Source organism: Streptomyces sp. NPDC055815 (assembly GCF_053616475.1).
Genome location: NZ_JBSHDU010000052.1, coordinates 1 through 53,218, shown reverse-complemented (window position 1 = coordinate 53,218; position 53,218 = coordinate 1). Strand labels below are relative to the sequence as shown.

At 70.4% G+C, this 53,218-nt stretch carries 69 protein-coding genes (1 of these 69 cut by a window edge); 11 read left to right on the top strand and 58 right to left on the bottom strand.

What is annotated here, in order from left to right; translation table 11 throughout:
• Positions 1–738 carry the 3' portion of a hypothetical protein gene (locus tag ACWGN5_RS28470; protein WP_453520268.1) on the top strand. The gene continues 717 nt to the left of window position 1, outside the view, so only the last 738 of its 1,455 coding nucleotides appear in the window; its start codon lies beyond the left edge, outside the window; it ends in the stop codon at positions 736–738.
• Here ACWGN5_RS28470 and ACWGN5_RS28465 read toward each other — a convergent pair.
• The 7 genes from ACWGN5_RS28465 to tsaB form a co-directional block, all read right to left on the bottom strand.
• On the bottom strand, positions 732–1,931 hold the full coding sequence (locus ACWGN5_RS28465) for an RNA polymerase sigma factor (protein ID WP_453520293.1): 1,200 nt from the start codon (positions 1,929–1,931) through the stop codon (positions 732–734). The two genes, ACWGN5_RS28470 and ACWGN5_RS28465, sit on opposite strands and share 7 nt — an antisense overlap.
• 61 nt (positions 1,932–1,992) lie before the next feature.
• Positions 1,993–2,358 (bottom strand): YciI family protein, encoded by a 366-nt coding sequence (locus ACWGN5_RS28460; RefSeq protein ID WP_369145988.1) that lies wholly within the window; start codon positions 2,356–2,358, stop codon positions 1,993–1,995.
• 120 nt (positions 2,359–2,478) lie between these two features.
• Positions 2,479–3,327 (bottom strand): polysaccharide deacetylase family protein, encoded by an 849-nt coding sequence (locus ACWGN5_RS28455; RefSeq protein WP_453520264.1) that lies wholly within the window; start codon positions 3,325–3,327, stop codon positions 2,479–2,481.
• A 57-nt stretch (positions 3,328–3,384) separates the two neighbouring features.
• Positions 3,385–3,624 carry a hypothetical protein gene (locus tag ACWGN5_RS28450; protein ID WP_453520290.1) on the bottom strand — a complete coding sequence of 80 codons (240 nt, stop codon included), beginning with the start codon at positions 3,622–3,624 and terminating at the stop codon, positions 3,385–3,387.
• Between the two features lie 11 nt (positions 3,625–3,635).
• The gene (gene tsaD / locus ACWGN5_RS28445; protein ID WP_453520261.1) at positions 3,636–4,742 is read right to left on the bottom strand and encodes a tRNA (adenosine(37)-N6)-threonylcarbamoyltransferase complex transferase subunit TsaD; all 1,107 of its coding nucleotides are present in this window, start codon (positions 4,740–4,742) and stop codon (positions 3,636–3,638) included.
• Entirely contained in the window at positions 4,742–5,206 is a 465-nt protein-coding gene (gene rimI, locus ACWGN5_RS28440; protein ID WP_351192155.1) for a ribosomal protein S18-alanine N-acetyltransferase, read from the bottom strand. Before rimI ends, tsaD begins: the two co-directional genes overlap by 1 nt.
• A gap of 32 nt (positions 5,207–5,238) precedes the next feature.
• Positions 5,239–5,895: a tRNA (adenosine(37)-N6)-threonylcarbamoyltransferase complex dimerization subunit type 1 TsaB gene (tsaB, locus tag ACWGN5_RS28435; protein WP_453520258.1), complete on the bottom strand. Its 657-nt coding sequence runs from the start codon at positions 5,893–5,895 to the stop codon at positions 5,239–5,241.
• Positions 5,896–6,015: 120 nt separating this feature from the next.
• Here tsaB and ACWGN5_RS28430 point away from each other — a divergent pair, with 120 nt between their 5' ends.
• Positions 6,016–6,558 (top strand): hypothetical protein, encoded by a 543-nt coding sequence (locus ACWGN5_RS28430; RefSeq protein WP_453520286.1) that lies wholly within the window; start codon positions 6,016–6,018, stop codon positions 6,556–6,558.
• Here ACWGN5_RS28430 and ACWGN5_RS28425 read toward each other — a convergent pair.
• The 8 genes from ACWGN5_RS28425 to glmS form a co-directional block, all read right to left on the bottom strand.
• A complete protein-coding gene (locus ACWGN5_RS28425) occupies positions 6,555–6,707 on the bottom strand; it encodes a hypothetical protein (RefSeq protein ID WP_453520255.1) in 153 nt (50 codons plus the stop codon). The genes ACWGN5_RS28430 and ACWGN5_RS28425 overlap by 4 nt on opposite strands.
• Positions 6,708–6,822: 115 nt before the next feature.
• Positions 6,823–7,323, bottom strand: coding sequence for a tRNA (adenosine(37)-N6)-threonylcarbamoyltransferase complex ATPase subunit type 1 TsaE (gene tsaE, locus ACWGN5_RS28420; RefSeq protein WP_453520252.1), 501 nt, complete (start codon positions 7,321–7,323; stop codon positions 6,823–6,825).
• A 9-nt stretch (positions 7,324–7,332) separates the two neighbouring features.
• Entirely contained in the window at positions 7,333–8,496 is a 1,164-nt protein-coding gene (locus ACWGN5_RS28415) for an alpha/beta fold hydrolase (RefSeq protein ID WP_453520249.1), read from the bottom strand.
• Between the two features lie 6 nt (positions 8,497–8,502).
• Complete coding sequence (gene alr, locus ACWGN5_RS28410) at positions 8,503–9,651, bottom strand: alanine racemase (protein WP_453520246.1); 1,149 nt, start codon at positions 9,649–9,651, stop codon at positions 8,503–8,505.
• Between the two features lie 20 nt (positions 9,652–9,671).
• A complete protein-coding gene (locus ACWGN5_RS28405; protein ID WP_453520243.1) occupies positions 9,672–10,532 on the bottom strand; it encodes a L,D-transpeptidase in 861 nt (286 codons plus the stop codon).
• Between the two features lie 176 nt (positions 10,533–10,708).
• Positions 10,709–12,160, bottom strand: coding sequence for an NAD(P)H-hydrate dehydratase (locus tag ACWGN5_RS28400; RefSeq protein WP_453520240.1), 1,452 nt, complete (start codon positions 12,158–12,160; stop codon positions 10,709–10,711).
• Between the two features lie 671 nt (positions 12,161–12,831).
• On the bottom strand, positions 12,832–13,200 hold the full coding sequence (locus ACWGN5_RS28395; protein WP_453520237.1) for a holo-ACP synthase: 369 nt from the start codon (positions 13,198–13,200) through the stop codon (positions 12,832–12,834).
• A gap of 7 nt (positions 13,201–13,207) precedes the next feature.
• Positions 13,208–15,055: a glutamine--fructose-6-phosphate transaminase (isomerizing) gene (gene glmS / locus ACWGN5_RS28390; RefSeq protein WP_453520233.1), complete on the bottom strand. Its 1,848-nt coding sequence runs from the start codon at positions 15,053–15,055 to the stop codon at positions 13,208–13,210.
• A gap of 131 nt (positions 15,056–15,186) precedes the next feature.
• Here glmS and coaA point away from each other — a divergent pair, with 131 nt between their 5' ends.
• Together coaA and ACWGN5_RS28380 are read left to right on the top strand one after the other, a co-directional pair.
• Positions 15,187–16,239, top strand: coding sequence for a type I pantothenate kinase (gene coaA, locus ACWGN5_RS28385; protein WP_453520232.1), 1,053 nt, complete (start codon positions 15,187–15,189; stop codon positions 16,237–16,239).
• Between the two features lie 19 nt (positions 16,240–16,258).
• Positions 16,259–17,209: a DUF389 domain-containing protein gene (locus ACWGN5_RS28380; protein ID WP_453520230.1), complete on the top strand. Its 951-nt coding sequence runs from the start codon at positions 16,259–16,261 to the stop codon at positions 17,207–17,209.
• An 85-nt stretch (positions 17,210–17,294) separates the two neighbouring features.
• Here the strand turns inward: ACWGN5_RS28380 and glmM are convergent, their stop codons facing one another.
• From glmM to ACWGN5_RS28360, 4 genes are all read right to left on the bottom strand, one after another.
• Complete coding sequence (glmM, locus tag ACWGN5_RS28375) at positions 17,295–18,653, bottom strand: phosphoglucosamine mutase (RefSeq protein WP_453520227.1); 1,359 nt, start codon at positions 18,651–18,653, stop codon at positions 17,295–17,297.
• A 116-nt stretch (positions 18,654–18,769) separates the two neighbouring features.
• Positions 18,770–19,282, bottom strand: coding sequence for a 30S ribosomal protein S9 (rpsI, locus tag ACWGN5_RS28370; protein ID WP_015035601.1), 513 nt, complete (start codon positions 19,280–19,282; stop codon positions 18,770–18,772).
• A gap of 44 nt (positions 19,283–19,326) precedes the next feature.
• Positions 19,327–19,770 (bottom strand): 50S ribosomal protein L13, encoded by a 444-nt coding sequence (rplM, locus tag ACWGN5_RS28365; protein WP_041130788.1) that lies wholly within the window; start codon positions 19,768–19,770, stop codon positions 19,327–19,329.
• Positions 19,771–20,111: 341 nt separating this feature from the next.
• Entirely contained in the window at positions 20,112–21,734 is a 1,623-nt protein-coding gene (locus ACWGN5_RS28360) for an ABC-F family ATP-binding cassette domain-containing protein (protein WP_453520225.1), read from the bottom strand.
• Positions 21,735–21,790: 56 nt separating this feature from the next.
• On the opposite strand from ACWGN5_RS28360, the gene ACWGN5_RS28355 reads away from it, so the two are divergent.
• Positions 21,791–22,768, top strand: a complete 978-nt coding sequence (locus ACWGN5_RS28355; RefSeq protein WP_453520224.1) for a hypothetical protein — start codon at positions 21,791–21,793, stop codon at positions 22,766–22,768.
• Here ACWGN5_RS28355 and truA read toward each other — a convergent pair.
• The 33 genes from truA to ACWGN5_RS28190 all read right to left on the bottom strand — a co-directional run bounded on the left by truA (position 22,739) and on the right by ACWGN5_RS28190 (position 41,903).
• Complete coding sequence (gene truA, locus ACWGN5_RS28350) at positions 22,739–23,596, bottom strand: tRNA pseudouridine(38-40) synthase TruA (protein ID WP_453520221.1); 858 nt, start codon at positions 23,594–23,596, stop codon at positions 22,739–22,741. The two genes, ACWGN5_RS28355 and truA, sit on opposite strands and share 30 nt — an antisense overlap.
• Before the next feature lie 82 nt (positions 23,597–23,678).
• The gene (rplQ, locus tag ACWGN5_RS28345; RefSeq protein ID WP_189847048.1) at positions 23,679–24,149 is read right to left on the bottom strand and encodes a 50S ribosomal protein L17; all 471 of its coding nucleotides are present in this window, start codon (positions 24,147–24,149) and stop codon (positions 23,679–23,681) included.
• Between the two features lie 145 nt (positions 24,150–24,294).
• Positions 24,295–25,317, bottom strand: coding sequence for a DNA-directed RNA polymerase subunit alpha (locus ACWGN5_RS28340; protein WP_003966937.1), 1,023 nt, complete (start codon positions 25,315–25,317; stop codon positions 24,295–24,297).
• A 133-nt stretch (positions 25,318–25,450) separates the two neighbouring features.
• On the bottom strand, positions 25,451–25,855 hold the full coding sequence (gene rpsK, locus ACWGN5_RS28335; RefSeq protein WP_003956432.1) for a 30S ribosomal protein S11: 405 nt from the start codon (positions 25,853–25,855) through the stop codon (positions 25,451–25,453).
• A 66-nt stretch (positions 25,856–25,921) separates the two neighbouring features.
• A complete protein-coding gene (gene rpsM, locus ACWGN5_RS28330; RefSeq protein WP_015035595.1) occupies positions 25,922–26,302 on the bottom strand; it encodes a 30S ribosomal protein S13 in 381 nt (126 codons plus the stop codon).
• A 189-nt stretch (positions 26,303–26,491) separates the two neighbouring features.
• Positions 26,492–26,605 carry a 50S ribosomal protein L36 gene (rpmJ, locus tag ACWGN5_RS28325; protein WP_003956441.1) on the bottom strand — a complete coding sequence of 38 codons (114 nt, stop codon included), beginning with the start codon at positions 26,603–26,605 and terminating at the stop codon, positions 26,492–26,494.
• A 61-nt stretch (positions 26,606–26,666) separates the two neighbouring features.
• Positions 26,667–26,888, bottom strand: coding sequence for a translation initiation factor IF-1 (gene infA, locus ACWGN5_RS28320; protein WP_003956442.1), 222 nt, complete (start codon positions 26,886–26,888; stop codon positions 26,667–26,669).
• Between the two features lie 161 nt (positions 26,889–27,049).
• Positions 27,050–27,901, bottom strand: a complete 852-nt coding sequence (gene map / locus ACWGN5_RS28315) for a type I methionyl aminopeptidase (protein ID WP_453520217.1) — start codon at positions 27,899–27,901, stop codon at positions 27,050–27,052.
• 96 nt (positions 27,902–27,997) lie between these two features.
• Complete coding sequence (locus ACWGN5_RS28310) at positions 27,998–28,645, bottom strand: adenylate kinase (protein WP_453520214.1); 648 nt, start codon at positions 28,643–28,645, stop codon at positions 27,998–28,000.
• Positions 28,645–29,964 (bottom strand): preprotein translocase subunit SecY, encoded by a 1,320-nt coding sequence (gene secY, locus ACWGN5_RS28305; RefSeq protein WP_369145968.1) that lies wholly within the window; start codon positions 29,962–29,964, stop codon positions 28,645–28,647. Before secY ends, ACWGN5_RS28310 begins: the two co-directional genes overlap by 1 nt.
• A gap of 213 nt (positions 29,965–30,177) precedes the next feature.
• The gene (gene rplO, locus ACWGN5_RS28300) at positions 30,178–30,633 is read right to left on the bottom strand and encodes a 50S ribosomal protein L15 (RefSeq protein WP_384880946.1); all 456 of its coding nucleotides are present in this window, start codon (positions 30,631–30,633) and stop codon (positions 30,178–30,180) included.
• Position 30,634: 1 nt separating this feature from the next.
• Positions 30,635–30,817, bottom strand: coding sequence for a 50S ribosomal protein L30 (rpmD, locus tag ACWGN5_RS28295; RefSeq protein ID WP_041130781.1), 183 nt, complete (start codon positions 30,815–30,817; stop codon positions 30,635–30,637).
• Positions 30,817–31,419, bottom strand: a complete 603-nt coding sequence (rpsE, locus tag ACWGN5_RS28290; RefSeq protein ID WP_015035588.1) for a 30S ribosomal protein S5 — start codon at positions 31,417–31,419, stop codon at positions 30,817–30,819. The genes rpmD and rpsE overlap by 1 nt, the downstream gene beginning before the upstream one ends.
• Before the next feature lie 45 nt (positions 31,420–31,464).
• Positions 31,465–31,848 carry a 50S ribosomal protein L18 gene (gene rplR / locus ACWGN5_RS28285; protein ID WP_056651228.1) on the bottom strand — a complete coding sequence of 128 codons (384 nt, stop codon included), beginning with the start codon at positions 31,846–31,848 and terminating at the stop codon, positions 31,465–31,467.
• 3 nt (positions 31,849–31,851) lie between these two features.
• Positions 31,852–32,391, bottom strand: coding sequence for a 50S ribosomal protein L6 (rplF, locus tag ACWGN5_RS28280; RefSeq protein ID WP_116159342.1), 540 nt, complete (start codon positions 32,389–32,391; stop codon positions 31,852–31,854).
• 21 nt (positions 32,392–32,412) lie between these two features.
• Entirely contained in the window at positions 32,413–32,811 is a 399-nt protein-coding gene (gene rpsH, locus ACWGN5_RS28275) for a 30S ribosomal protein S8 (protein WP_015035585.1), read from the bottom strand.
• Positions 32,812–33,033: 222 nt separating this feature from the next.
• The gene (locus ACWGN5_RS28270) at positions 33,034–33,219 is read right to left on the bottom strand and encodes a type Z 30S ribosomal protein S14 (protein WP_003948630.1); all 186 of its coding nucleotides are present in this window, start codon (positions 33,217–33,219) and stop codon (positions 33,034–33,036) included.
• 5 nt (positions 33,220–33,224) lie between these two features.
• Positions 33,225–33,782: a 50S ribosomal protein L5 gene (rplE, locus tag ACWGN5_RS28265; protein WP_351657769.1), complete on the bottom strand. Its 558-nt coding sequence runs from the start codon at positions 33,780–33,782 to the stop codon at positions 33,225–33,227.
• Positions 33,779–34,090: a 50S ribosomal protein L24 gene (gene rplX, locus ACWGN5_RS28260; protein WP_015035583.1), complete on the bottom strand. Its 312-nt coding sequence runs from the start codon at positions 34,088–34,090 to the stop codon at positions 33,779–33,781. The genes rplE and rplX overlap by 4 nt, the downstream gene beginning before the upstream one ends.
• A gap of 2 nt (positions 34,091–34,092) precedes the next feature.
• Positions 34,093–34,461 carry a 50S ribosomal protein L14 gene (rplN, locus tag ACWGN5_RS28255; protein ID WP_003956455.1) on the bottom strand — a complete coding sequence of 123 codons (369 nt, stop codon included), beginning with the start codon at positions 34,459–34,461 and terminating at the stop codon, positions 34,093–34,095.
• 106 nt (positions 34,462–34,567) lie between these two features.
• Positions 34,568–34,849, bottom strand: a complete 282-nt coding sequence (gene rpsQ, locus ACWGN5_RS28250) for a 30S ribosomal protein S17 (RefSeq protein WP_030208995.1) — start codon at positions 34,847–34,849, stop codon at positions 34,568–34,570.
• A complete protein-coding gene (gene rpmC / locus ACWGN5_RS28245) occupies positions 34,849–35,073 on the bottom strand; it encodes a 50S ribosomal protein L29 (RefSeq protein ID WP_017239580.1) in 225 nt (74 codons plus the stop codon). Before rpmC ends, rpsQ begins: the two co-directional genes overlap by 1 nt.
• Entirely contained in the window at positions 35,073–35,492 is a 420-nt protein-coding gene (gene rplP, locus ACWGN5_RS28240) for a 50S ribosomal protein L16 (RefSeq protein WP_017239579.1), read from the bottom strand. The genes rpmC and rplP overlap by 1 nt, the downstream gene beginning before the upstream one ends.
• A gap of 5 nt (positions 35,493–35,497) precedes the next feature.
• Positions 35,498–36,337, bottom strand: a complete 840-nt coding sequence (gene rpsC, locus ACWGN5_RS28235) for a 30S ribosomal protein S3 (protein ID WP_015035579.1) — start codon at positions 36,335–36,337, stop codon at positions 35,498–35,500.
• Positions 36,337–36,684, bottom strand: a complete 348-nt coding sequence (rplV, locus tag ACWGN5_RS28230) for a 50S ribosomal protein L22 (protein ID WP_030359020.1) — start codon at positions 36,682–36,684, stop codon at positions 36,337–36,339. The genes rpsC and rplV overlap by 1 nt, the downstream gene beginning before the upstream one ends.
• Before the next feature lie 42 nt (positions 36,685–36,726).
• Positions 36,727–37,008 (bottom strand): 30S ribosomal protein S19, encoded by a 282-nt coding sequence (gene rpsS / locus ACWGN5_RS28225; protein ID WP_015035577.1) that lies wholly within the window; start codon positions 37,006–37,008, stop codon positions 36,727–36,729.
• A 12-nt stretch (positions 37,009–37,020) separates the two neighbouring features.
• Complete coding sequence (rplB, locus tag ACWGN5_RS28220) at positions 37,021–37,857, bottom strand: 50S ribosomal protein L2 (protein ID WP_030208986.1); 837 nt, start codon at positions 37,855–37,857, stop codon at positions 37,021–37,023.
• A 40-nt stretch (positions 37,858–37,897) separates the two neighbouring features.
• Positions 37,898–38,221: a 50S ribosomal protein L23 gene (gene rplW / locus ACWGN5_RS28215; protein ID WP_041130775.1), complete on the bottom strand. Its 324-nt coding sequence runs from the start codon at positions 38,219–38,221 to the stop codon at positions 37,898–37,900.
• Positions 38,221–38,871, bottom strand: a complete 651-nt coding sequence (rplD, locus tag ACWGN5_RS28210; RefSeq protein WP_041130774.1) for a 50S ribosomal protein L4 — start codon at positions 38,869–38,871, stop codon at positions 38,221–38,223. The genes rplW and rplD overlap by 1 nt, the downstream gene beginning before the upstream one ends.
• Before the next feature lie 7 nt (positions 38,872–38,878).
• Positions 38,879–39,523 (bottom strand): 50S ribosomal protein L3, encoded by a 645-nt coding sequence (gene rplC, locus ACWGN5_RS28205; protein WP_030687820.1) that lies wholly within the window; start codon positions 39,521–39,523, stop codon positions 38,879–38,881.
• A 13-nt stretch (positions 39,524–39,536) separates the two neighbouring features.
• Positions 39,537–39,845 carry a 30S ribosomal protein S10 gene (gene rpsJ, locus ACWGN5_RS28200; protein WP_003948644.1) on the bottom strand — a complete coding sequence of 103 codons (309 nt, stop codon included), beginning with the start codon at positions 39,843–39,845 and terminating at the stop codon, positions 39,537–39,539.
• A gap of 457 nt (positions 39,846–40,302) precedes the next feature.
• Positions 40,303–41,544 carry an RNA polymerase sigma factor gene (locus ACWGN5_RS28195; protein WP_453520204.1) on the bottom strand — a complete coding sequence of 414 codons (1,242 nt, stop codon included), beginning with the start codon at positions 41,542–41,544 and terminating at the stop codon, positions 40,303–40,305.
• Entirely contained in the window at positions 41,541–41,903 is a 363-nt protein-coding gene (locus ACWGN5_RS28190; protein ID WP_453520202.1) for a YciI family protein, read from the bottom strand. Before ACWGN5_RS28190 ends, ACWGN5_RS28195 begins: the two co-directional genes overlap by 4 nt.
• 199 nt (positions 41,904–42,102) lie before the next feature.
• Here ACWGN5_RS28190 and ACWGN5_RS28185 point away from each other — a divergent pair, with 199 nt between their 5' ends.
• Positions 42,103–44,073, top strand: a complete 1,971-nt coding sequence (locus ACWGN5_RS28185; protein ID WP_453520200.1) for a PIG-L family deacetylase — start codon at positions 42,103–42,105, stop codon at positions 44,071–44,073.
• 93 nt (positions 44,074–44,166) lie between these two features.
• Here ACWGN5_RS28185 and tuf read toward each other — a convergent pair whose 3' ends face one another.
• The 5 genes from tuf to ACWGN5_RS28160 form a co-directional block, all read right to left on the bottom strand.
• Entirely contained in the window at positions 44,167–45,360 is a 1,194-nt protein-coding gene (gene tuf, locus ACWGN5_RS28180; RefSeq protein ID WP_116159348.1) for an elongation factor Tu, read from the bottom strand.
• 152 nt (positions 45,361–45,512) lie between these two features.
• Positions 45,513–47,639, bottom strand: a complete 2,127-nt coding sequence (gene fusA, locus ACWGN5_RS28175) for an elongation factor G (protein ID WP_453520197.1) — start codon at positions 47,637–47,639, stop codon at positions 45,513–45,515.
• Between the two features lie 39 nt (positions 47,640–47,678).
• Positions 47,679–48,149, bottom strand: coding sequence for a 30S ribosomal protein S7 (gene rpsG / locus ACWGN5_RS28170; RefSeq protein WP_015035567.1), 471 nt, complete (start codon positions 48,147–48,149; stop codon positions 47,679–47,681).
• Positions 48,150–48,151: 2 nt separating this feature from the next.
• Positions 48,152–48,523, bottom strand: coding sequence for a 30S ribosomal protein S12 (gene rpsL, locus ACWGN5_RS28165; RefSeq protein WP_003948652.1), 372 nt, complete (start codon positions 48,521–48,523; stop codon positions 48,152–48,154).
• Positions 48,524–48,806: 283 nt separating this feature from the next.
• Positions 48,807–49,259: a helix-turn-helix domain-containing protein gene (locus tag ACWGN5_RS28160; RefSeq protein WP_453520195.1), complete on the bottom strand. Its 453-nt coding sequence runs from the start codon at positions 49,257–49,259 to the stop codon at positions 48,807–48,809.
• A gap of 251 nt (positions 49,260–49,510) precedes the next feature.
• Here ACWGN5_RS28160 and ACWGN5_RS28155 point away from each other — a divergent pair, with 251 nt between their 5' ends.
• The 3 genes from ACWGN5_RS28155 to ACWGN5_RS28145 are packed head-to-tail and all read left to right on the top strand — an operon-like array spanning position 49,511 to position 50,749.
• The gene (locus ACWGN5_RS28155; protein WP_453520193.1) at positions 49,511–49,786 is read left to right on the top strand and encodes a WhiB family transcriptional regulator; all 276 of its coding nucleotides are present in this window, start codon (positions 49,511–49,513) and stop codon (positions 49,784–49,786) included.
• The gene (locus ACWGN5_RS28150) at positions 49,779–50,552 is read left to right on the top strand and encodes a hypothetical protein (protein ID WP_453520191.1); all 774 of its coding nucleotides are present in this window, start codon (positions 49,779–49,781) and stop codon (positions 50,550–50,552) included. The genes ACWGN5_RS28155 and ACWGN5_RS28150 overlap by 8 nt, the downstream gene beginning before the upstream one ends.
• Positions 50,546–50,749 (top strand): MerR family transcriptional regulator, encoded by a 204-nt coding sequence (locus tag ACWGN5_RS28145; protein ID WP_030687838.1) that lies wholly within the window; start codon positions 50,546–50,548, stop codon positions 50,747–50,749. Before ACWGN5_RS28150 ends, ACWGN5_RS28145 begins: the two co-directional genes overlap by 7 nt.
• 53 nt (positions 50,750–50,802) lie before the next feature.
• On the opposite strand, the gene ACWGN5_RS28140 is transcribed toward ACWGN5_RS28145, so the two are convergent.
• On the bottom strand, positions 50,803–51,627 hold the full coding sequence (locus ACWGN5_RS28140) for a hypothetical protein (RefSeq protein WP_453520189.1): 825 nt from the start codon (positions 51,625–51,627) through the stop codon (positions 50,803–50,805).
• 264 nt (positions 51,628–51,891) lie between these two features.
• Here ACWGN5_RS28140 and ACWGN5_RS28135 point away from each other — a divergent pair, with 264 nt between their 5' ends.
• Positions 51,892–52,299, top strand: coding sequence for a hypothetical protein (locus ACWGN5_RS28135; RefSeq protein ID WP_369145957.1), 408 nt, complete (start codon positions 51,892–51,894; stop codon positions 52,297–52,299).
• 124 nt (positions 52,300–52,423) lie between these two features.
• On the top strand, positions 52,424–53,035 hold the full coding sequence (locus tag ACWGN5_RS28130; RefSeq protein ID WP_453520186.1) for a phage tail tube protein: 612 nt from the start codon (positions 52,424–52,426) through the stop codon (positions 53,033–53,035).
• Positions 53,036–53,218 lie beyond the last annotated feature (183 nt).

Below are 53,218 nucleotides of genomic sequence, written 5' to 3'. Positions count from 1 at the left end.
GTGGGCGGTACGCGGATCGTGGTCGCCGCCGACGAGCGGACGGCACGGGTCGCCGTCCCCGGCCCCGACAGCCGTACCCGGACCGACTTCCCCCTCGTCGACACCTCCGACGGCACGGTCCTCGACGGCCCCTCCGTGCCCTTCTCGGCCGCCCTGACGGCCCGTACGGACGGGGCCTGGGCGATCAGGGACACGTACGACCGCAGCTACGGCCGGGAGGACCCCTCCCCCAACACCCGGTTCTTCGCCGCCGACGGCACCCCGCTGGGCACGGCCCACGAGCCGGACCCGTACGAGCTCGACCCGGTGGACGTCCACGGCTGCCCCGAGCTGCTGTTCACCCGAGGGCGGCGCCACGACGTGATCGCGGTCGACCCCCGCACCGCCGCCGAGACCCCGCTCTTCACCACCGACGCGCCGCTGGGCCGGGCGGTGTACGTCTCCGACGCCATCGGTCCCGCCCTCGTGCACGGAGGGAGCGAGCTGATCCGCAGGACCTTCCCCGCCGGAGACGTGGGCTGGCGGCGTCCCCTGGACGCGGTGGTCACCGCCCTCGACGCGCACGACGGCGTCCTGCACGCCCTGTGCGCGGACGACACCCTCGTCTCCGTGGACTCCGCCGACGGCACGGTCCTCGACCGGCGCACCCTGCCCTCGTACGGACTGCTCTCCCTGCGGGTCGCCCCCGACGGCACGGTCCTCGTCGGCACCTGCGCGGGCCGGATCCTCCGCTACTGAACCCCCCGCGCCCGTTCCCGCAGCAGCGCCCGCTCGCTCTCGTTGCGGGTGAGGTCCGCCGCCCGTTCGAACTCCGCGCGGGCCTCCGCCGTGCGGCCGAGACGGGTGAGGAGGTCGCCGCGGACGCTGGGCAGCAAGTGGTAGCGGGCCAGGGAGGGTTCGCCGGCCAGGGCGTCGACGAGGGCGAGGGCCGCGGCCGGGCCCTCCGTCATCGACACCGCGACCGCGCGGTTCAGTTCGACCACCGGGGACGGCGTCAGGGTGCCGAGCCGGGCGTACAGCGCGGCGATCGTCGGCCAGTCCGTGGCCTCGTACGAGGCGGCCCGCGCGTGGCAGGCGGCGATCGCGGCCTGGAGGGCGTACGGCCCGTAGGAGCGCCCGTCCCCGGCGCGCGCCAGGGCGGCGTACCCGCGGCGCACGAGGAGACGGTTCCAGCGGCTGCGGTTCTGGTCCGCCAGGAGCACCGGCCGCCCGTCGGGGCCGGTCCTGGCGGCCGTCCGGGAGGCCTGGAGTTCGAGCAGGGCGGCGAGTCCGTGGACCTCGCTCTCCCCCGGCATCAGGGCGGCCAGGCACCGGGCGAGCCGCAGCGCGTCCTCGCACAGGCCGGGCCGGAGCAGGTCGTCGCCGGCGGTGGCCGCGTACCCCTCGTTGAAGATCAGGTAGACGACCTCCAGGACGGAGCCGAGCCGTGCCGCCCGGTCCTCCCCGTACGGCACCTCGAACTCCACGCCCGCCTTCGCGAGCGTCCGCTTGGCGCGGGTGATCCGCGCCGCGACCGTCGCCTCCGGCACGAGGAAGGCGCGGGCGATCTCGTCCGTCCGCAGCCCGCCGACGAGCCGCAGCGTGAGGGCCGCCCGCGCGTCGGCGGAGAGCACCGGGTGGCAGGTGGTGAAGACGAGCCGGAGCACGTCGTCGTCGATGTCGCCCGGGCCGGAAGGCTCGGGGTCGTACGACTCCTCGGAGAGCGTCCTGCCGACCTCGGCGAGCTTCCGGGCGTACGTCTCGCGCCGCCGTACGAGGTCGACGGCGCGGTGCTTGGCCGTGGCCGTCAGCCAGGCTCCCGGGCTGTCCGGGACTCCTGACCGCGGCCACTGCTCCAGGGCGGAGACGAGCGCGTCCTGGGCGATCTCCTCTGCGATGCCGACGTCCCTGACGATCCGCGCCACCGTGGCGATGATCCGCGCCGACTCCATCCGGAAGACCGTCTCAAGCGTGCTCTCCACCGTCACGGTTCACATGACAGCACAGCGCCGGTCAGCCTTCCGGCATCTCCTCGACCTCGCGGACCTCCAGGCCGACCTTCCAGTGCGTCGGGTGCACGGCCAGGAACCGCTTGCCCCACTCGACGGCCTCGGCCATGTCCTTGCACTGGAGCATCGCGTAGCCGCCGACGACCTCCTTGGTCTCGGTGAACGGGCCGTCGGTGAACGACAGCTTCCCGTCCGACCAGGTGATCCGGGTGGCCTCGGCGGTCGGCTTGAGCCCGGCCGTGTCGACCATGGCGCCGGCCTTGGTGATCTCCTCGAAGAGCGCGCCCATGCGCTCCTCGAAGCCGGGGTCGGCGCTCTCCATGTCGATGGTGTTCTCCTCGATGCGGACGAGGGACAGGAAGCGGGGCATGACGACTCCTCGGTGGTGCGGTGGGCGGGGCCGTTCCCCGCCGTCCACACATACGTCGAACGGGATCCGTCCGCATCGACACCGCGCCCGGAGAATTTCCCGGACCGCCCGGAGAATTTCTCAGACGTAGTCCTCCAGGCGCGCGACCGTGAAGCCCTGCTCCTGGATCTTCCGCAGCATCGTCGCCGTCATCTCGGTCATCGTCCGGCCCTTGAGCTCGGACGGGCCCCGGAAGTGGGCCAGGACGATGTCGCCGGGGTGCAGCTTCCGGTCGCCGCGCTGGTACTGCATGTTCTTGATCTGCATGGACTCGCGCCACAGCACGATCGCGTCGACCCCGCACTCCCCGGCCGCCGCGCGCGTGGCCTCGTTCCAGTTGCCGTACGGCGGGCGGAAGAGCCGCGGGGTGGTGCCGTACCGCTCCTTCAGCTTCGTCTGCTGGCCGCAGATCTCCCGGCGCTGCCCCTCCTGGGAGAGGGTGCGCAGGTTGGGGTGGGTGAGGGTGTGGTTGGCGAGGCCGTTGCCCTGGGCGATGAGCGGCGCGAAGTAGCCGTAGTCGGCGCGTATGGCCGAGTCCGTGAGGAACATCGTGAAGGGGACCTTGAGGTCCTTCGTCATCCGGACGAACTCGGGGTCCTTCTCGGCCCCGTCGTCGATAGTGATGAAGACGATCTTCTCGTGGGTGGGTATCTCGCTGATGACGGGCACCGGCCCGCCGGCCGGGCGGACGACGGGCTTGACCGCGGGCGGGGCGGGCGGGGCGGCGAAGGGCTTCAGGCCCCATTTCCGGTACGCGGCGGCCGCGGCGGTCTCGGGGGCCCCGGGCGCCTCGTGCCCGGCCGCGGGGGCGGTCGTCCTCGCCGGAGCGGAGGGCCGGGCGGCGGGCTCCTCGGCCGCCGAGGCGGTGCAGCCGGTCACCAGGAGGGCGACGGTGGTCAGGGCCGCCCACAGCGCGATCGTCTTCTTCACGCGCTGTGGGATGCCCGAAACCCTCGAAAGGTTGCTCTATTTCCGGTCGGGAATCGCCTACTCGACCGATTCGAAGCGCCAGCGGTGGACCGGACGGGTGATCAGCTCCGCGTCCGGCTCCGGCAGCTCGGGCAGTTCGGCGTCGAAGCTGTCCGCCTCCCACCAGGTGAGGACGAGGACCCGGTCCTGCGGGGCCCGGAACATCTCGCGGCGGACCGGCTCCCGGGCGAGGACCCGGGCCCGTGCCCACTCCAGGAGCTCGGCGCCGCGGCCCTGGGCGGCCCTGGCCTCCCACATGAGCGTGAGCCTCACGAGTACAGGTTCTCCTTGCTGACCTCGTGCACGTGATCGTGGTCGTGGCCGTGCGAAGCGCCCGGCACGTGCGGGTCCGTCACCGGCAGCGAGGAGTCCGCGGACAGCTCCAGGTCCGAGGCCGGCCGGTTGCGGGCGACCATCTCGGAGCCCAGGGCCGCGACCATCGCGCCGTTGTCCGTGCACAGGCCCGGCCGCGGCACCCGCAGCCGGATCCCGGCGCGCTCGCAGCGCTCCTGGGCGAGGGCCCGCAGCCGCGAGTTCGCGGCGACGCCGCCGCCGATCATCAGGTGGTCGACGCCCTCGTCCTTGCAGGCCCGGACGGCCTTTCGGGTGAGCACGTCGACGACCGCCTCCTGGAAGGACGCGGCCACGTCCCGTACGGGCACGTCCTCGCCGGCCGCCCGCTTGGCCTCGATCCAGCGGGCCACCGCGGTCTTGAGGCCGGAGAAGGAGAAGTCGTACGCGGGGTCGCGGGAACCGCTGAGGCCGCGCGGGAAGGCGATCGCCGCCGGGTCGCCCTCCCTGGCGAGCCGGTCGATGACCGGTCCGCCGGGGAAGCCGAGGTCGAGGACGCGGGCGATCTTGTCGAAGGCCTCGCCGGCCGCGTCGTCGATGGTGGCGCCCATCGGCCGCACGTCGGAGGTGATGTCGCTGGAGAGCAGCAGCGAGGAGTGCCCGCCGGAGACCAGCAGGGCCATCGTCGGCTCGGGCAGCTTGCCGTGCTCCAGCTGGTCGACGCAGATGTGCGAGGCGAGGTGGTTGACGCCGTAGAGCGGCTTGCCGAGGGCGTAGGCGTACGCCTTGGCGGCGGAGACGCCGACGAGCAGGGCGCCCGCGAGGCCGGGTCCCGCGGTGACGGCGATGCCGTCGAGGTCCTTCGCGGAGATCCCCGCCGTCTTCAGGGCGCGCTCGATCGTCGGGACCATGGCCTCCAGGTGGGCGCGGGAGGCGATCTCGGGGACGACGCCGCCGAAGCGGGCGTGGGTGTCGACGCTGGAGGCGACGGCGTCGGCGAGGAGGGTGGTCCCGTGGACGATGCCGACGCCGGTCTCGTCGCAGGAGGTCTCGATGCCGAGTACCAGCGGTTCGTCAGCAGCCATCAGATCTCAGTCCCAGTTCCTTGAACGATCAGTCGCATCACGAGCGCGTCGACATTGCCCGGCTGGTAGTAGCCGCGCCGGAACCCGATGGGCTCGAAGCCGAAGCGCTCGTAGAGCTTCTGGGCCCGGGTGTTGTCCACGCGCACTTCGAGGAGGACCTCCTCGCACTCGAAGGCGGTGGCTTCCTTCAGCAGGTCGGTGAGGAGCCGGGCGCCGAGGCCGGTGCCCCACTGGTCGCGGGAGACGGCGATCGTCTGCACGTCGCCGAGTCCGCCGGCGGCGGCGAGCCCGGCGTACCCGACGAGCCGGCCGTCGGCCGGGTCCTCCGCGACGACGTAGTGGCGGGTGGCCCGCGGGCCCCTGGCGTGCGCGAGCTCCGACCAGAACATCCCCTCCGACCAGGCGTCCTCGGGGAACAGCTCGGCTTCGAGCGCGAGCACCGGCTCGATGTCCCACCAGCGCATCTCGCGCAGCACGGCGGTCTGCGTCGCGGCGCTCACTTGGGGGTGACCACCTTGTAGTTCTTCGGCACCTGCGCGTCGGGGCGGCGCAGGTACATCGGCAGCGGGTCGAGGAAGCCCTCCCCGCCGGCCTTGAGCTTCTCCGCGGCCAGGGCGGCGAGCGCGGCGGCCGACTGGTGCTCGGGCTCGCGGGCGTCCGGGAAGGCCTCGGGGTAGAGGAGGGCGCCGGCGCCGACGACGGGGAGTCCGGCGAGGGAGGCGGCGATGTCGGCGGGCCGGTCGACGGCCGCGTCGGTCACGCGGGTGCGGGAGTTCTCGTACCGCGCCCAGTAGACCTCCTTGCGCCGGGCGTCCGTCGCGACGGCGAAGGGCTCGTCGATCCCGGAGGCGTACGCGAGGCCGTCGAGGGTGCACAGGCCGTGCACCGGCACGCCGAGCGCGGACGAGAAGGCCGCGGCCGTGACGAGGCCGACGCGGAGCCCGGTGTACGGGCCGGGGCCGACGCCGACGACGATCCCGGTGACCGCGTCGAGCTTGAGACCGGCCTCGGCGAGGACCCGGTCGACGGCGGGCAGCAGCAGCTCCCCGTGGCGGCGGGCGTCGACCTGGCTCGACGCGGCGACGACGGTCTCGCCGTCGTGGAGGGCGACGGTGACGGCGGGGGTGGCGGTATCCATGGCGAGCAACAGCACGCGAACAGCCTACGGCTCCCGGGCACGCTGCCCCGAACCTCGGGCGGGCGACTGCTACCGTCACCCTTCGATACGTACGTACGAGAGGTGGGCACGGTGGCACGGAGCAGCTCGGGATTCGTGGCCGGGCTCACGGCGGCGGCCATTGTCGCGGTCGGCGTCCTCGCCTACCAGGCCTCGGCGAACGCGCCCGCCGATCTGTCGGTGAAGCCGCGGACGCCGGGCACGGCCGCCCCCTCCGTCTCGCCGAGCGGCGGCCCGAAGCAGCCGGCCAAGGACCCCCTCACCGTCCCCGCGAACTCGGGCAGCGGCGAGCGGGTCGTGTACTCGCTCACCGACCGCCGGGTGTGGCTCGTGGACGGCAAGGGCAAGGCCACCCGGACGTTCGCGGTGTGGCCGAGCACGGTCGACCCGGTGCCGGGGGCGTACAAGGTGACCTCGCGCTCGGGTTCGGTGCGCGGTTCGGACGGGGTGCAGATCGAGCACGTGGTGCGGTTCGCGACGGCCCAGGACGTGGCGATCGGCTTCAGCGCGGCGGTCGACGGCTCGACGCCGTCCCCGGACCCGGCGCGGAAGACCGGCGGCATCCGGATGAAGCGGGCCGACGGGGACGCGATGTGGACGTTCGCGGTGATCGGCGCGAAGGTCGTCGTCGTCGGCTAGGCCGCCTCGTCCCGTACGGGTACGGGCTCCTCTTCCTCGGTCTCCGTCGGTGGCGGGGTCGACAGGGCGCGCGCGGCCGCGCAGGACGCGAGCAGCTCGCTCATCGAGACGTGGTCCCGGCCGGGTTCCGCGCGTTCGGGCGTCGCCATGCATGCCTCCCGTAGGTTAGGTACACCTAACCAGCTCGTGCCTCCATGTCACCACGGCTCGTGCGACCCACGCAACACCTTCCCGACACGTTGTCGGAACCTACGTACGGACGGCTCAGAACAGATCCAGGTCCTCGTCGGCCCAGCGCGCGCCGATCCCGCGCAGCACGACCGTGCGCCGGTCGTCGTCGGTGTCGCCGGTCACCCGGTGGATGAGCAGGTGCAGCCGGTCGTCGGTCAGCTCCTCGACCTTGCCGTCGCCCCACTCGACGACGATCACGGACTCGGGCAGCGACACGTCCAGGTCGAGGTCCTCCATCTCGTCGAGACCGCCGCCGAGCCGGTACGCGTCGACGTGGACCAGGGCCGGACCGCCGACGAGGGACGGGTGGACGCGGGCGATGACGAAGGTCGGGGAGGTGACGGCCCCGCGCACGCCGAGGCCCTCGCCGAGGCCGCGGGTCAGGGTGGTCTTCCCGGCGCCGAGCTCACCGGTGAGCATGACGAGGTCACCGGGCCGGAGGATCTTCGCGAGCCGGCGACCGAGCTCCTGCATCCGCTGCGGGGAGTCGACGGAGAGGGTGGCGCCGGAGACGGGCGGATGTGCTGCTTCCATACGGCAAACCTAGCGCGTGCGGAAGCCCTCCCCGGCCGGGACGGCGCCGGACCGGACCAGCAGGTCGGCGAGCCGGTCGGTGACCGCCTCCGGGTGCTCCAGCATCACCAGGTGGCCCGCGTCCGGGACGATGACCAGCTCCGCGTCCGGCAGGAGGGCGGCGATGGCCTCGGTGTGCGAGCTGGGGGTGACCAGGTCGTTGTCCCCGGCGAGCGCGAGCACCGGCAGCTCGCGGAAGGCGGCGAGGGCGGCCGTCTTGTCGTGCTCGGCGAAGGCCGGGTAGAAGGCGGCGACGACGTCGATCGGGGTCGACTCGATCATCCGCTCGGCGAAGCGGGCGACCGCCGGGTCCACGTCCTTCGACGCGAACGAGTACTTCTTGATCAGCCCGGCGAACAGGTCGGCGGTCGCCCGCCGCCCGCGCTCGACCAGCTCCGCCTGGGAGCCGAGGGCCCGCAGGACGCCCGGCAGGACCCGCCGGACGGCGTTGACGCCGGCGAGCGGCAGCCCGTACGTCACCTCCCCGAGCTTCCCCGCCGAGGTGCCGACGAGGGCGACGCCGACGACCCGGTCGCGGATCAGCTCCGGGTACTGCTCGGCGAGCGCCATCACCGTCATGCCGCCCATCGAGTGCCCGACGAGGACCAGCGGCCCCTCGGGCGCGGCCGCGTCGAGGACCGCCTTGAGGTCGCGGCCGAGCCGGTCGATGGAGACGGGCACCCCGTCGGGCCCGGCCTGGGAGACCCCGTGGCCGGAGCGACCGTGGCTGCGCTGGTCCCAGTGGACGGTACGGACCAGACCGCGCAGGGCGGCCCGCTGGAAGTGCCAGGAGTCCTGGTTGAGGCAGTAGCCGTGGCTGAAGACGACGGTGACGGGCGCGGGCTCGCGGCGCCCGAAGAGCCTCCGGCGGCGGGCCGGCGGGGCGTCCGCCTCGACCTCGTCCACCTCGTAGTGCAGGACGGTCCCGTCGTCGGCGAGGGCCCGCCCGGGGGTGCCGCGCAGACCGCCGTACGGGCCGGTGGCGTCCAGGGCGAGCCGTGCCTTCTGCCGTACGGAGCGGCCGACGGTGAGCCGTTCGACGGCGACCCCGGCGGCCGCGCCCGCGGCCAGGACGCCTATCGCGGCACCGGCGAACCCGGCACGCCGCCAGCTGCTGCCACTCGACTCCGCCATCGCGGGCTACTCCCCCAGGTAGACCCGCGGGACGCGCGCCCCGATCCGGGTGACGATCTCGTACGCGATGGTGTCGGCGGCCACCGCCCAGTCCTCGGCCGTCGGCTCGCCCCGGTCCCCGGGGCCGAAGAGCACGGCCTCGGTGCCGGGCTCCGGGGTGTCCCCGCCGAGGTCGACCACGAACTGGTCCATGGCGACGCGCCCGGCGACGGTACGGACGCGGCCGTCGACGAGGACGGGCCCCCGCCCGGAGGCGTGCCGGGGAACCCCGTCGGCGTACCCGAGCGGGATGAGCCCCAGGGTGGTCGCCTCGCCGGTCACGTAGTGGTGCCCGTAACTCACCCCGTGCCCGGCGGGGACGTGCTTCACCAGCGCGAGGCTCGCCTTGAGCGACATGACGGGCCGCAGGCCGAGCTCCGCGGAGGTGCCGAGCTCGGGGCTCGGCGAGACGCCGTACATCGCGATGCCGGGCCTGACCAGGTCGAAGTGGGCCTCGGGCAGCGTGAGGGTGGCCGGGGAGTTCGCGATGTGCCGGACCTCGGGCCGGACACCCGCCTGCTCGGCGTGGTCCAGCATCGAGCGGAAGACGTCGAGCTGGGCGGCGATCGACGGGTGGTGCGGCTCGTCGGCGCAGGCGAAGTGCGACCAGAGGCCGGTCACCTTCACGAGCCCGTCGACCTCGGCCTTCAGGGCGGCGGCGACCAGCTCGGGCCAGTCGGCGGGCTGACAGCCGTTGCGGCCGAGCCCGGTGTCGGCCTTGAGCTGGATCCTGGCGGTCCTGCCGACCTTCCTCGCCGCCCGGACGACCTCCTCCAGGGCCCACATCCCGCTCACCGAGATGTCGAGCCCGGCCTCGATGCCCTGGTCCCAGGGGTCGCCGGGGGTCCAGAGCCAGCACATGACGGGAACGTCCGTGATGCCCGCGGCGCGCAGGGCGAGCGCCTCGTGCGGGGTGGCCGTGCCGAGCCAGTCCGCGCCCGCGTCCAGGGCGGCACGGGCACAGCGCAGGGCGCCGTGTCCGTACGCGTCGGCCTTGACCACGGCCATGATCCGGACGTGGGGGGCGACGCGGGCGCGCAGCGTGCGGACGTTCGCACGCAGCGCGCCGAGGTCGATCTCGGCGCGGGCCCTGGGGGGCGGAGGTGTCTCAGTCATCGCGCCCAGTCTCTCAGGTGTCAGCTGCCGGGCCGCTTTCCCCAGATGTAGACCCGGTCACCCTTACGGAGGACGCCCCAGAGTTTCCGCGCGTCGGCGTAGCTCAGATTGACGCAGCCGCGGCTGCCGCCGGGCGTGGCGAGCTGCCCGTACACGGCGTGGAAGGCCTGCCCGCCGCTGAAGAACTGGGCGTACGGCATGGGGGTGTCGTAGATGGACGACCAGTGGTCCTTGTGGCGCCAGTAGACGGTGTGCCAGCCGGTACGGGTGGCGTAACCGGGCCGCCCGGTCCGCACGTTGACGACCGCATACGTCACCTTCTTCCCCTTTCGCACCCACATGAGCTGCCGGTCGAGGTCGACGCAGGCGACGGCGTACGTCTTCACGGGGCAGCGCCGGCCGGGGTCGAGGCTCTTCCGGGCGGCGAGCAGCTCGGCGCGCGCCCAGGTGACGGGTCCGGCGTAGCCGACGGCCGGCTTGATCTTCTCCTTCACCTGGAAGGCGCGGATGGCCCGGCAGTCGGCGGCGGACTGCTTCCCGTCGACGGGCAGCCCGAGGAGCCGCTCGACCCGCCGCTGGTGGACGCCGGCCTTGGCGGTGCAGGCGGCTCCGACGGCGCTCCGGGGCAGGTACTCGACGAGCTCGTCGACCTCCTCCTCGGGCTCGGGCACGGGGACGCCGTCCGCCTCCTCCTCGTGCAGGGGCGGCAGCACCTGATCGGGCGTGTCCATCGGAAACTCGGCCCGCCCGCCCCCGACGACCCCGGGCACGAGCGGGTCGGGTTCGCTGAAGGGCGGGGCGGCGCCGGCGGCGGGCGCCAGCGCGAGGGAGGCGGCGAGGACGAACAACAGGGGCGCGGTACGGCTTCTCCAACGGATCACCCCACCCACCCAATCCGCCCGCCGCCGAACGGGCGCGCGGGAACCCACGGGTGGGCGAACGGGGTTGACCCGAGTGGGGGTCGGGGTCGGGCCCCTGGGGGAGCCGAGTGGGGGGGCGGGCCCCTGGGGGAGCCGAGTGGGGCGGGCCCCTGGAGGGCCGGCGGGCCCCCGGGCGCCTAAGACGCCGTCACGTCCCGCCACGCCCCCCGCAGCGAGTCCGCCACCTCCGTCGCCGTCACCGGCGCCCCGCCCTCCGACGCCCGCCGGGCGGCGAGACCGTGGAGGTAGGCCGCACAGGAGGCCGCGTCCAGGGCCGGGAGGCCGGCCGCGAGGAGAGAGCCCGCGAGGCCGGACAGGACGTCGCCGCTGCCGGCCGTGGCGAGCCAGGAGGTCCCGGTCGGATTGACCCGTACGGGGCCGACCCCACCCGCCCCGCACACCACCGTCGTCGAACCCTTCAGCAGCACGGTCGCCCCGAAGCGGCCCGCCAGCTCCCGGACGGCGGCGAGCCGCCCGGCCTCGACCTCCTCACGGGCGACGCCGAGAAGCGCCGCCGCCTCGCCGGCGTGCGGGGTGAGCAGGGTCGGGGCGGTGCGGCCGCGGACGGCGGCGGGGTCGAGGCCGCGGAGGCCGTCGGCGTCGACGAGGACGGGGACGTCGGAGTCGAGGACCTCGCCGACCGCGACCCCGGCGCCCGGCCCTTCGCCGAGGCCCGGCCCGACGACCCAGGCCTGGACCCGGCCGGCCTTCTCGGGGCGCCCGGAGTGCACGAGGGTCTCGGGGTGGGCGGCGAGCACGGTGTCCCCGGCGGGCCCGACGTACCGCACGGCCCCGGCGCCGCCGCGCAGGGCGCCCGCGACGGCGAGGACGGCGGCGCCGGGGTAGCGGGTGGAACCGGCGACGACGCCGACGACCCCGCGCCGGTACTTGTCGCTCTCGGCGCCCGGCGCGGGCAGCAGCCACGCCAGGTCGCCGTGCTGGAGGGCCTCCAGGTCGGGCACGCCCGGGAGGAGGGGGCCGAGCCCGATGTCGACGAGCCGCAGCGCGCCCGCGTACTCACGCGCGGGGTCGACGAGCAGACCGGGCTTGTACGCGCCGAAGGTGATCGTCGCGTCGGCGGGCAGCGCCTCCCCGTGGACCTCGCCGGTGTCGGCGTCGACACCGCTGGGCAGGTCGACGGCGACGACGACGGCGTCGGAGCCGCGGGCGGCGCGGGCGACGGGGACGGCGTCCGGGCGGAGCCCGCCGCGGCCTCCGATGCCGGTGATGCCGTCGAGGACGAGGTCGGCGCGGGCGAGGGGCTCGAACGGGTCGTCGGCGACGCGGCCGCCCGCCGCGCGGAGCGCCGCGAGCCCGGCGTCGTGCGCCCGCTCCCCGAGCAGCACGGCCGTGACGCCGGCGCCGCGCCGGGCGAGCCGGGCGCCGGCGTACAGGGCGTCGCCGCCGTTGTCGCCGCTGCCGACGAGGAGGACGACGCGGGCGCCGTACACCCGGCCCTTGCCGAGCAGGGAACAACAGGCGGCGGCGAGGCCGGCGGCGGCGCGCTGCATGAGGGCGCCGGCGGGGAGCCGGGCCATGAGCGCGGCCTCGGCGGCCCGAACGGTCTCCACGCGATAAGCACTACGCATACGAGCAGTCTGCCCTCCCCGTTGCGGGCCCGCTTCCGCCGTTGTGGGCGCGCTTCCGCCGTTGTGGGCGCGCTTCCGCCCGTTGTGGGCGCGCTTCCGCCCGTTGTGGGCAATCGTTCCGCTGGGGCGGAGCCCACCCGCCCGGACGGCGCCCACCCCGTTGTGGGCAGGCGTTCCGCTGGGGCGGTGCCCACCCCGTTGTCGGCAGGCGTTCCGCAAGGGGCGGAACGGGTGGGCACAACGGAACGGCGCCCTTGCCGGCGCCAGAGGTTCCCGCGCCTGAACCCGCACCCACGGTGACGGCGCGCTCGGGGTGCGGGTCAGGGCGCGGAACGCGGAGGCGCCGCGAGAGGGCGCCGTCCCGTGTGCCCACCCGTCCCGCCCCAGCGGGACGATTGCCCACACGGGGGTGGGCCCGTGCGCCCCCCATCGCGGCGCGGGCCCCACACGGGCGGTGAGCCGGGGCGCCGCCCAGCAAGGGCGCGGGCCCCACACGGGCGGTGAGCCGGGGCGCCGCCCAGCAAGGGCGCGGGCCCCACGCGGGCGGTGAGCCGGGGCGCCGCCCAGCGAGGGCGCGGGCCCCACACGGGCGGTGGGCCCGGGCGCCGCCCGGCAAAGGCGCGGGCCCCACACGGCGGCGGGGCGCCGCCCGGCAACGGCGCGGGCGGTGCTCAGCCCTCTGCGATCACCACCGCCGACGCCACCCCCGCGTCATGGCTCAGCGAGACGTGCCAGTGTCGGACACCCAGCTCCGCCGCCCGCGCCGCCACCGTCCCCCGGACCCGCAGCCGTGGCTGGCCGCTGTCCTCGACGTACACCTCGGCGTCGGTCCAGTGCAGCCCGCCGGGCGCGCCAAGGGCCTTCGCCACCGCCTCCTTCGCGGCGAAGCGCACGGCGAGCGAGGCGACGCCGCGCCGCTCGCCGCTCGCGAGCAGCAGCTCGCTCTCGACGAAGAGGCGCTGCAGCAGCCCCGGTGTGCGCTCGATCGACGCGGCGAAGCGGTCGATCTCCGCCACGTCGATCCCCACCCCAATGATCATTTCCCACTCACTCCACGGTCACGGATTTGGCCAGGTTGCGCGGCTGGTCGACCTCGTTGCCCCGCGCGGTGGCGAGCTCGCAGGCGAAGACCTGGAGCGGCACCGTGGCGACCAGCGGCTGGAGCAGCGTAGGCGTGGCGGGGATGCGGACGAGGTGGTCGGCGTACGGGACGACGGCTTCGTCGCCCTCCTCGGCGATGACGATGGTCCGGGCTCCCCGCGCCCGGATCTCCTGGATGTTGGAGACGATCTTGTCGTGGAGGACGGACCGCCCGCGCGGCGAGGGCACGACCACGACGACCGGCAGGTCCTCCTCGATGAGCGCGATCGGCCCGTGCTTGAGCTCGCCGGCCGCGAAGCCCTCGGCGTGCATGTACGCGAGCTCCTTGAGCTTCAGCGCGCCCTCCAGGGCCACGGGGTAGCCGACGTGACGCCCCAGGAACAGCACGGTGTCCTTGTCGGCGAGGGACCGGGCCAGGGCCCGTACCGGCTCCATGGTGTCCAGGACGCGCTCGACGTCGTCGCCGATCCGGGCGAGGTCGCGGACGACGTCGTGGATCTCGTCGCCCCACTTGGTGCCGCGCACCTGGCCGAGGTAGAGCGCGAGCAGATAGCAGGCCACCAGCTGGGTGAGGAAGGCCTTGGTGGAGGCGACGGCGACCTCGGGCCCTGCGTGGGTGTAGAGGACCGCGTCCGACTCCCTCGGGATCGTCGAACCGTTCGTGTTGCACACGGCCAGCACCTTGGCGCCCTGCTCGCGCGCGTGCCGCAGCGCCATCAGGGTGTCCATGGTCTCGCCGGACTGGGAGATGGCGATGACGAGGGTGCGCCGGTTGAGAATCGGGTCGCGGTAGCGGAACTCGCTGGCGAGCTCGACCTCGCAGGGGATCCGGGTCCAGTGCTCGATGGCGTACTTGGCGATGAGCCCGGCGTGGAAGGCGGTGCCGCACGCGATGATGACGACCTTGTCGGCCTCGCGGAGCACGGAGTCGGGGATGCGGACCTCGTCGAGGGTGAGCCGGCCGGCCCCGTCGATCCGCCCGAGGAGGGTGTCGGCGACGGCCTTGGGCTGTTCGGCGATCTCCTTGAGCATGAAGTAGTCGTAGCCGCCCTTCTCGGCGGCGGAGGCGTCCCAGTCGACGTGGTAGGCCCGTACGTCGGCGGGGACCCCGTCGAAGTCGGTGACGGTGACGCCGTCCCGGGTGAGCTCGACGACCTGGTCCTGGCCGAGTTCGATCGCGGACCGGGTGTGGGCGATGAACGCGGAGACGTCGGAGGCGAGGAAGTTCTCCCCCTCCCCCACGCCGACGACGAGCGGCGAGTTCCGGCGGGCGCCGACGACGACGTCGGGCTGGTCGGCGTGGACGGCGACGAGGGTGAAGGCCCCGTCGAGCCGGCGGCAGACGAGCCGCATGGCCTCGGCGAGGTCCCCGGCGGAGGAGAACTCCTCGGCGAGGAGGTGGGCCACGACCTCGGTGTCGGTCTCGGAGAGCAGCGTGTGACCGCGCTCGGCGAGCTCCTCCCGCAGGCAGGCGAAGTTCTCGATGATGCCGTTGTGGACGACGGCGACCCGCCCGGCGTTGTCGAGGTGGGGGTGGGCGTTGGCGTCGGTGGGCCCGCCGTGGGTGGCCCAGCGGGTGTGCCCGATGCCGACGGAGCCGCCGGGCAGCGGCCGGTCGACGAGTTCCTTCTCCAGGTTGACGAGCTTGCCCGCCTTCTTGGCCGCGGCGAGCCCGCCGTCGGCGAGCACGGCGACCCCGGCGGAGTCGTACCCCCGGTACTCCAGCCGCTTCAGCCCCGCGACGACCACATCAAGCGCCGACTGCCCGCCGACGTATCCCACGATTCCGCACATGACGGCAGACTACGGCGGAACCCGCCCCACCGGCCGGACCCCGACCCGAGTCGACGCGGGCCGCGTCAACGGTGGCGGCGCGTGACCGACCCCACGGCCCAAGGAGCCCGCCGACCCGGGACAATGGCCGGGTGATCACTTCGCCGCCACGAAGCCCCGATGGAGATCCCGGCGACGGTGCCGGGGCCGGCAAGGCCGGTGCTTCCGGTACTTCCCGCAATGGGGCCGGACAGCGTCGGCCCTCCGAGGCGACCCCGTACGTCGACCTCACCCGGGCCGAGTGGAGCGCCCTGCGCGACAAGACGCCGCTCCCGCTGACCGCCGACGAGGTCGAGCGGCTCCGCGGCCTCGGGGACGTCATCGACCTCGACGAGGTCCGGGACATCTACCTCCCGCTCTCCCGGCTGCTCAACCTGTACGTGCAGGCCACCAGCGGTCTCCGCGGCGCCCTGAACACCTTCCTCGGCGAGAACGCCGAGCAGCGCGGCACCCCCTTCGTCATAGGGGTCGCCGGCTCCGTGGCGGTCGGCAAGTCGACCGTCTCCCGGCTGCTGCAGGCCCTGCTCGCCCGCTGGCCCGAGCACCCCCGCGTCGAGCTGGTGACCACGGACGCCTTCCTCTACCCGATGGAGGAGCTGAAGGCGCGCGGCCTGATGTCGCGGAAGGGTTTCCCCGAGTCGTACGACCGCCGCGCCCTCACCCGCTTCGTCGCGGACGTCAAGGCGGGCAAGGACGAGGTCACCGCCCCGGTCTACTCGCACCTGATCTACGACCGCGTGCCCGGCGAGCGCCTCGTCGTGCGCCGCCCGGACATCCTCGTCGTGGAGGGCCTGAACGTCCTCCAGCCCGCCCTCCCCGGCAAGGACGGCCGGACCCGCGTCGGTCTCGCCGACTACTTCGACTTCTCGGTGTACGTGGACGCGCGCCCCGAGGACATCGAGCGCTGGTACCTCAACCGCTTCCGCAAGCTGCGCGACACCGCCTTCCAGGACCCGTCCTCGTACTTCCGGCGCTGGACGCAGGTCTCCGAGGAGGAGGCCTTCGACTACGCCCGCACGATGTGGCGCACCATCAACAAGGTGAACCTCCTGGAGAACGTGGCCCCGACCCGCGGCCGGGCGACCCTCGTCGTCCGCAAGGGCCCCGACCACAAGGTGCAGCGCCTGAGCCTCCGCAAGCTCTGACGGTCCGTAAGCTCGGGACATGTTGCATGTGCGGATGATCGTCCCGCCGGACCGCACCACGGCCGCGGTCGAGCTGATCGAGTCGACGGTGGGCACCACGCACCTCGTGGTGCTGCCGGGTGCGGCCAGGGACCCGGTGGGCGACCTGGTCCTGTGCGACACGGCCCGCGAGTCGGCCGACGAACTGTTGCACGGGCTGCGGGGCATGGGGATCGACCAGGACGGGTCGATCGCGGTGGAGAACATCGACCTGTCGATGTCCACGCGGGCGGACGCGGCCGAGGAGGAGGCACCGGGCGAGGGCGCGGACGCCGTCATCTGGGAGCAGCTGGCGGAGGCGACCCACGAGGAGTCGACGCTCTCCTTCACCTACCTCTCCTTCATGGGCCTGGCGACGATGATCGCGGCCTGCGGTGTCGTCCTGGACAACGCGATCCTGATCGTGGGCGCCATGGCGGTCGGCCCGGAGTTCGGCCCGCTCGCCGGGGTGTGCACGGCGATCGTGCAGCGGGCGCCGAAGCTGGCGGCCCGCTCGCTGACGGCGCTGCTCATCGGCTTCCTGACGGCGATCCTGGCGACGACCCTGTTCAGTCTGCTCATGGACTGGCTGGGCCTGTTCAGCGACGCCATGCTGGACGCCGAGCGTCCGCAGACCGGCTTCATCTGGAAGCCGGACCCGTTCTCGTTCGTGGTGGCGCTGCTGGCGGGCGCGGCAGGCACCCTCTCCCTGACGTCGTCGAAGTCCGGCGCCCTGGTGGGGGTGGCGATCTCGGTGACCACGGTCCCGGCGGCGGCGAACGCGGCGGTGGCGCTGGGCTACGGCGAGTTCGCGCAGATGATGGGGTCGATCGGGCAGCTGCTGCTCAACCTGCTGGGCATCATCCTGGCGGGTACGGCGACCCTGGCCCTGCAGCAGCGGCTGTGGCGCACCCAGCGCGGGCGTCTCAAGCGCCGGCTGCGCAGGGGCTGACCCCCGTCTCGTACATGAGGGCCCGCCGCACCGGATTCCGGTGTGACGGGCCCTCACGCACACGCATGACGGTGCCCCAGAAAGGCTAGCCCAGCGCGGACTTCACGACGTCCGCGAGGCGCTGCGCGACGGCGCGGGCCTGCTCGATGTCGGCGGCCTCGACCATGACGCGGACCAGCGGCTCGGTGCCGGAGGGGCGGAGCAGGACGCGGCCGGTGGAGCCGAGCTCCCGCTCGGCGTCGGTGACGGCGGCGGCGAGCTCACCGGAGGTGGTGACCCGGGCCTTGTCGACGTCCTTGACGTTGATGAGGATCTGCGGCAGCCGCTCCATGACGCCGGCGAGGTCCGCGAGCGACTTGCCGGTGGCGGCGACGCGGGCGGCCAGCATCAGGCCGGTGAGGGTGCCGTCGCCGGTGGTGGCGTGGTCGAGCACGATGACGTGGCCCGACTGCTCGCCGCCGAGGGCGTAGTCGTGCTCCTTCATGGACTCCAGGACGTAGCGGTCGCCGACCGCGGTCTGGACGAGGTTCAGGCCCTCGCGCTCCATGGCGAGCTTGAAGCCCAGGTTGGACATGACGGTCGCGACGACGGTGTCGCCGCGCAGGGTGCCGGCCTCGCGCATGGCGAGGGCGAGCACGGCGAGGATCTGGTCGCCGTCGACCTCGTTGCCGGCGGCGTCCACGGCGAGGCAGCGGTCGGCGTCGCCGTCGTGGGCGATGCCCAGGTCGGCGCCGTGCTCGACGACGGCGGCCTTGAGCAGCTCCAGGTGGGTGGAGCCGCAGCCGTCGTTGATGTTGAGGCCGTCCGGCTCGGCGCCGATGGTGACGACCTGGGCGCCGGCCCGGGAGAAGGCCTCGGGCGAGACGCGGGCGGCGGCGCCGTGGGCCTCGTCGAGGACGATCTTCAGCCCGTCGAGCCGGTTGGGGAGGACGGTGAGGAGGTGGGAGACGTACGTCTCGAAGCCCTCGTCGTAGTCGCGGACGCGGCCGACGCCGGCACCGGTCGGGCGTTCCCAGGGGGCGCCGGTGCGGTGCTCCTCGTACACGGCCTCGATCTTGTCCTCCAGCTCGTCGGCGAGCTTGTGGCCGCCGCGGGCGAAGAACTTGATGCCGTTGTCGGGCATGGCGTTGTGGCTGGCGGAGAGCATCACGCCGAGGTCGGCGCCGAGGACGCCGGTGAGATGGGCCACGGCCGGGGTGGGCAGGACGCCGACGCGCAGGACGTCCACGCCCGCGCTGGCGAGGCCGGCCACGACGGCCGCCTCCAGGAACTCTCCGGAGGCCCGCGGGTCCCGTCCGACCACGGCCGTCGGCCGGTGGCCCTCGAAGGTGCCCGCCTCGGCGAGCACGTGCGCGGCCGCGACCGACAGGCCGAGCGCCAGCTCCGCCGTCAGGTCCGCGTTGGCGACGCCGCGTACGCCGTCCGTGCCGAAGAGTCGTCCCACAGCTGTCCTCCGAAAATACGTGCCCAAGCGAAAGAGAAAGAGGTTATGAAAAAACGTACGCCCCGACGGCACGGGCAGTGCCGCCGGGGCGTACGCAAAGCAGACCGAGCAGGCGATTAGCGCTTGCTGTACTGCGGAGCCTTGCGGGCCTTCTTGAGACCGGCCTTCTTCCGCTCGACCGCACGGTCGTCACGGGAGAGGAAGCCGGCCTTCTTCAGCGCCGGGCGGTTGTTCTCGACGTCCGCCTCGTTCAGCGCACGGGCCACGCCGAGGCGCAGGGCGCCGGCCTGGCCGGAGACACCGCCACCCGCGATGCGGGCGATGACGTCGTAGCGGTTGTCGAGCTCGAGCACCTTGAAGGGCTCGTTGACTTCCTGCTGGTGGACCTTGTTCGGGAAGTAGTCCTCGAGCGTACGCCCGTTGATCTTCCACTTGCCGGTGCCCGGAACGATCCGGACGCGGGCGATGGCGTTCTTGCGACGGCCCAGGCCGGCGGCCGGCTGCGGGTCGCCGAAGCGGGACGCGAGCGACTCGGAGGTGTACTCACCCTCGACGAGCTCGGTCTCGGTGGTGTACTCCTCGACGCCCTCGAACTCGTCGACGGGGGTCTCGGGGGTGGTCTCGGCCACGATGCTCCTCAGATTTCTTTCGTTCTTAGGGGGTGTGGCCGGAATTACTGCGCGACCTGGGTGATCTCGAACGGAACCGGCTGCTGGGCAGCGTGCGGGTGGTTCTCGCCCGCGTAGACCTTCAGCTTCGAGAGCATCTGACGGCCCAGGGAGTTCTTGGGGATCATGCCCTTGATGGCCTTCTCGACGGCCTTCTCGGGGTTCTTGTCGAGCAGCTCGTCGTAACGGACGGAGCGCAGACCACCCGGGAAGCCAGAGTGGCGGTAGGCCATCTTCTGGGTCTTCTTGTTGCCGGACAGGTGGACCTTGTCAGCGTTGATGATGATGACGAAGTCGCCCATGTCCATGTGCGGGGCGTAGACCGGCTTGTGCTTGCCTCGCAGGAGGTTCGCAGCCGTGGTCGCCAGACGGCCCAGGACGATGTCCTGCGCGTCGATGATGTGCCACTGGCGAGTGACATCGCCGGGCTTGGGGCTGTACGTACGCACTTCGTAGCCTTCGCTTCTTCAGTGGATGGAGTCCAGACACACCTGAAGCGATCATGCAGCTGGGGCCTGCACTGCCGGGAACATCGCCCGTATGCGAGCCACTGGTAACTGCTCCAGGGAACTTGCGTAAGGGCCTGTCGCGTGAGAACGACGAAGCCAGTACGCATAACAAACCGCAACAGTACCCGCGCCACCCCGGGCGGGTCAAAACGCCGGGGGACGCCCACGGGTTGTGGGCATACGTTCCGCAAGGGCGTGGGGGTCCCCCCGGACGGAGTCTGGGGGAGGGTGGGCACAACCCCGGACGCGCCTCCCGCGCCAGGGCCCGCCCCCACCCGCACCTACCGCGCCCGCTCGACCCTGCGCTCGTCCCACACGGGCTCGCTGGTCTCCCGTACGACCCCGTCGGACCCGAAGACCAGGAACCGGTCGAAGCTCTTCGCGAACCAGCGGTCGTGCGTGACGGCCATCACGGTGCCCTCGTACGACTCCAGGCCCTCCTGGAGCGCCTCGGCGGACTCCAGGTCCAGGTTGTCCGTGGGCTCGTCGAGCAGCAGCGCCGTCGTCCCCGCCAGCTCCAGGAGCAGGATCTGGAACCGCGCCTGCTGCCCGCCCGACAGCTTGTCGAACGGCTGGTCCCCCTGCCGCTCCAGCTCGTACCGCCGCAGCACCGACATCGCCGCGCCCCGGTCCTTGGCGTGCTCCGTCCACAGGATGTCGACGAGCGGCCGCCCGGCCAGTTCGGGGTGCGCGTGGGTCTGCGCGAAGTGCCCCGGCACGACCCGCGCGCCGAGCTTCCACGTACCCGTGTGGGCGACCGACGGGTCCCCCGCGAGCAGCCGCAGGAAGTGGGACTTGCCGGACCCGTTCGAGCCGAGGACGGCGACCCGCTCCCCGTAGAAGATCTCAAGCGAGAACGGCTTCATCAGACCGGTCAGCTCAAGGTTCTCGCAGGTCACGGCCCGCACCCCGGTCCGCCCGCCGCGCAGCCGCATCCGGATGTCCTGCTCGCGCGGCGGCTCCGGCGGCGGGCCCGCCTCCTCGAACTTCCGCAGCCGGGTCTGCGCCGCCGCGTACCGGGAGGCCATCTCGTGGCTGACCGCGGCCGCCTGCCGCAGGTTGATCACCAGCTTCTTCAGCTGCGCGTGCTTCTCGTCCCAGCGCCGCTTGAGCTCCTCGAAGCGGGCGAACCGCTCCCGACGCGCCTCGTGGAAGGTGTCGAAGCCGCCGCCGTGCACCCAGACGTCCGAGCCGGCCGGCCCGGGCTCGACCGCGATGATCTTCTGCGCGCCCCGGGAGAGCAGCTCCCGGTCGTGCGAGATGAAGAGCACGGTCTTACGGGTCTCCCGCAGCCGCTCCTCCAGCCACCGCTTGCCGGGCACGTCGAGGTAGTTGTCCGGCTCGTCGAGCAGCAGAACCTCGTCGGGGCCGCGCAGCAGCGACTCCAGGACCAGCCGCTTCTGCTCGCCGCCGGAGAGCGTCCGGACCTCACGGAACTGCGCCTTCTCGTACGGGACGCCCAGCGCGGCCATCGTGCAGATGTCCCAGAGGGTCTCCGCCTCGTAGCCCTGCACCTCGGCCCAGTCGCTGAGGGCCTGCGCGTACTTCATCTGCGCGGCCTCGTCGTCGACCGTCATGATCAGGTGCTCGGCCTCGTCGACGGCCTTCGCGGCCTCCCGGATCCGGGGCTGCGCGACCGAGACCAGCAGGTCACGGACGGTGGACTCGTCCCGTACGGAGCCGACGAACTGCGGCATCACACCGAGGCCGCCGCTGACCGTGACGGTGCCGCCGTGCGGCTGGAGCTCCCCGGCGATCATCCGGAGCAGTGTGGTCTTGCCGGCGCCGTTGGCCCCGACGAGGGCGACGACGGCACCCTCTCCGACCCGGAAGGAGGCGTCCCCGAGCAGGACCCTCCCGTCGGGAAGGTAGTACTCCAGATGCGCGGCCTCGACATGTCCCATGGGATGCATTGTCACCGCCCGCGTGGGCCCGGCCCAACCGGTTTAGGATGCGCGGCATGAGCTTTGGGGGACCGCAGTGGCCGCAGGAGCCGCAGCAGCAGGGGCAGCAGGGGTACGGACAGCAGCCCGGGTACGGGTACCCGCCGCAGCAGGGGGACGGCCGGCAGCCGGGCTACGGCTATCCGCAGCCGGCCCCACCGGCGCAGCCGAACCCCTTCCCCGGCGCGCAGGGCAGCAGCGACACCCCTGACTGGGGCGCCCTCGCCGACGCCAGCGCCTCGCGCGGCCGCCGCAAGCGCCTCCTGCTGATCGGCGGCGGCGTCCTGGCCACCGTGGCGGTGGGCGCGATCGTCGCGACGGCCGTCGTCAGCACCAACAAGAAGAACGACGAGGCCAAGAACGGCCCCGTCCCCACCGGCACGGTCTCCCCCACCGGCACCCCGACCCCGGAGCCGACCTTCTCGTCGGTGGCGCCGCCGCCCCCGCCGAACCCGAAGGACTACATCTCGGACCCGAAGAAGGACAAGGCCCCGCTCACCGCCGAGGGCCTCTTCCCGGGCAAGAAGATGAGCATGAACGGCCGCGCCTACACCAAGGGCGCGACCTCGGCCACGACGAACTGCGCGTCCGTCACCCAGGGCGGCCTCGGCACGGTCCTGAAGCAGAACGGCTGCCAGCGGGTGCTCCGCGCCACCTATGTGAAGGACGGCGTGGCGATCACCGTCGGCGTCGCCGTCTTCCCGTCCGAGGCGGCCGCCCAGAAGGCGAAGGACCAGGCCACCGGCGGCATCGCGCCCCTCACGGGCGCGGGCGTGGGTGATTTCTGCCACGCCACGGTCTGCCTGCGCCGCTCGAACGCGATCGGCCGGTACGCGTACTTCACCCAGGGCGGCTTCGCCAACGGCAAGAAGGTCACCAAGGCCGACAAGCCCGTCTTCCAGGCCAGCGACGACCTCGGCACCTTCGCCTTCAACCAGATCTACGCCCGGGGCCGCGCCCAGGCCTCAGCAGCAGCCGGCAACCCCGGGGAGTGACCGCTTGTTGCGGGCCTCCTTGCTGCGGGCGGCCAACAGCTCGTCCGCCGGGTAGCCGACCTCTTCGAGGGTGAGCCCGTGCGGCCGCACGACGTGGACGGCCGAGTCGCGGACGCCGGCGGCGAGCACCTTGCCGGGCCAGTCGACCGGCCGGTGGCCGTCGCCGACGAAGAGCAGGGCGCCGACGAGCGAGCGGACCATGTTGTGGCAGAAGGCGTCCGCCTTCACGGTCGCCTCCAGGATCCCGTCGTCCCGCCGCTCCCAGCGCAGCACCTGGAGGGTGCGGATGGTGGTGGCGCCCTCGCGCTTCTTGCAGTACGCGGCGAAGTCGTGCTCGCCGACGAGCGCGGTGGCGGCCTCGTTCATGGCGTCCATGTCGAGGGTCCAGTCGTGCCAGAGCACGTGCCCGCGGAGCAGCGGGTCGACGCCGCCGGGGTTGTCGGTGACGCGGTAGGCGTAGCGGCGCCAGATGGCGGAGAACCGGGCGTTGAAGCCGGCGGGGGCCTCTGCCACGGACCAGACCCGCACATCGTGCGGGAGGCGCCCTGCGAGCCGCCGGAGCAGCTTGTCCCGGTGCTCGGCCCACAGCTCCACGGGCAGGTCGACATGGGCGACCTGGCCGCGCGCGTGCACCCCGGCGTCGGTCCGGCCGGCGACGGTCAGCTCGTACGTCTCCTTGGACCGGGTCACGGTCCTCAGGGCGTCCTCGATCTCTCCCTGTACGGTCCGCTGCCCCTGGGCCTGCTTGGCCCAGCCGGAGAAGTCCTTGCCGTCGTACGAAAGGTCGAGCCGAACCCGTACGAACCCGTCCTGCACGTCATCGCTCACGCGGAGATCCTCTCAAACACACGGGAACGGGCCCGCACCCCAGGGGGTACGGGCCCGCTCACGAGAAACGTACGAAAAACGCTTACGCGTCCTTCGCCTCGTCCTCGGTCGCCTCGACGGCGGCGGCCTCGTCGGCCTCCTTGACGGCGCGCTTGGTGGCGGCCTCGGCCTCGGCAACGGTCGCCTTCTTGGCGATCTCGCCCTCGACCAGCTCGATCACGGCCATCGGGGCGTTGTCGCCACGACGGTTGCCGATCTTGGTGATGCGGGTGTAGCCACCCGGACGCTCCGAGTAACGCGGGGCGATCTCGGTGAAGAGGGTGTGGACGACGCCCTTGTCGGTGATCGTCTGCAGCACCAGGCGACGGTTGTGGATGTCGCCCTTCTTCGCCTTGGTGATCAGGCGCTCGGCGACCGGACGCAGGCGACGGGCCTTGGCCTCGGTCGTGGTGATGCGGCCGTGCTCGAAGAGCGACTTCGCCAGGTTGGCGAGGAGCAGCTTCTCGTGCGCGGCGGAACCGCCGAGGCGGGCACCCTTCGCGGGACGCGGCATGGTGTTTCTCCTTGTGATCTGCACCGGCCGTATGAGGTACCGATGTCAGTGTCCGAGCGGGCGGTCACCCGTCGGAGACCCCGCGCCCCAGAGGGGCGCGGGGAACTGCGCGACCAGCCGAAACCGGCCCGCAGCAAGACTGCGACTAGTACTGCTCGGTCTCGACGAACCCGGCATCCGCGTCGTCGTCGGCGCCGAAGGCGTCCGCCGCGGCGGTCGGGTCGAATCCGGGCGGGCTGTCCTTGAGGGCCAGGCCCATGCCGGCCAGCTTCGCCTTGACCTCGTCGATCGACTTCGCACCGAAGTTGCGGATGTCGAGCAGGTCGGCCTCGGAGCGGGCGACGAGCTCACCCACGGAGTGGATGCCCTCACGCTTGAGGCAGTTGTACGAGCGAACGGTGAGCTCGAGCTCCTCGATCGGCAGCGCGAGGTCGGCGGCGAGGGCGGCGTCCGTCGGGGACGGGCCCATGTCGATGCCCTCGGCGTCGATGTTGAGCTCGCGGGCCAGACCGAACAGCTCGACCAGGGTCTTGCCGGCGGACGCCATGGCGTCACGCGGGCGCATGGCCTGCTTGGTCTCGACGTCGACGATGAGCTTGTCGAAGTCGGTGCGCTGCTCGACTCGGGTCGCCTCGACCTTGTAGGTGACCTTGAGGACCGGCGAGTAGATGGAGTCGACCGGGATGCGGCCGATCTCCTGGCCGACCTGCTTGTTCTGGACGGCGGAGACGTAGCCGCGACCGCGCTCGACGGTCAGCTCCATCTCCAGCTTGCCCTTGCCGTTGAGCGTGGCGAGAACGAGGTCGGGGTTGTGCACCTCGACACCGGCCGGGGGCGCGATGTCGGCGGCGGTGACCAGACCCGGGCCCTGCTTGCGCAGGTACATCACGACCGGCTCGTCGTGCTCCGAGGAGACGACCAGCTGCTTGATGTTGAGGATGAGGTCGGTGACGTCCTCCTTGACGCCCGGCACGGTGGTGAACTCGTGCAGGACACCGTCGATGCGGATGCTGGTGACAGCGGCACCCGGGATCGAGGAGAGGAGGGTACGGCGGAGGGAGTTGCCGAGGGTGTAGCCGAAGCCCGGCTCCAGCGGCTCGATGACGAACCGGGAGCGGAACTCGTCGACGACCTCTTCGGTCAGCGACGGACGCTGAGCGATAAGCATGTCTGTGTTTCCTTCAGTCGTGGACGCCCACTATTTGACGCCCGACGGGGGTGTTACGTACTGCAAGGGTACGGGCGGTACGCCCCCGAAAGGGGACGCACCGCCCGAAAGTCCAGGTCAAGCAGCCAGTGCGTCAGACGCGGCGGCGCTTGGGGGGACGGCAGCCGTTGTGCGGCGTGGGGGTGACGTCCTGGATCGAGCCGACCTCGAGGCCGGTGGCCTGGAGGGAGCGGATCGCGGTCTCACGGCCGGAGCCGGGACCCTTGACGAAGACGTCGACCTTGCGCATGCCGTGCTCCTGCGCGCGGCGAGCGGCCGACTCGGCGGCCATCTGCGCGGCGAACGGGGTGGACTTGCGCGAGCCCTTGAAGCCGACGTGGCCGGCGGAGGCCCAGGAGATCACGTTGCCCGAGGGGTCCGTGATCGAGACGATCGTGTTGTTGAACGTGCTCTTGATGTGCGCGTGGCCGTGAGCGACGTTCTTCTTTTCCTTGCGGCGCACCTTCTTGGCAGCGCCCTGACGACCCTTGGGGGGCATCTCTTACTCCTACGGGAGGTGGTCGGTCCTACAGCGAAGACCGCTTGGTCAAGCGTCCGCTGAGGACTACTTCTTGCCCGGCTTCTTCTTGCCGGCGATGGCGCGACGCGGGCCCTTGCGGGTACGAGCGTTCGTGCTGGTGCGCTGGCCGCGGACGGGCAGGCCACGACGGTGGCGCAGGCCCTGGTAGCAGCCGATCTCGACCTTGCGGCGGATGTCGGCGGCGATCTCGCGGCGGAGGTCACCCTCGGTCTGGAGGTTGGCGTCCACGTACTCGCGGATCTTGACGAGGTCTTCCTCGGCAAGGTCGCGGACACGGGTGGACGGGTTCACGCCGGTGGCGGCGAGGATCTCCTCGGACCGGGTACGCCCGATGCCGAAGACGTAGGTGAGTGCGACCACCACACGCTTTTCGCGCGGGATGTCAACACCGGAAACGCGTGCCATTCAATGGCTCCTGTGTTCTCGGGGGTCTGCTGCAGAACCGTTCCCGGCTGCCGTATGAGGTACAGGTCGGGTCCCCGGCCCCCGCCGGAGGTGCCGTCAACCGTGGGACACGGTCGGACGGGCTCTGCGTATGTACGTATTGCTATGCGTCGCGCGAAGAACTGCGAAATGCAGGTCGGTCGGCGTGCGTCAGCCCTGGCGCTGCTTGTGGCGCAGGTTGTCGCAGATGACCATGACCCGGCCGTGACGGCGGATCACCTTGCACTTGTCGCAGATCTTCTTGACGCTCGGCTTGACCTTCATGGGATGTGAGGTTCTCCGGGTCAGTGCCACCACCCGCGCGGAGGGCGGGTGCGGGCAAGATCTACTTGTACCGGTAGACGATCCGGCCACGCGTCAGGTCGTACGGAGAGAGCTCCACGACGACCCGGTCGTCCGGGAGGATTCGGATGTAGTGCATCCGCATCTTGCCGGAGATGTGCGCGAGGACCTTGTGACCGTTCTGGAGCTCCACCTTGAACATGGCGTTCGGGAGGGACTCGATCACGGTGCCCTCGATTTCGATGGCACCTTGCTTCTTGGCCACGCTTCGCCTTTCGAATCGGCTACCTTGATCGACTCTCGCCGCCGGGTGCGGACACACGGGTACACGAGAGCCGACGCATCAGTCTACGTCAGGCCCCAGGAAAAGACGAATCGGGAAGTCTGCCCACCGTAGAAGATCATTACGCGGACCCGAAATCGGCCCTACGCCAGCGGGTCCGGGGCCGCCGTGACGCCGAGCTCCGCCAGCTTCGCCTTGCCGCCGTCGATGGCCGTGAGGACCAGGGGGCCCTCCTCCGTCAGGGCGATGCTGTGCTCCCAGTGGGAGGACCAGGTGCCGTCCGTCGTGATGACCGTCCAGTCGTCCTTCAGGACCTCCGTCTGCGGGGTGCCCAGGGAGACCATCGGCTCGATCGCCAGGCAGAAGCCGGGGACCAGCTTCGGGCCCTTGCCGCGCTTGCGGGAGACGTAGTTCAGCAGGTGCGGGTCCATGTGCATCTCGGTGCCGATGCCGTGGCCGCCGTAGTCCTCGATGATCCCGTACCGGCCGAGGCTGTGGTCGCCGACGGCCGGCCGCGGCTGCCGCTTGATGTACGTCTCGATCGCCCGCGAGATGTCCACCAGGCGGTTGCCGAGCTTCATGGCCGCGATGCCGGCCCACATCGACTCCTCGGTCACCCGGGAGAGCTCCACGAGCTCCGGCGCGTGGCCCGTGCCCACGAAGGCCGTGTACGCCGCGTCACCGTGCCAGCCGTCCACGATCGCGCCGCAGTCGATGGAGATGATGTCGCCGTCCTTGAGGACGGTCTTGTCGTCGGGGATGCCGTGGACGACGACCTCGTTCACCGAGGTGCAGATCGTCGCGGGGAAGCCGCCGTAGCCGAGGAAGTTCGACTTCGCCCCGTGGTCGGCGATGACCTTCCGCGCGACCTCGTCCAGGTCCTTCGTCGTGGCGCCCGGCACGGCCGCCTCACGCGTCGCCGCGTGGATGGCGGCGACGACCAGCCCCGCCTCGCGCATCTTCGCGATCTGCTCGGGGGTCTTGATCTGCACCATCGTGGCCGCGGCCTTTCCTTCGAGTACGGGGAACAGAACAACGATACGGCCGCGACGCCCCGAGGGGCACCGCGGCCGTATCGCACGAACCAGGGGTTACTTCTTGAGCGCGTCCATCGCCTTGGCGGTGACCTCGTCCACCTTGCCGAGCGCCAGGATCGTCTCCACCAGGTTCTGCTCCCGGTAGTAGTCGATGATCGGCTCGGTCTCGGTGTGGTAGACCGCCAGACGCTTGCGGACGGTCTCCTCCGTGTCGTCCTCGCGCTGGTACAGCTCGCCGCCGCAGGCGTCGCAGACACCCTCGGTCTTGGGAGCGTTGTACGTCACGTGGAACACGTGCGAGGAGTCGTTGCGGCAGATGCGGCGACCCGCGATCCGCTTCACGACCTCGTCCTCGGGGACCTCCAGGTCCAGGACCGCGTCCAGCTCGATGCCGTCGGCCTTCAGGAACGCGTCCAGGGCCTCGGCCTGGGCCACGTTCCGCGGGAACCCGTCGAGCAGGAAGCCGCCCTCGGCGTCCGCCTGGCGCATGCGGTCCTCGGCCATCCCGATCGTCACGGAGTCCGGCACGAGCTGGCCGGCCTTCATGTACGACTGCGCCTCTACGCCGAGCGGCGTGCCCTGCGAGATGTTGGCACGGAACAGGTCGCCCGTAGAGATGTGCGGGATGCCCAGGTTCTTGGCGAGGTACGCGGCCTGCGTGCCCTTGCCCGCACCGGGCGGTCCGACGAGGACGATTCGCATCAGCGGAGGAACCCTTCGTAATTGCGCTGCTGGAGCTGGCTCTCGATCTGCTTCACGGTCTCCAGCCCCACACCCACGATGATGAGGATGCTCGTCCCACCGAAGGGGAAGTTGGCATTGGCGCCACCGAAGCCTGCCAACGCCATCGTCGGCACAAGAGCGATCAGACCCAAGTACAGCGAGCCCGGCCAAGTGATCCGGTTGAGCACGTAGCTCAGATACTCGGCAGTAGGTCGACCAGCCCGGATACCCGGGATGAAGCCACCATACTTCTTCATGTTGTCGGCGACTTCCTCGGGGTTGAACGAGATCGCCACGTAGAAGAAGGCGAAGAACACGATCAGAAGGAAGTACGCGGCGATGTAGTAGGGGTGGTCACCCTTGACGAAGTGGGCTTCGATCCAGGTCTTCCACCCTGCGGTGGAGTTCGAGAACTGCGCGATCAAGGCCGGGATGTAGAGCAGCGACGACGCGAAGATGACAGGAATCACACCCGCCTGGTTCACCTTCAACGGGATGTAAGTGGACGTACCGCCGTACGACCTGCGGCCGATCATGCGCTTCGCGTACTGGACCGGGATGCGTCGCTGGGCCTGCTCGACGAAGACCACGAGGGCCACCATCACGAAGCCGATGAGGATGACGGTGCCGAACTCGATCCAGCCCTTGGCGAGCTTGCCGCTCTCCTTGATGGCCCACAGGGCGCCCGGGAAGCCGGCGGCGATCGAGATGAACATCAGGATCGACATGCCGTTGCCGATGCCACGGTCGGTGATCAGCTCGCCGAGCCACATGACGATGCAGGTGCCCGCGGTCATCGTGATGACCATGGTGGCGATGGTGAAGATCGACTGGTTCGGCACGACCTGGTCGGCGACGATGCAGCCGCTGAACAGCGCACCGCTCTTGGCGGTCGCGACGAGACCGGTGCCCTGGAGGATGGCGAGGGCCACGGTCAGGTACCGGGTGTACTGCGTGATCTTGGCAGTACCGGCCTGACCCTCCTTCTTGAGGGCTTCGAGGCGCGGGATCACGACGGTCAGCAGCTGCAGGATGATGCTCGCCGTGATGTACGGCATGATGCCGAGCGCGAAGATGGTGATCTGCAGCAGCGCCCCGCCACTGAACATGTTGACCAGGCCGAACAGGCTGTTGTTGCCCTCGCTGGCCTGCTTGACACACTGCTGGACGGCCTCGTAGCTGACGCCGGGCACCGGGATGTGGGCCCCGAGGCGGTACAGCACGATGATGGCGAGCGTGAAGAGCAGCTTCTTGCGCAGGTCGGGCGTCTTGAACGCCCGGGCGAACGCGGTGAGCACGGTGCCTCCTGCGACCCCCGCGCTATGCGTCAAGGGTGACGGTCTTGAGGTTCGACGATTGGGTATCGGTCATCAATTCCGTGCGGGCATACCGCACGGAGCCTAGACGGTGCACGCCACCTTACCGGCGACCATGCCCCCCTAGGAACGACCAACCGGGGATGCCCCTTTTGGGAGGCATCCCCGGTCGGATGTTCAAGCCATCGAGTCGTCTCAGACGAGCTCGGTGACGCTGCCGCCGGCGGCGGCGATCTTCTCCTTGGCGGAGCCGGAGACGGCGTCGACCGTCACCTGCAGCGCCACGGAGACCTCGCCCTGGCCCAGGACCTTGACGAGCTGGTTCTTGCGAACGGCACCCTTGGCGACCAGGTCGGCCACCGTGACCTCGCCACCCTGCGGGTAGAGCGCGGCCAGCTTGTCCAGGTTCACGACCTGGTACTCGGTGCGGAAGGGGTTCTTGAAGCCCTTCAGCTTCGGAAGACGCATGTGGAGGGGCATCTGGCCACCCTCGAAGCGCTCCGGAACCTGGTAACGGGCCTTCGTACCCTTCGTACCACGACCGGCCGTCTTACCCTTCGACGCCTCACCACGACCCACACGGGTCTTGGCGGTCTTGGCGCCCGGGGCGGGACGGAGGTTGTGGGCCTTCAGCGGGTTGTTCTCCGCCATGTCAGTCAACCTCCTCGACCGTCACGAGGTGGCGGACGGTGTGCACCATGCCGCGGAACTCGGGGCGGTCCTCCTTGACAACCACGTCACCCAGGCGCTTGAGGCCCAGGGAACGGAGGGTGTCGCGGTGGTTCTGCTTGCTGCCGATGTACGACTTCGTCTGCGTGACCTTGAGGCGAGCCATTACGCACCCGCCCCAGCACGCGCACGGAGCAGAGCCGCGGGAGCGACGTCCTCGAGCGGCAGACCACGGCGAGCCGCGATCTCCTCGGGACGCTGCAGGCCCTTGAGGGCCTCCACGGTCGCGTGCACGATGTTGATCGCGTTGTCGGAGCCGAGCGACTTCGACAGGATGTCGTGAACGCCGGCGCACTCGAGCACGGCGCGCACCGGGCCACCGGCGATAACACCGGTACCGGGGGAAGCCGGCTTGAGCAGGACGACGCCCGCGGCCTTCTCGCCCTGGATCGGGTGAGGGATGGTGCCCTGGATGCGGGGAACCTTGAAGAAGTTCTTCTTGGCTTCCTCGACGCCCTTGGCGATGGCCGCGGGAACTTCCTTGGCCTTGCCGTAACCGACACCTACGGTGCCGTCACCGTCACCCACCACGACGAGCGCGGTGAAGCTGAAGCGACGACCACCCTTGACAACCTTGGCGACGCGGTTGATCGCGACAACGCGCTCAACGTACGCGGTCTTCTCGGCGGCAGCGCCACCGTCGCGACCCTTCCGGTCCCGCCGCTCGCCGCCACCGGCACCGCTGCCGCGGCGCTGGGGTCCAGCCATTGGATTACCTCTCTCTGTTACGTCCGTTAGTCCCGGAACCGGGGCTTAGAACTTCAGCCCGGCTTCGCGGGCGGCGTCAGCCAGAGCGGCAATGCGCCCGGCGTACCTGTTGCCACCACGGTCGAACACGACAGCCTCGACACCGGCGGCCTTGGCGCGCTCGGCGACCAGGGAACCGACCTGCTTGGCCTGCGCGGACTTGTCACCCTCGCCACCGCGGATCGACGCGTCCAGGGTCGACGCCGACGCAAGGGTGTGGCCCTTGAGGTCGTCGATGACCTGAGCGGTGATACCGCGGTTGGAACGCGTCACGACGAGGCGCGGACGCTCCGCCGTACCCGACACGTTCTTGCGGATGCGGATGTGGCGGCGCTTCTTGGCGGCGCCCTTGTAGGCGTCGCCCTTGGCGATCTTCACACCGTATGCCATGGCTTACTTACCAGCCTTTCCGACCTTGCGGCGGATGACCTCGCCCGCGTACTTCACGCCCTTGGCCTTGTAGGGGTCGGGCTTGCGAAGCTTGCGGATGTTGGCGGCGACCTCGCCGACCTTCTGCTTGTCGATGCCCTCGACCGAGAACTTGGTCGGCGACTCGACCTTGAACGAGATGCCCTCGGGCGCCTCGATCAGGATCGGGTGGCTGTAGCCGAGCTGGAACTCCAGAGCGGAGCCCTTCGCGGCCACGCGGTAACCGACACCGCTGATCTCGAGCGCCTTGACGTAACCCTGGGTCACACCGGTGATCATGTTGGCCACCAGCGTGCGGGACAGGCCGTGCAGGGCCTTGTTCTGACGCTCGTCGTTCGGACGGTTGACGTTGAGCACGCCATCCTCGCCCTTAACGATCTCGATCGGCGCGGCGACGGTGTGGGTCAGGGTGCCCTTGGAACCCTTGACCGTGACCGTGCGGCCATCGATGGTGACGTCCACGCCGGCGGGAACCTGGATAGGCAGCTTGCCAATACGCGACATTAGCTATTCCTCCGTTCCCGACTACCAGACGTAGGCGAGGACTTCCCCACCTACGCCCTTCTTGCCTGCCTGCTGGCCGGTCAGGAGACCGTGGGACGTGGAGATGATCGCCACGCCCAGGCCGCCGAGAACCTTCGGCAGGTTGGTGGACTTCGCGTAAACCCGGAGACCGGGCTTCGAGATCCGCTTGATGCCCGCGATGGAGCGCTCACGGTTCGGACCGAACTTGAGCTCGAGGACGAGGTTCTTGCCGACCTCGGCGTCCTCGACCTTCCAGCCCGTGATGAAGCCCTCCTGCTGGAGGATTTCCGCGATGTGAGACTTGATCTTGCTGTGCGGCATCGTCACGGAGTCGTGGTATGCCGAGTTCGCGTTACGCAGACGAGTCAGCATGTCCGCGATCGGATCAGTCATGGTCATGAATTGGCCTTCGGCCTCTCTCGCCGGGGTTTCCTGTATGCGCCATCCCTCTCCCCACACAGGGGCGGGACGGGTGCGGCGCGGGGACCTACGGCGTAGTAAGTCGTACGGGCGGCGGACGCCCAACCCCACAAGCCTAAGGCATACGGGGGTGGACCTCCGCCGACCCAATGCTTACCGAGAGACTCCGGTTATCCCTAACGTCCAGAGGACAGAAGGGAGTTACCAGGAGCTCTTGGTCACGCCCGGCAGCTCGCCACGGTGAGCCATCTCACGGAGGCACACGCGGCACAGGCCGAACTTGCGGTACACGGAGTGGGGACGACCACAGCGCTGGCAGCGCGTGTAGCCACGCACGCCGAACTTGGGCTTGCGGGCAGCCTTCGCGATGAGAGCCTTCTTCGCCATCTCGCTTACGCCTCCTTGAACGGGAAGCCGAGGTGACGCAGAAGGGCACGGCCCTCGTCGTCGTTGGTCGCCGTGGTCACCACGGTGATGTCCATACCCCGGACACGGTCGATCTTGTCCTGGTCGATCTCGTGGAACATGACCTGCTCCGTGAGACCGAAGGTGTAGTTGCCACGGCCGTCGAACTGCTTGGGGGACAGGCCGCGGAAGTCGCGGATGCGCGGAAGCGCGAGCGACAGGGTGCGGTCCAGGAACTCCCACATGCGGTCGCCACGGAGGGTGACGTGCGCACCGATCGGCTGGCCCTCACGCAGCTTGAACTGCGCGATGGACTTGCGGGCCTTGGTGATGGCCGGCTTCTGACCGGTGATGGTGGTCAGGTCACGGACGGCACCGTCCATGAGCTTCGAGTCACGGGCGGCGTCGCCGACACCCATGTTGACCACGATCTTCACGAGGCCGGGGATCTGCATGACGTTCTCGTACTTGAACTCGTCACGCAGCTTGCCCGCGATCTCCTCGCGGTACTTCGTCTTGAGACGCGGAGTGGTGGTAGCCATCAGATGTCCTCACCCGTCCGCTTGGCAACGCGGATCTTGTTGCCCTCGTCGTCGAAGCGGTAACCGACACGCGTGACGACCTTCTTGCCGTCCTTCTCCACGACCAGCTGGACGTTGGAGACGTGGACCGGAGCCTCGGTCGTCACGATGCCGCCGGCCTGCGAGGGGCCGGCCTTGGTGTGCTTCTTGACCCGGTTGACACCCTCGACCAGGACGCGGTTCTCGCGCGGGAAGGCCGTGATGACCTTGCCCTGCTTGCCCTTGTCCTTACCGGTGATGACCTGGACCAGGTCGCCCTTCTTGATCTTCATGCTTACAGCACCTCCGGCGCGAGCGAGATGATCTTCATGAACTTCTTCTCGCGCAGCTCACGGCCGACCGGGCCGAAGATACGGGTGCCACGAGGGTCGCCGTCGTTCTTGAGAATGACAGCGGCGTTCTCGTCGAAGCGGATGTACGAGCCGTCCTGGCGGCGGCGCTCCTTGACGGTGCGAACGATGACCGCCTTGACGACGTCACCCTTCTTCACGTTGCCACCGGGGATCGCGTCCTTGACGGTGGCGACGATGACGTCACCGATGCCCGCGTAGCGGCGACCGGAGCCACCGAGAACACGGATGCAAAGGATCTCCTTGGCACCAGTGTTGTCGGCGACACGCAGTCGCGACTCCTGCTGGATCACGTCTATCTCCTGATTTGTCTGCCGGTTCCCGGCGGGGTTGCGCTACGTGAGTGGCGCAACCCCACCGAGCCTGGCGGAACTGACCCGAGGGAAACCCCTCGAGTAATTACTTGGCCTTCTCGAGGATCTCGACGACGCGCCAGTGCTTCGTGGCGGACAGCTTCCGGGTCTCCATCAGGAGGACGCGGTCGCCGATGCCGGCAGCGTTCTGCTCGTCGTGAGCCTTGAGCTTGTTCGTACGGCGGATGACCTTGCCGTACAGCGCGTGCTTGACGCGGTCCTCGACAGCGACGACGACGGTCTTGTCCATCTTGTCGCTGACGACCAGGCCCTCGCGGACCTTGCGAGCGTTGCGCTCGGTCTTCTCAGTCACGTTGCTCTCGCTCATCAGGCGTTCTCCACCGTCTCGATGCCCAGCTCACGCTCACGCATCAGGGTGTAGATCCGGGCGATGTCCTTACGGACGGACTTGAGCCGACCGTGGTTCTCGAGCTGACCGGTCGCCGCCTGGAAGCGGAGGTTGAACAGCTCTTCCTTGGCCTCGCGGAGCTTGTTGAGAAGCTCCTCGTTGCCCAGCTCGCGCAGCTCGGACGCCTTGGTACCGGCCGACATCACAGCTCACCTGCTTCGCGCTTCACGATCTTGCACTTCATCGGCAGCTTGTGGGCCGCACGGGTCAGGGCCTCGCGCGCGATCTTCTCGTTCGGGTAGGACAGTTCGAACATCACCCGACCCGGCTTGACGTTCGCGATCCACCACTCCGGAGAACCCTTACCGGAACCCATGCGGGTCTCGGCGGGCTTCTTCGTCAGCGGGCGGTCCGGGTAGATGTTGATCCAGACCTTGCCGCCACGCTTGATGTGGCGGGTCATCGCGATACGAGCCGCCTCGATCTGGCGGTTGGTCACGTAAGCCGGCGTGAGGGCCTGAATGCCGTACTCGCCGAACGCAACCTGCGTACCACCCTTGCTCGCGCCGGAGCGCTTCGGGTGGTGCTGCTTGCGGTGCTTGACCCTACGGGGGATCAGCATGTCGGTCAGGCCTCCGTTCCGGTGCTCTCAGCCGGAGCAGCGGCGGCAGCCTCGGCCTTGGGGGCCTCGGCGGCCGGAGCCGACTGCTGCGGCTTGCGGCCGCGGCCGCCACGCTCGCCACCGCGGCCACCACGGCCGGCCGGGCGGTCGCCAGCGCCGGCGCCACGGGCCGGGCGGTTACCCGCACGGGCAGCGGCGTTCTCGGCGCGGACCTCGGCGATGTTCTTGACGTCGCCCTTGTAGATCCAGACCTTGACGCCAATGCGACCGAAGGTCGTCTTGGCCTCGAAGAAGCCGTAGTCCACGTTCGCGCGGAGCGTGTGCAGCGGCACACGACCCTCGCGGTAGAACTCCGAGCGGGACATCTCGGCGCCGCCGAGACGACCGCCGCACTGGATCTTGATGCCCTTGGCGCCGGCCTTCATCGTGCCCTGCATGCTCTTACGCATGGCGCGACGGAAGGAGACGCGGGAGGAGAGCTGCTCGGCAACGGCCTGAGCAACCAGCTGGGCGTCCATCTCGGGGTTCTTGACCTCGAGGATGTTCAGCTGGACCTGCTTGCCCGTGAGCTTCTCGAGGTCGCCGCGGATGCGGTCGGCCTCGGCGCCACGGCGGCCGATGACGATGCCGGGACGCGCGGTGTGGATGTCCACCCGCACGCGGTCACGGGTGCGCTCGATCTCAACCTTCGAGATGCCGGCGCGCTCCATGCCGGACGTCATCATCCGACGGATGGCGACGTCTTCCTTGACGTAGTCCTTGTACAGCTTGTCGGCGTACCAGCGGGACTTGAAGTCCGTGGTGATGCCGAGCCGGAACCCATGCGGGTTAACCTTCTGGCCCATTACCGGGTTCCTTCCTTGCTGCTGACGACCACGGTGATGTGGCTGGTCCGCTTACGGATCCGGTAGGCACGGCCCTGGGCACGCGGACGGAACCGCTTCAGGGTCGGGCCCTCATCGACGAACGCCTCGCTGATGAACAGCGAAGAGGCGTCCGTGTGGTCGTAGTTGTGCGCGGCGTTGGCGATGGCGCTGTCCAGCACCTTGCCAACCGGCACGCTCGCGGCCTGCGGGGCGAAACGCAGGACCGCCTGAGCCTCCGTGGCGTCCATGCCACGGATAAGGTCCACCACGCGGCGGGCCTTCATGGGCGTGACGCGGATGTACCGCGCCTGGGCCCTGGCTTCCATGGTTGTCCTTCCAGTGTCTGTCATGGTCATTCCACCCCGCTACTAGCGGCGCTTCGACTTCCGGTCGTCCTTCACGTGACCCCGGAAGGTGCGCGTCGGCGAGAACTCGCCGAGCTTGTGGCCGACCATCGACTCGGTGACAAACACCGGAATGTGGGTCTTGCCGTTGTGCACCGCGATCGTGTGGCCGAGCATGGCCGGGATGATCATCGAGCGACGGGACCAGGTCTTGATGACGTTCTTGGTACCGGCTTCGTTCTGGGCGTCCACCTTCTTGACGAGGTGGCCGTCGACGAAGGGTCCCTTCTTGAGACTGCGCGGCATCTAAACCCGCTCCTAGCGCTTCTTGTTCGTCTTGCGGCGGCGGACGATGTACTTGTTCGAAGCCTTCTTCGGCGAACGAGTACGACCCTCCTTCTGACCCCACGGGGAGACCGGGTGGCGACCACCGGAGGTCTTGCCCTCACCACCACCGTGCGGGTGGTCGACCGGGTTCATCGCCACACCGCGGACGGTCGGGCGAACGCCAAGCCAGCGCTTACGGCCGGCCTTGCCCCAGTTGATGTTCGACTGCTCGGCGTTGCCGACCTCGCCGATGGTGGCGCGGCAGCGGGCGTCGACGAGACGGATCTCACCGGACGGCATACGAAGGTGGGCCATCGTGCCCTCCTTCGCCAGCAGCTGCACGGAGGCACCGGCCGAGCGGGCGAACTTGGCGCCGCCACCGGGACGGAGCTCGATCGCGTGGATCGTGGTACCGACCGGGATGTTGCGGAGCGCCAGGTTGTTGCCGGGCTTGATGTCCGCGCCCGGGCCGTTCTCGACGCGGTCGCCCTGGGTCAGACCCTTGGGGGCGATGATGTAGCGCTTCTCGCCGTCCACGTAGTGGAGGAGCGCGATGCGCGCGGTGCGGTTGGGGTCGTACTCGATGTGAGCGACCTTGGCCGGCACGCCGTCCTTGTCGTGACGACGGAAGTCGATCACGCGGTAGGCGCGCTTGTGGCCACCGCCCTGGTGACGGACGGTCACACGACCGGTGTTGTTACGGCCGCCCTTGCTGTGCAGGGGGCGGACCAGCGACTTCTCCGGCGTGGACCGCGTGATCTCGACGAAGTCGGCTACGGAGGAGCCACGACGGCCCGGCGTAGTCGGCTTGTACTTGCGGATTCCCATTTCTCAGTCCTCGTCCGATTCCGGACGATCCAGACCGCCGTTAGGCGGTCGGACCGCCGAAGATGTCGATACGGTTGCCCTCAGCAAGGGTCACGATGGCGCGCTTGGTGTTGGCGCGCTTGCCGAAACCGGTGCGGGTGCGCTTGCGCTTGCCCTGACGGTTGATCGTGTTGACCCCGGTGACCTTGACCGAGAAGACCGCCTCGACGGCCTGCTTGATCTGGGTCTTGTTGGAGCCAGGCGCGACGATGAACGTGTACTTGTTCTCGTCCAGCAGGGCGTAGCTCTTCTCCGAGACGACCGGCTTGACGAGAATGTCGCGCGGGTCCGAGAAGGTCTTGCTGGTGACGACGGCCTCAGTCATCAGGCGTCGCTCCCTTCGGTCTCAGCGGTCTGGGGGCCAGACACGAAGGACTCGAGGGCGGCCTGGGTGAAGACCACGTCGTCGGAGACGATCACGTCGTACGTGTTGAGCTGGCCCGGCTCCAGGATGTGCACCTGGGGCAGGTTGCGGGCGGACAGCCACGCGGCCTCGTCGGAGCGCTCGGCGACCAGGAGCAGGTTCTTGCGCTCCGAGATCTTGCCGAACAGCGTCTTGGCGGCCTTGGTGGAGATGCCACCCTCGACCACGCCGGTGACGACGTGGATGCGGGAGTGGTTCGCCCGGTCCGACAGGGCACCGCGGAGGGCGGCGGCCTTCATCTTCTTCGGGGTCCGCTGCGAGTAGTCACGCGGCACGGGACCGTGCACGACGCCACCACCGGCGAACTGCGGGGCGCGGGTCGAACCCTGACGGGCGCGGCCGGTGCCCTTCTGGCGGTAAGGCTTCTTGCCACCACCGCGGACTTCGCCACGGGTCTTGGTCTTGTGCGTGCCCTGACGGGCCGCGGCCAGCTGCGCGACGACGACCTGGTGGATCAGCGGGACGCTGACCTTGGCGCCGAAGATCTCCGCGGGGAGCTCGACGGTCCCGGCCTTGTCGCCAGACGGCGAAAGGATGTCAATGGTGCTCATCGGTTCCTCAAACCCCCTTGGCCGCGGTGCGGACCAGGACGAGGCCACCGTTGGGGCCGGGGACGGCGCCCTTGATGAGCAGCAGACCCTTCTCGGCGTCAACGGCGTGGACGGTCAGGTTCTGGGTGGTCACACGCTCGTTGCCCATGCGACCGGCCATGCGCATGCCCTTGAAGACGCGGCCCGGGGTGGCGCAGCCACCGATCGAACCCGGCTTGCGGTGCACGCGGTGGGCACCGTGCGAGGCCTTGCCACCACGGAAGTTGTGGCGCTTCATCGCACCGGCGAAGCCCTTGCCCTTGCTCTTGCCGGTGACGTCGACCTTCACGCCGGCCTCGAAGACCTCGGCGGTGATCTCCTGGCCGAGCGTGTACTCGGAGGCGTCAGCGGTGCGGAGCTCCACCAGGTGGCGGCGCGGGGTGACGTCGGCCTTGGCGAAGTGGCCCTTGAGGGGCTTGTTCACCTTGCGCGGGTCGATCTCGCCGAAGGCGATCTGGACCGACTCGTAGCCGTCGACGTCGTTCGTACGGACCTGGGTCACGACATTCGGGCCGGCCTTGACGACGGTCACCGGGACGACCCGGTTGTTCTCGTCCCAGACCTGCGTCATGCCGAGCTTCTCGCCCAGGATGCCCTTGATGTTCTTAGCCATCTCGCGCGTCACCTCAGAGCTTGATCTCGATGTCGACGCCAGCCGGCAGGTCGAGACGCATGAGCGAGTCGACCGTCTTCGGCGTGGGGTCGAGGATGTCGATGAGGCGCTTGTGCGTGCGCATCTCGAAGTGCTCGCGCGAGTCCTTGTACTTGTGCGGCGACTTGATGACGCAGTACACGTTCTTCTCAGTGGGCAGCGGCACCGGGCCCGCGACCGACGCACCAGTGCGGGTCACCGTCTCGACGATCTTCTTCGCCGAGGAGTCGATGACCTCGTGGTCGTAGGCCTTGAGCCGGATGCGGATCTTCTGTCCCGCCATGGCTACTAGTAGTCCTTTGTCTCGTAACGCTCTGGAACCCGGTGCGCTGTGCTTCCTGAGAAGCGCCGTCTTCCTCCGACCCACGCGGTCGGGCGTGTCGCGCTCCCTCTACGCAGAAATCCCTGAGGATTTCCCAACCAAGGGGGCGCGGTCGCCATGACCGCAGTTCGGGGGCAAACACCCACCGGGCGCCTGGCCGGCACCCCGCTGACGCTTCCCAGAAGATTCCCGTACGTCCGCTCCTGAGAAGGAGCGACGAGTACTGTGGGACTCGCTTCCGGTCCTCCCGACGGGAGGCGCGCAGCATCGGCACTCAACCGAGCAACTTGGACAGTCTGCCATACGGGGCCTTCCGGCCGCCAATCGGGGGCGAAGACTGTACCCCACGTCACGTACAGCCATGCGCGCGGGCGCATGCGCCTGCCGCGCGCGCCCCTCTCCCCCGTCGCCCGGGCGGTCAGCCCAACCGCCGGGCCCGCTCGGTCAGGTGCCGCCGCTCGGGCGCGCTGGTGGTGTGACGGGCCGCCTCCCGGTAGGCCGCGGCCGCCCCCTCCCCGTCGCCGAGGAGTTCCAGCAGGTGCGCGCGGGTCGCGAGGAGGCGGTGGTTCCGGGCGAGCCGCCGGTCCTCCGCCAGGCCGTCGAGCAGATCGAGCCCGGCCCGTGGGCCGTGCACCATGGCGGCGGCGACCGCGCGGTTGAGGGTGACCATCGGGTTCGGCCCGGTCTGCTCCAGGAGCTCGTACAGGGCGAGGATCTGCGGCCAGTCCGTGGCCTCGGCGGAGGCGGCCTCGTCGTGCACGGCCGCGATCGCCGCCTGCAGCTGGTACGGGCCGACCCGGCCCTGCGGCAGGGTGCGGCTGATCAGCTCCACGCCCTCGGCGATCAGCGCGGCGTCCCAGCTCCCCCGGTCCTGCTCCGCGAGCGGTACGAGTTCCCCGTGCGGGCCCGTGCGGGCCGGCCGGCGGGCGTCGGTGAGCAGCATCAGCGCGAGCAGGCCCGCCGTCTCGGTGTCCTCGGGGACGAGCCGGTGCAGCATCCGGGCGAGCCGGATCGCCTCGGTGGACAGCTCGGGCGCGGTGAGCTCCTCGCCGCCGCTGGCCGTGTAGCCCTCGTTGAAGACCAGGTACAGCACGTGCCGCACCTCGGCGAGGCGGGCGGTGCGGTCCTCGCCCTCGGGCGGCGCGAGGGACAGGCCGCCGTCCTTGATCGCCTGCTTGGCCCGGCTGATCCGCTGCGCCATGGTCGGCTCGGGCACCAGGAAGGCGGCGGCGATCTGCGCCGTGGTGAGGCCGCCGACGGCGCGCAGGGTGAGCGCGATCCGGCTGGGCGGCGACAGGTCCGGGTGGCAGCAGAGGAAGAGCAGCGCCAGGGAGTCGTCCCGGTCGGCGGCCGGAGCGTCGTCGGCGGCGTGCGCGAGGAGCGCGGAGTCCGGGGTGGCCAGCGCGACGGCGTCCTCGCGGCGCCGGCGCGCCGCCTCGCTGCGCACGTGGTCGACGTACTTGCGGTGGGCGACGGTCAGCAGCCACGCGCGCGCGTGCTCGGGGACCCCCTCCTCGGGCCACTGCCGCGCGGCGGCGATCAGGGCCTCCTGGACGGCGTCCTCGCAGAGGTCGAAGTCGCCGAACCGGCGGACGAGCGCGCCGAGGACCTGCGGCGCGCAGGAGCGCAGCAGGTCCTCGATGTCGTGGTCGCCGGTCACACGTCCGCCGCGGACTCGTGCAGGACCGGCCAGAGCTCGACGGGGTCGACGTCCGCGAAGGGCATGTCCGCGGCGATCTCCTGGGCCCGCTCCAGGCTGTCGCAGTCGAGCAGGTAGAAGCTGGCCAGGTACTCCTTGGTCTCCAGGTACGGGCCGTCGGTGACCGCGGGGACGCCGCCCTCGCGCCGTACGAGCTGGGCGGCGGCCGCGTCGGCGAGACCGTACGCGCCGATCAGCTCGCCGCTCTCCCGGTACTTCCGGTTGAAGGCCTCCTGCCGGGCGATCGCCTCGGGCCAGGCCTCGGCCGGGAAGGAGTCCCACTTGGCCTGGTTGCCGTAGATCATCGCGACGTACTTCATCTCGGGTGTCCTCCCCGTCCCGCCCGCCCCGTCGGCGCGCTGTCACCCTTCGGTCGGAACCAGGATCGGCCTCTCGACATCCGTCCGCACGATTTCGGAGATCTTTTCCGGCGATCTTCCCGGCGGCCCCGCCCGGCGCACAACCGGCTCACTCGCAAATCCGTCTTCCAGTGGACCGATTGAGCGAAAGGCCCTGCCCGTGCACACTCCACCCCGTCGGCGGACGGTCCTCGCCGCCGCCCTCGCGGTCACCGCGGCCGCCGCCGGGTGTTCCGTACCGGAGCCGCGCCGGACAGCGCCGACCGCCGATCCGGCGCCGGGCAGGCCGATCGCCTCCGCGCGGGCCCGGCGGGCGCTGCTCCTGCAGTTCTCGGCGCATCCGGACGACGACCTGTACTTCATGAACCCGGACACCCAGCGGCTGCTCGACGCGGGCGTCCCGCTCGTCTCCGTGTACGTGACGGCGGGCGAGCACACCGGCCGGAACCGGATCGCGGGGATGCCCGACGCTCCCCCGGACCGGGCGGCCTACTCCTCCGCCCGCCACCAGGGCCTGCGCCAGTCGTACGCGGTGGCGCTCGGCCTCCCGGCCTTCACTCCGTGGCGGCGGGAGGTCCTGACGCTCCCCGGCGGCCGGCGGGCCGAGATCGACACCCTCGCGCACGGCACCCGCAGGATCGAGCTCGTCTTCCTCAACCTGCCGATGCACACCGCCCGCCGCTACATGGCCGTGCCGGCGCTCTGGCAGGACCGGGCCCTGGAGCTGCGCACCCATCTGTCGGCCGGCTCCCCCGTCACCCGCGCCGACACCTACGACTACGACCGGCTGGTCGACGTCCTCGTGGGGCTGCTCCGCCGCTACCGGCCCACGGTCGTGCACACCCTGGACCCGGACCCCGACATCCAGCTGAGCGAGGAGGCCACCCGGCAGCGGGACTCCGAGCAGCCGGGCTACTCGGACCACGGGGACCACACGGCGGTCGCCTGCTTCACCTGGGCCGCGCTGTGCCGCTGGGTCAGCGACGCCGTACGGGACGGCGAACCCATACCGGCGTTCACGACCACCGCCTTCCGCGGCTACTACAACCGGCACTGGCCCAAGAACCTCCCCCCGGCGGTCCTGGAGGAGAAGGCGGCCCGGCTCGTGCCGTACGGCGGCTCCCCTTCCTGGCAGTGCGGGAACCCCTCGGGCTGCGGCGACTACGGCGTCGGCGGCGACCGGCCGCTGACCAACCACAAGGGCTGGGTCCGCTCCACCCACCACCGCTGGCCCGGCGCCGCCCCGGCGCTCGCCGAGGAGCCGGACGGCCGGCTCGCCGCGTACGGGGTGCTCGGGCTTCGGGCGGTCCGCTGGCGGGAGTCCGCCCCCGGCGTCTGGGGCGAGCCGGCCGACCTGGGCGGCGGCCCGCTCGCGCCGGCGCTCGGCTCGGCGGTCCTCCCCGACGGCCGGGTGCTGCTGCTCGGGGTGCGGTTCGCGGCGCTCGACGGGCACGGCGGGGCCAACCGGCGCGAGGTGGTGCTCCTGGAGCAGCGCTCCCCCGGCGGCGGCTTCCTGGCCTGGCGTGGCCTGGGGAATCCGGAGCGCTCGGACGACCGGGGCCGCCGGATCGGTGCCCCGGTGGCGGTGACGGCCCCCGACGGCCGGGTCCACCTCTTCGTACGGAACGCGGACAAGGGCGTCTCCACGCGCGTGCGTGCGGGTGACGGGTCCTGGTCCCCGTGGCGGCCGCTGCCCGGCGACGCGGAGGTCCAGGACGGGCCGGCCGTCTCGACGGATCCGGCCGGCCGGGTGCATGTGTACGCGGCGGGGCGGGAGTCCGTACGGCACTGGGTGGACGGGGTGCCGAGGTCCGCGCGGCTGCCGCTCTCCGGGTCCACGGTGGCGAGCGCGGGCGGCGAGCTCTGGTTCCGGGCGCCCGCGTCCGCGCGGCTTTCCGGCCCGGCCGGAGACGCCGGTCTCGACGGGTACGGGGACGTGGTCGCCGCGCGGTCCCCGGCGCTCGGGACGGTGCTGCTCGGCACGGACGTGAAGGGCCGGACGGTGCTCAGGGCCGGCGGCCGGCTCCGTACCCGTCCCGGCCAGGGACCGGCCGCGCTCCACCCGGGCGCGCGCGGGGTGACCGTGGTGGGCCTGGGCGCGGACGGCCGTCCGTGGAGCTGGCGGCCGTAGAGCCGCCCGGGAACGCGAGAAGGCCCCGCACCTTTCGGTGCGGGGCCTTCCCTCACTGCTCAGCAGCTCTCGCGAGCTACCAGGTGTTCAAGATCAGGCAGTGATCTTGACGACCTGGCCGGCGCCGACGGTCCGGCCACCCTCACGGATGGCGAACTTGAGGCCCTCCTCCATGGCGACGGGCTGGATCAGCTCGACGGACATGGCGGTGTTGTCGCCCGGCATGACCATCTCGGTGCCCTCGGGGAGGGTCACGACGCCGGTCACGTCCGTGGTACGGAAGTAGAACTGCGGGCGGTAGTTGTTGAAGAACGGGGTGTGACGGCCACCCTCGTCCTTCGACAGGATGTAGGCCTGGGCCTCGAACTGGGTGTGCGGCGTGACCGAACCCGGCTTGATGATGACCTGGCCGCGCTCGACGTCCTCGCGCTTGATGCCACGGAGGAGCAGACCGACGTTCTCACCGGCCTGGCCCTCGTCGAGCAGCTTGCGGAACATCTCGATGCCGGTGACCGTGGTGGTGGTCTTCTCGGTCTTGATGCCGATGATGTCGACGGTCTCGTTGACCTTGAGGACACCACGCTCGATACGACCGGTGACGACGGTGCCACGACCGGTGATCGTGAAGACGTCCTCGATCGGCATGAGGAACGGCTTGTCGACGTCACGCTCGGGCTGCGGGATGGACTCGTCGACGGCGTGCATGAGGCCGAGAAGCTTCTCGCCCCACTCCTTGTCGCCCTCGAGCGCCTTGAGCGCCGAGACACGGACGACCGGCAGGTCGTCGCCCGGGAACTCGTACTCGGAGAGGAGCTCACGGACCTCGAGCTCGACGAGCTCCAGGATCTCCTCGTCGTCCACCATGTCGGCCTTGTTCAGGGCGACGACGATGTACGGAACGCCGACCTGGCGAGCAAGGAGGACGTGCTCCTTGGTCTGCGGCATCGGGCCGTCGGTGGCGGCGACCACGAGGATGGCGCCGTCCATCTGCGCGGCACCCGTGATCATGTTCTTGATGTAGTCAGCGTGACCGGGGCAGTCGACGTGCGCGTAGTGACGCGACTCCGTCTGGTACTCGACGTGCGCGATCGAGATGGTGATACCGCGCTGGCGCTCCTCGGGAGCCTTGTCGATCTGGTCGAAGGCCGAGGCCTCGTTCAGGTCCGGGTACGCGTCGTGCAGCACCTTGGTAATGGCGGCCGTGAGGGTCGTCTTACCGTGGTCGATGTGACCGATGGTGCCGATGTTGACGTGCGGCTTAGTCCGCTCGAACTTCGCCTTCGCCACTGGGGTCCTCCTGGAGTGGTTCTGAACGCCTTGCTTCATCGGCGCCAGGTGATCTTTGCTGGGATGCCAGTAAACCGGGGCCCGATCCCTCGGGTTTCGGGGGGCTGGGCCCCGGCGACTGGTGTCAAGCCTAAAGCGTGAACTCGGGAGAGTTACTCGCCCTTGGCCTTCGCGATGATCTCCTCGGCGACGTTCCGCGGAACCTCGGCGTAGGAGTCGAACTGCATCGAGTAGCTTGCGCGACCCGAGGTCTTGCTGCGGAGGTCTCCGACGTAGCCGAACATCTCCGAGAGGGGCACGAGGCCCTTCACGACGCGAGCGCCGCTGCGCTCCTCCATGGCCTGGATCTGGCCACGGCGGGAGTTGATGTCGCCGATGACCTCACCCATGTAGTCCTCGGGCGTGACGACCTCAACGGCCATCATGGGCTCGAGAATGACGGGCGAAGCCTTGCGCGCGGCCTCCTTGAAGGCCTGCGAACCGGCGATCTTGAACGCGAGCTCGGAGGAGTCGACCTCGTGGTAGGCACCGTCGAGAAGGATGACGCGGACGCCAGTCATCTCGTAGCCGGCCAGGATGCCGAACTGCATGGCCTCCTGCGCACCCGCGTCGACCGAAGGGATGTACTCCTTCGGGATGCGGCCACCGGTGACCTTGTTCACGAACTCGTAGGAGGCGTCGCCACCCTCGATGGGCTCGATCGCGATCTGCACCTTGGCGAACTGACCGGTACCACCGGTCTGCTTCTTGTGGGTGAAGTCCACGCGCTCGACGGCCTTGCGGATCGTCTCGCGGTACGCGACCTGCGGCTTGCCGACGTTCGCCTCGACCTTGAACTCGCGACGCATGCGGTCGACGAGGATGTCGAGGTGAAGCTCGCCCATACCACCGATGATGGTCTGGCCGGTCTCCTCGTCCGAGTGGACCTGGAAGGAGGGGTCCTCCTCCGCGAGACGCTGGATGGCGACACCCAGCTTCTCCTGGTCACCCTTGGACTTGGGCTCGATGGCGACCTGGATGACCGGGGCCGGGAAGTCCATGGACTCCAGGATGACCGGGTTCTTCTCGTCGCACAGCGTCTCACCGGTGGTGGTCTGCTTGAGGCCCATGACGGCGACGATGTCGCCGGCGCCCACCGAGTCGATCTCCTCACGCTTGTTCGCGTGCATGCGGTAGATCTTGCCGATGCGCTCCTTCTTGCCCTTGACGGAGTTCAGCACCGCGGTGCCGGCCTCCAGGCGACCGGAGTAGATCCGGACGAAGGTGAGCTTACCGAGGTGCGGGTCGCTCGCGATCTTGAACGCGAGGGCGGCCAGCGGCTCGTCGTCGGACGGCTTGCGCTTGACGACGACCTCGGCGTCCTTGACGTCGTGGCCCTCGATGGCCTCGACGTCCAGGGGGGACGGCAGGTAGCGGACGACAGCGTCGAGCAGGGGCTGAACGCCCTTGTTCTTGAACGCGGTGCCACAGAACACGGGGGTGACCGTGGTCTCGCCGCCCTTGCCGGAGGCGATGGTGATACGACGGACCGCGGCGTACAGCTGCTCCTCGGTGGGCTCGACGCCCTCGAGGAAGAGCTCCATGATCTCTTCGTCGTTCTCGGCGACCGTCTCGACGAGCTTGCCGCGGTACTCCTCGGCCTGCTCGACCTTGTCCGCCGGGATGTCGACGACGTCGTACATCTCACCCTTGCTGGCCTCGGCGGACCAGACGAGGGCCTTCATGCGGACCAGGTCGATGACGCCCTGGAAGTCCGCCTCGGCACCGATCGGGAGCTGCATGACGATCGGGGTCGCGCCGAGGCGGTCCACGATCATGTCGACGCAGCGGAGGAACTCGGCACCCGTGCGGTCGAGCTTGTTGACGAAGCAGATACGCGGAACGCCGTAGCGGTCCGCCTGACGCCAGACAGTCTCGGACTGGGGCTCGACGCCGGCCACACCGTCGAACACGGTGACAGCACCGTCGAGCACGCGCAGCGAACGCTCCACCTCGACGGTGAAGTCGACGTGACCCGGCGTGTCGATGATGTTGATCGTGTGATCGACATTCTCGAGCGGCCAGTGGCAGGTCGTCGCGGCGGACGTGATCGTGATGCCGCGCTCCTGCTCCTGCTCCATCCAGTCCATCGTGGCAGCGCCGTCGTGGACTTCACCGATCTTGTACGAAACGCCGGTGTAGAACAGGATCCGCTCGGTGGTGGTCGTCTTGCCCGCGTCGATGTGGGCCATGATGCCGATGTTGCGCACCTTGGCCAGGTCAAGCGAAGTGGTAGCCATAAGGCTTCAGTCTTCTCTCGGTCTCGATGTGGGTTGCGACTACCAGCGGTAGTGCGCGAAGGCCTTGTTGGACTCGGCCATCTTGTGCGTGTCCTCGCGCTTCTTGACGGCAGCACCGAGGCCGTTGGAGGCGTCGAGGAGCTCGTTCATGAGGCGCTCGGTCATGGTCTTCTCGCGACGGGCGCGGGAGTAACCGACGAGCCAGCGGAGGGCCAGCGTGGACGCGCGGCCCGGCTTGACCTCGATCGGCACCTGGTAGGTGGCGCCACCGACACGGCGGGACTTGACCTCGAGGGCCGGCTTAACGTTCTCGAGAGCGCGCTTCAGCGTGATGACCGGGTCCTGGCCGGTCTTCTCACGAAGACCCTCCATGGCGCCGTACACGATGCGCTCGGCGGTGGAACGCTTGCCGTCCAGCAGGATCTTGTTGATCAGCGAGGTGACAAGAGGAGAGCTGTAGACCGGGTCGATGATGACCGGGCGCTTCGGGGCGGGGCCCTTACGAGGCATTCTTACTTCTCCTTCTTGGCGCCGTAGCGGCTGCGAGCCTGCTTACGGTTCTTGACGCCCTGCGTGTCGAGGGAACCGCGGATGATCTTGTAACGAACACCCGGCAGGTCCTTCACACGGCCACCGCGCACGAGCACGATGGAGTGCTCCTGCAGGTTGTGACCCTCACCCGGGATGTAGGCCGTGACCTCGATGCCCGAGGTCAGACGCACACGCGCGACCTTACGGAGGGCCGAGTTCGGCTTCTTCGGGGTGGTCGTGAACACACGCGTGCAGACGCCGCGACGCTGAGGGGAACCCTCGAGTGCGGGCGTCTTGTTCTTCTCGACCTTGTCCTGCCGGCCCTTACGGACCAGCTGCTGGATCGTAGGCACTACTTCTCCGGTTTCTGTGTGCCGTCGGTAAAACTAACCTGGAACATTCGCCGACCCACGCGGTCGGGTGTGTCGAATCTCGCGGACCTCCGCACGGGGCGGAAAAGGCGCGGATCACGGTGGCCGGTATATGACTCGCCGTGCGGTTGAGGACACGCACGGGAGCCCAGGCACACCCCAGGCACAAGGCATGAGCGTACCTATCGCATGGACTCCGGTCAAAACAAATGCCCACACGCCGCCGCCCCCGGCCGGAGCGGGCCGGGGGCGGCAGCGTGCCCGGTCAGTCCCGGGCCGTACGGCGGGGCTCGGCGGCCTCGCCGGCGGTGGCGGTGGCGTCGGTGTCGGGCTCCAGGAACTGGTTCACGACCTTGACGAAGACGCCCATGCGCTCGTCGGGCACGCCCAGCCAGCGGGCGAAGTCCTCCATGGAGGGCTGCCAGTCGCTCGGCGGCAGCAGGTCCGCCGCCATCGGGAGTTCCTCGGGGGTCACGCGGCCCGATCGGATGAGCATGTCGCGGACGGAGACGCCGAGCAGCGGGGCGATCCGGCGCATGGTCTCCAGGTCGGGCATGCTCTGTCGCTGCAGCAGGCGCGTGACGGCCGCGCGGTGGACACCGGCCTCGTCCGCGATCCGGGACTTGCCGCCGCCGCGCGGGCTGTCGATGTCGTAGCCGCACTGTCTCATCAGGCCTTCGACCCAGCCTGCGAATTCGTCGAGCCCTTGAGTGCTCATGTGTACCGCTCCTCTTTCCCCACCCTCCGGATCCCATACCTTAGCGTGCTTGCGCGCACGGAATTACGTGCTTTCGGGCACGCAATCGTGTCGAATCGGTGAAGGAGGGTCCACAGTCCTCCAGATTTTTGTTGCGCGCTCGCACGCAACGTGTAAGTCTGGCTCGCCGCCGCACTCGTCGGCCCCCTGAGCCCCAGGCGCCCCACCGGCCCCGTGGTCGGCCCGGGCGGGCCCCGGACCGTGGAGAAACCTTGTTCCATCCCGACCCGTCCCCCTGGCAGGCCTCCGCCGCGTGCGCCGGCCTCTCCCCGTCCGTCGTCTTCGCCCGCCGCGCCAAGGAGGCGGCCCCGGCCCTGCGGGCCTGCGCCGCCTGCCCCGTGCGGAACGAGTGCGAGACGGCGGTGGCCCCGGCCGAGAGCTACTTCGACGGTGTCTGCGCGGGCCGCCTCTGGCGCAACGGCCGCCCGGCGGACGCCCGCCGCGTGGCGAAGGCCCTCGCGGCGACGGGAAGCGGCCGCCGTGACTGACGACACCAGGCCCGCGCGCCCGGCCGGCGAGGTCTCCCCCACGGACCCCGCCGTCGCGCTGGTGCTGCGGGACATCACGCTCTGGACCGCCTCCCTCGTACGGCAGTTCCCCGAGCTCGCCGAGGAGCTCGCGCCCGGGCGGCGCGGGCCCGCAGGGACCGCGCCCGCCCCCTCCCCCGCCGGCCGCGACGAGCTGATCCGCGAGGAGCGCCGGGAGGCGCTGCTGCTCCAGCAGCGGCACGGACTCGTCGTCCCCGGGCACGGGGCCGCCCCGATCCGGCTGCACGTCTCCGACGCCATCCGCGACATCACCGACGGGGTGGTGGAGCTGGAGGAGGCGGTGTGCGCCCGGCTCACGCTGCCCCGCCCGCCCCGCGCCGGGGTGATCGACCGGCTCCGGCGCCTCGTGGGCCTGCTCGACCCGATCGCGGCCCACCCGGACCTGGCCCGGCACGTGCGGGACGAGATCCGCCGGATGGCCCGGCGCTGCGCGAGGACGCTCGGCGACTCGGAGACGATCGTGCGGGTCTCGGGCCGCTGCCCCTGGTGCGACTCGGTGTCGCTGCGGGCGTTCCCGGACCGGCGCGCGGTGCTGTGCGTGAACCCGGCCTGCGTCTGCACGGACGAGGTGTGCGGCTGCCAGGACGACCCCGCCTACCGGCACCTGTGGCCGGAGGAACGGTGGGAGGAGCTCTCGGAAGCGTCGGGGACGCGTACCGAGGAGATCGAGGCGGCGATGGACGACCCGAAGGAGACCTCATGCTGAGCTCGCCCGCACTGCCCACCCTGGTCCCCGGCCCGCTGGCGGCCGAGGAGGCGGGGGTGGCGCCCGCGACGATCCGCAAGTGGGTCCAGCTGGGCCATCTGCGGGCCGCGGGCCGGGCGGGCCGCGCGCAGCTCTTCCGCCTGGAGGACGTCTTCGCGGCGGAGCGACTGGCCCGCCGCCGCCCCCGTACCGCCTGACCACCCGTCACAGAAGCGCCCCGAGTCCGGTCTTCCGGACCCGGGGCGCTTCGTCATGCCGCCAGGAAGCGACGGAGCGAGTCGGCGAGGGCGGTGGCGAAGCGCTCGCGGGTCTCCTCGGGGACGCGGTCGAGGGAGAGGTACGGGTTGAGGTCCTCCAGCTCGACGAGGAGCAGCTCGCCGCCGGGGGCGCGGCAGGCGTCGACGCGCTGGATGCCGTGGTCGAGGGTGTTCCAGCCGATGAAGCGGCGGGCGAAGGCGAGGTCGTCGGCGCTCGGTTCGTACGGCTCGAGGACCCAGCGGCGCTCGGGGTCGGGGGCGTACAGGGCGTACTGGAAGAGGTCGTCGACGAAGTAGAAGGAGACCTCGTACCGGAAGTCGACGCGCGGCTGGACGAGGACCTCGCCGTAGCCGAGCCCGGCGAGTTCTTCGTACGGAAGGAAGCGCAGGCCTATGGAGTCGGCGCCGGCCTTGGGCTTGACCGCGTACGACTCCGCCTCGGGCAGCCGGTGGAGGTCCTCGGCCCGGTCGGCGGTGGGGATGACGGGGTACGCGGCGGCGGTGAGGTCGAGCAGGTACTGCTTGCCGGCCATGTCGCCGCGGCCGTGGAGCGGGTTGTAGACGCGGGTGCCGCGGGCCAGGGCCTGCGCGCGGAAGGCCTCGTACTGCCGCTGGTAGCCGAGGACCGGGCCGCTGTTGCGGACGACGACGGCGTCGAAGGCGTCCATGAGGGCGGCGGCGTCGAGCGGGTGACAGAGCGCCAGGTCGAAGCTCTCGCGGAGCCGGGCGGTGAGGTGGACGTCCTCGTCGCCGTAGCGCCGGCCCCTGGCCGGGTAGGCGAGGTCGGTCACGTAGAGCAGGCGGGGGCGGGCGGACACGGGCGGCTCCTGGGTCGGGACCGTTCAACCTATCGGGGGCCCGCGGGGCCGCCCGTCCGAGGGTCACGAGCAGAACTAGTTGCGTGCGCGCACGCTCCCTGTCACAGTTGGTGCAGCGGCGGAGCTGTGCCCGCGAGACGGGCCGCAGTCTCCGCCGTACGCCGTCCGGGAGCGCTCCGCGCCCCCGCCCCTCCCCCGCGTCGAGCGCCCCGGGCGGCCCCCGTACCGCCCGTCCCGCCTCCCCTTCTCCCGAGGAGAACCGTCATGACCACTCCCCCGAGTGCGTTCCCGGACGTCGAGAAGCTGGTCGTCGACGTCCTCAAGGCCGACCCGGCGATGGCCGGCGTCACGGTCGCCGTCCAGGCGCCCGCCGGCTTCGACGGCACGCAGAACGCCGTCCTGGTGAACCGCCGCGGCGGCGCCTGGATCGGCGACCTGCACGTCGACAAGCCGCTGATCGAGTTCGAGGTGTACGGGCCGACCAAGAACGCGGCCCACGTCCTCGCCAACGCCGCCCGGCGGGCGCTGCTCGCCACCATCGGCAAGCAGCTCGGCGCCACCTTCGTCAGCGACGTCGAGGAGCAGGACGGGCCGCGCTGGATGCCCGACTACCTCTACCGGGGCGCCAACCGGTACCTCTGCGTCATCCAGCTCTCGCTGAACGTCTTCTAGCCACCCGGCCCGGGGACACCCAGCGACCCACAGACCAGGCCTCGCCATTCGGCGGGGCCTTTGCCGTACCCGGATCCCCTGATCCGGGGCGGTCTTCTCACCCCAACCCAAGGAGAAACCCACCATGGCCGGAAACAACTCCGCCGAAATCCGCGTCGCAGGCGTCGGCAAGCTCTACGTCGCCGACGCCGGCACCTCCCTCCCCGCCACCTTCGGCACGGACTCCGCCGCCGACTGGTCCGGCGCGGGCTGGAAGGACCTCGGCTTCACCTCCGGCGACGGCGTCACGTTCTCGAAGAAGGACAAGCTGGAGGCCATCGACTCGTGGCAGTCGGTCTCCCCGGTCCACTACATCTACTCGAGCCGTGACCTGTCGCTGAAGTTCTCGCTGCTCCAGTTCAACGAGGACACGCTGCCGTTCTTCATGGGCGGTGACGCGGTGAAGGCCGAGCCGACCCCGGCGGTCGACACCTACCGGTACGAGATCGCCGAGCGTCCGTTCGCGGACGTCCGCGCCCTCGGCCTGGAGTTCACCGACGTCAAGGCCGGCGGCACGACCGCGGTGAAGTACCGCTTCATCATCCCGCGCGGCCAGGTCACCGCGACCGACGACATCAAGCTGGCCCGCAAGGCGGCCTCCCAGCTCGGTGTCACCTTCACCGCCATGTCGAAGGGCGACGGCAAGCCGCTGGCGACCTTCCTCATGAAGGACAGCCAGTACTCCGCGACCGTCTGATCCTTCTCCACCCGGGGCGGGGGGGGGGCCCCCCCCCCCCCCCCCCCCCCCCCCCCCCCCCACACCCCCCCCCCCCCCCCCCCCCCCCCGCGCCCCCCCCCCCCCCCCCCGCGCCCCGGGCGCCCCCCCCCCCCCCCCCCCAACCCCCCCCCCCCCAAAACCCCCCCCCCCCCCCCCGGCCCC

Bases quoted from the DNA above. Each gene is read 5' to 3' on its own strand.
- ACWGN5_RS28465 (WP_453520293.1), bottom strand. From the start codon at position 1,931: ATGGAGTCGGCGCGGATCATCGCCACGGTGGCGCGGATCGTCAGGGAC.
- ACWGN5_RS28460 (WP_369145988.1), bottom strand. From the start codon at position 2,358: ATGCCCCGCTTCCTGTCCCTCGTCCGCATCGAGGAGAACACCATCGAC.
- ACWGN5_RS28450 (WP_453520290.1), bottom strand. From the start codon at position 3,624: ATGTGGGAGGCCAGGGCCGCCCAGGGCCGCGGCGCCGAGCTCCTGGAG.
- tsaD (WP_453520261.1), bottom strand. From the start codon at position 4,742: ATGGCTGCTGACGAACCGCTGGTACTCGGCATCGAGACCTCCTGCGAC.
- rimI (WP_351192155.1), bottom strand. From the start codon at position 5,206: ATGCGCTGGTGGGACATCGAGCCGGTGCTCGCGCTCGAAGCCGAGCTG.
- ACWGN5_RS28425 (WP_453520255.1), bottom strand. From the start codon at position 6,707: ATGGCGACGCCCGAACGCGCGGAACCCGGCCGGGACCACGTCTCGATG.
- tsaE (WP_453520252.1), bottom strand. From the start codon at position 7,323: ATGGAAGCAGCACATCCGCCCGTCTCCGGCGCCACCCTCTCCGTCGAC.
- ACWGN5_RS28415 (WP_453520249.1), bottom strand. From the start codon at position 8,496: ATGGCGGAGTCGAGTGGCAGCAGCTGGCGGCGTGCCGGGTTCGCCGGT.
- alr (WP_453520246.1), bottom strand. From the start codon at position 9,651: ATGACTGAGACACCTCCGCCCCCCAGGGCCCGCGCCGAGATCGACCTC.
- ACWGN5_RS28400 (WP_453520240.1), bottom strand. From the start codon at position 12,160: ATGCGTAGTGCTTATCGCGTGGAGACCGTTCGGGCCGCCGAGGCCGCG.
- ACWGN5_RS28395 (WP_453520237.1), bottom strand. From the start codon at position 13,200: ATGATCATTGGGGTGGGGATCGACGTGGCGGAGATCGACCGCTTCGCC.
- glmS (WP_453520233.1), bottom strand. From the start codon at position 15,055: ATGTGCGGAATCGTGGGATACGTCGGCGGGCAGTCGGCGCTTGATGTG.
- ACWGN5_RS28380 (WP_453520230.1), top strand. From the start codon at position 16,259: ATGTTGCATGTGCGGATGATCGTCCCGCCGGACCGCACCACGGCCGCG.
- ACWGN5_RS28360 (WP_453520225.1), bottom strand. From the start codon at position 21,734: ATGGGACATGTCGAGGCCGCGCATCTGGAGTACTACCTTCCCGACGGG.
- ACWGN5_RS28355 (WP_453520224.1), top strand. From the start codon at position 21,791: ATGAGCTTTGGGGGACCGCAGTGGCCGCAGGAGCCGCAGCAGCAGGGG.
- rplQ (WP_189847048.1), bottom strand. From the start codon at position 24,149: ATGCCGCGTCCCGCGAAGGGTGCCCGCCTCGGCGGTTCCGCCGCGCAC.
- ACWGN5_RS28340 (WP_003966937.1), bottom strand. From the start codon at position 25,317: ATGCTTATCGCTCAGCGTCCGTCGCTGACCGAAGAGGTCGTCGACGAG.
- rpsK (WP_003956432.1), bottom strand. From the start codon at position 25,855: ATGCCCCCCAAGGGTCGTCAGGGCGCTGCCAAGAAGGTGCGCCGCAAG.
- rpsM (WP_015035595.1), bottom strand. From the start codon at position 26,302: ATGGCACGCGTTTCCGGTGTTGACATCCCGCGCGAAAAGCGTGTGGTG.
- rpmJ (WP_003956441.1), bottom strand. From the start codon at position 26,605: ATGAAGGTCAAGCCGAGCGTCAAGAAGATCTGCGACAAGTGCAAGGTG.
- map (WP_453520217.1), bottom strand. From the start codon at position 27,901: ATGGTGCAGATCAAGACCCCCGAGCAGATCGCGAAGATGCGCGAGGCG.
- ACWGN5_RS28310 (WP_453520214.1), bottom strand. From the start codon at position 28,645: ATGCGAATCGTCCTCGTCGGACCGCCCGGTGCGGGCAAGGGCACGCAG.
- rplO (WP_384880946.1), bottom strand. From the start codon at position 30,633: ATGGCGGAGAACAACCCGCTGAAGGCCCACAACCTCCGTCCCGCCCCG.
- rpmD (WP_041130781.1), bottom strand. From the start codon at position 30,817: ATGGCTCGCCTCAAGGTCACGCAGACGAAGTCGTACATCGGCAGCAAG.
- rpsE (WP_015035588.1), bottom strand. From the start codon at position 31,419: ATGGCTGGACCCCAGCGCCGCGGCAGCGGTGCCGGTGGCGGCGAGCGG.
- rplR (WP_056651228.1), bottom strand. From the start codon at position 31,848: ATGGCATACGGTGTGAAGATCGCCAAGGGCGACGCCTACAAGGGCGCC.
- rplF (WP_116159342.1), bottom strand. From the start codon at position 32,391: ATGTCGCGTATTGGCAAGCTGCCTATCCAGGTTCCCGCCGGCGTGGAC.
- rpsH (WP_015035585.1), bottom strand. From the start codon at position 32,811: ATGACCATGACTGATCCGATCGCGGACATGCTGACTCGTCTGCGTAAC.
- ACWGN5_RS28270 (WP_003948630.1), bottom strand. From the start codon at position 33,219: ATGGCGAAGAAGGCTCTCATCGCGAAGGCTGCCCGCAAGCCCAAGTTC.
- rplX (WP_015035583.1), bottom strand. From the start codon at position 34,090: ATGAAGATCAAGAAGGGCGACCTGGTCCAGGTCATCACCGGTAAGGAC.
- rpsQ (WP_030208995.1), bottom strand. From the start codon at position 34,849: ATGAGCGAGAGCAACGTGACTGAGAAGACCGAGCGCAACGCTCGCAAG.
- rpmC (WP_017239580.1), bottom strand. From the start codon at position 35,073: ATGTCGGCCGGTACCAAGGCGTCCGAGCTGCGCGAGCTGGGCAACGAG.
- rplP (WP_017239579.1), bottom strand. From the start codon at position 35,492: ATGCTGATCCCCCGTAGGGTCAAGCACCGCAAGCAGCACCACCCGAAG.
- rpsC (WP_015035579.1), bottom strand. From the start codon at position 36,337: ATGGGCCAGAAGGTTAACCCGCATGGGTTCCGGCTCGGCATCACCACG.
- rplV (WP_030359020.1), bottom strand. From the start codon at position 36,684: ATGGAAGCCAGGGCCCAGGCGCGGTACATCCGCGTCACGCCCATGAAG.
- rpsS (WP_015035577.1), bottom strand. From the start codon at position 37,008: ATGCCGCGCAGTCTCAAGAAGGGACCCTTCGTCGACGGCCACCTCGTC.
- rplB (WP_030208986.1), bottom strand. From the start codon at position 37,857: ATGGGAATCCGCAAGTACAAGCCGACTACGCCGGGCCGTCGTGGCTCC.
- rplW (WP_041130775.1), bottom strand. From the start codon at position 38,221: ATGACTGAGGCCGTCGTCACCAGCAAGACCTTCTCGGACCCGCGCGAC.
- rplD (WP_041130774.1), bottom strand. From the start codon at position 38,871: ATGAGCACCATTGACATCCTTTCGCCGTCTGGCGACAAGGCCGGGACC.
- rplC (WP_030687820.1), bottom strand. From the start codon at position 39,523: ATGGCTAAGAACATCAAGGGCATCCTGGGCGAGAAGCTCGGCATGACG.
- rpsJ (WP_003948644.1), bottom strand. From the start codon at position 39,845: ATGGCGGGACAGAAGATCCGCATCCGGCTCAAGGCCTACGACCACGAG.
- ACWGN5_RS28190 (WP_453520202.1), bottom strand. From the start codon at position 41,903: ATGAAGTACGTCGCGATGATCTACGGCAACCAGGCCAAGTGGGACTCC.
- fusA (WP_453520197.1), bottom strand. From the start codon at position 47,639: ATGGCTACCACTTCGCTTGACCTGGCCAAGGTGCGCAACATCGGCATC.
- rpsG (WP_015035567.1), bottom strand. From the start codon at position 48,149: ATGCCTCGTAAGGGCCCCGCCCCGAAGCGCCCGGTCATCATCGACCCG.
- ACWGN5_RS28160 (WP_453520195.1), bottom strand. From the start codon at position 49,259: ATGAGCACTCAAGGGCTCGACGAATTCGCAGGCTGGGTCGAAGGCCTG.
- ACWGN5_RS28145 (WP_030687838.1), top strand. From the start codon at position 50,546: ATGCTGAGCTCGCCCGCACTGCCCACCCTGGTCCCCGGCCCGCTGGCG.
- ACWGN5_RS28135 (WP_369145957.1), top strand. From the start codon at position 51,892: ATGACCACTCCCCCGAGTGCGTTCCCGGACGTCGAGAAGCTGGTCGTC.
- ACWGN5_RS28130 (WP_453520186.1), top strand. From the start codon at position 52,424: ATGGCCGGAAACAACTCCGCCGAAATCCGCGTCGCAGGCGTCGGCAAG.